The sequence below is a fragment of the Sedimentimonas flavescens genome (assembly GCF_019264375.1).
GTDB classification, from domain to species: Bacteria; Pseudomonadota; Alphaproteobacteria; order Rhodobacterales; family Rhodobacteraceae; genus Rhodobacter; species Rhodobacter flavescens.
In genome coordinates, this window is sequence record NZ_JAHVAI010000005.1 from 109,537 (window position 1) to 165,131 (window position 55,595).

A 55,595-nucleotide genomic window follows, 5' to 3' on the forward strand; every position below is an offset into this window, starting at 1 on the left:
CGAGGTGAACACTCCGCAAGGCCTGTGGCGCCCCAAGAACGCGTCGAACAAATTCTACGGGCCGACGCCCATGCGCACCGGGCTTGAGCAGTCGCGAAACCTGATGACCGTGCGTATCGCGCAGGAAATCGGGATGGAGACGGTCGCGCAATATGCCGAGCAGTTCGGCGTCTACAATCCGATGAGCCCGTTCCTGGCAAACGCGCTCGGCGCTCAGGAAACCACGATGTACCAGATCGTCAGCGCCTATGCGATGTTCGCCAACGGCGGGCAGCGTGTGGAGCCGACGCTGGTGGACCGGGTGCAGGACCGCTGGGGCCGTACGGTCTATCGCCATGATCAGCGCGTCTGCGAGGATTGCGGCAAGGAGATCCTGGCCGAGGGGCTTGGTCCGCGCATCCGAGCCGAGCGTGAGCAGGTGATAAACCCGGTCACCGCCTATCAGATGGTCTCGATGATGGAGGGCGTCGTGCAGCGCGGCTCCGGCTCGGGCGTCAACCTGCCGGTGCCGGTGGCGGGCAAGACCGGGACGACGAACGACGCAAAAGACGTGTGGTTCACCGGCTTTACCTCGAACATCGTGGCAAGCTGCTACATGGGCTATGACCAGCCCCGCACTCTGGGGCGCGGAGCCTATGGGGGCACGCTCTGCGTGCCGGTTTTCAACGCTTTCATGACCGAGGCGATCAAGGAATATGGCGGCGGCCGGTTCAAGGCCCCTCCGGGCGGCTACTGGGCCAAGTTCAACCGCTACACCGGCGAGCGTCTCTCGGACGATGCCACGGGCGATTTCGTTCAGGCCGAATACCTGCGCGAGGGGCAGGACGGCATGTTCGGTCTTGGCCTGATCGTGGATGGCGGCTTTGCCATGGGGGCGAACCTACCGCTGTTTGCGCAGGGCGAGACGGACGGCGAGGGCACCGAGATCATCACCTCGACCGGCGAGCGCGCGGTTATTCCGAAGAAAGCCGATTTTGGCACGCTCAGCTCGGGCGGGCTTTACTGACACCGGGCAGCGGCCACAGGGCGCGGGCAAGCCTTGCCCGCGCGTGACCTTGGCTGTATCACCGCCCGCAAGACGATAAAGAGGACGAACGCGATATGCGCGCCGAGACGCTGAATACCGTGGAAGCGATCAAGAAGTCGCTGAAACTCTTGGGCCAGCGGATGGATTGGGAAACCGCTCCGCACCGCTTGGAAGAATTCAACGCGATGATCGAGGATGGCGACCTGTGGTCGGACCCGGCGCGCGCACAAAAGCTGATGCGCGAGCGTCAGATGCTGTTGGACAAGGTCGAGACCTACAAGCGCATTGACCGCGATCTGACCGACAACGTCGAGCTGATCGAACTGGGCGAGATGGAGGATGACCCCGAGATCGTCTCGGAGGCGGAAAAGTCGCTCAAGGAACTGCGCGAGTTCTCTGCCGCCAAGGAGCTTGAGGCGCTTCTGGACGGTGAGGCCGACGGCAACGACACCTTCCTTGAAATCAACGCGGGTGCGGGTGGCACGGAAAGCTGCGACTGGGCCTCGATCCTGGCGCGGATGTATACGCGTTGGGCCGAGAAGAAGGGCTACAAGGTAGAGCTTCAGGCCGAAAGCGCGGGCGAAGAGGCAGGGATCAAGTCGGCCTCCTATAAAATCTCGGGGCCGAATGCCTATGGCTGGCTCAAGTCGGAATCGGGTGTGCATCGTCTGGTGCGCATCTCGCCCTACGACTCCGCTGCGCGGCGGCATACCTCGTTTTGTTCGGTCTGGGTCTATCCGGTCGTGGACGAAAATATCGAGATCGACATTCCGGCGAACGATATCCGCATCGACACCTACCGGTCCTCGGGCGCGGGCGGCCAGCACGTGAACACCACCGACTCGGCGGTGCGGATCACCCACTTGCCGACCAACATTGTCGTCACCTCGTCAATGAAGTCGCAGCACCAGAACCGCGAGATCGCGATGAACGCGCTGCGCTCGCGGCTCTATCAGCTTGAACTCGACAAGCGCAACGCCGCGATCAACGCCGCGCATGAGGCCAAGGGCGAGGCGGGCTGGGGCAACCAGATCCGTTCCTACGTGCTTCAGCCCTACCAGATGGTGAAAGACCTGCGCACGGGCTACGAGACCTCGGATACGCAGGGCGTTCTGGACGGCGATCTCGACGGGTTCATGGCGGCGACACTGGCCATGGATGTGGCGGGCAAATCGCGCGCCGACGCGCAGGGCGAGGATTGATCGATGGCGGCGCGGGTCTATATCACCGGCGCCGCAGGATCGGGGACCTCGTCTTTGGGGCGCGCGCTGGCCGAAAGCCTGGGCGTGCCGCATCTTGATACCGATGATTTCTACTGGGCGCCCTCTGATCCGCCCTTCACGCTCAAGCGCCCGGTGCCTGAGCGTCTCTCGCTGATGGCGCAGGCGGCGGGGCCGGATGGCGGTTGGGTCTTGTCGGGCTCGGCTGACAGTTGGGGCGATGGGTTCATTGCCGGGGCCGATCTGATCGTGTTTCTGGTGACGCCGACACCGGTCCGCCTGATGCGTATTCGCAAGCGCGAGATCGCAAAGTTCGGTGACCGGGTGCGCGAGGGCGGCGACATGCATCGCAACCATGGCGCGTTCCTGACCTGGGCCGCCTCGTATGACGATCCCTATTTTGGCGGGCGCAGTCTGCAACGCCACCGCAATTGGCTTGAAGGGCAGACCACGCCGGTGCTGGAGTTGTCGGGCGCGCGTCCGACGGCGGAGCTTGCGCAGGAATGCCTATCGCGTCTTGGCTGACGGCTAGAGCTACGACAGCAGCGGTTTTCGGGTGCCCGGGCCAAAGCACATCACGTTCCGGCCGGAGGCATCGGCGTTAGCGGCATTCAACTCTCCGTCGTCTGCGTCGACGGTCAGGTCGCCATTCAGATTATAGTACAGGTAGTGGTTGCAGCGCGCGGTCGCCGCCCGCACCAGGGTCGCTGACGAGATCGTCCCTGGTGGGGGTCAAGGCTGCTGCAGCGCGGGACGCTATTCCAACCCGGGCATTAAAGGGGGCGCTCTTGGTGTCCGCGTCCGGATCGTAGCGCCGCATTCGACAAGTCCGGATCGCAACGTGAATATGCCGTAGGCCAGCAGACGTGAGACAAACATTCGCGTCTTCAATGCGGTCTCGCCGCTTTGCCCCAATCTTTTTGTTTGCGAGAGCGCTACCACTGCCCTTAGCGTAAGCAAAAAGCAGGGAGGACACTATGACGCATATCGAGGATGGCGGACCATCAGCATTGCCCGAAATCAGGGACATGCCGGTTGCCCTTATCCCGAGTGTCCTGAGGGCGGGCCTGCGCGACTTTCTGCGCGCACCTGCCTTCGGGTTATTCTTTTCCGCCGTGTACGTCTTGGGAGGGATCGTACTGTGGCTGGTATTCTCGATGAACGGCCGGGAATGGTGGCTGGTGCCGTTCTTCCTGGGCTTTCCGCTTCTGGCGCCGTTCGCAGCCATTGGCCTTTACGAGGTCAGTCGGCGGATCGAGGCGGGCGAGCCGCTGCTGTGGCCCTCCGTATTGGGCGTGATCTTCGCACAGAAGGACCGGCAACTGCCCTCGATGGCGGTCGTGATCCTGCTTCTGTTCATGTTCTGGATGTTCATCGCACATATGACCTTTGCGATGTTCCTGGGGCTTCAGGCGATGACCAATGTCTCGACCGACCCGCTTGGGGTGCTTCTCAGCGGAAATGGCCCTGCGATGCTTCTGTTCGGCACGGCGGTCGGTGGAGCCTTTGCGCTGGTGCTGTTTGCCTTCACGGTGGTCGGGCTTCCGCTGCTGCTGGAACGTGAGGTCGATTTCATCTCGGCGATTATCGTGTCGGTTCAGGCGGTGATGGCGAACCCGGTCTCGATGATGGTCTGGGCGGGAACGATTGCGGGGCTTTTGTTCCTTGGGATGTTGCCGCTGTTTCTGGGGCTGTTCATCGTGCTGCCGGTCCTCGGACACGCCAGTTGGCATATGTACCGCCAGTTGACGGTCTGAAATGAAAAAGGGCAGCCGCAGGGCTGCCCTTTCCAATTCGTTGCCGGGGCCGATCAGGCCTCGGGGGTGCTCGGCGGGGCCAGCTTGGGGGCGCCGGTGCCCTGAAGCGGGTCGTCCTGACGCTGCACCGAACCTTCGAAATGCGCACCGGATTCGATGGCGATGGTCTTGTGGATGATGTCGCCTTCGACGCGCGCGGTCGAGGTCAGGCGCACCTTGAGGCCGCGCACGCGGCCCACGACGCGGCCATTCACCACGACGTCATCGGCGACAATCTCGCCCTTGATGGTGGCGCTTTCGCCCACGGTCAGCAGATGCGCACGGATGTCGCCCTCGACAACACCCTCAACCTGGATATCGCCGGTCGTCTTTACGTTGCCGACGATCGTCAGGTCGGACGACAGCACCGAGGCGGCGGGTTTGTTGCGGCTCGTGGGGGCAAAGTCCCCAAGCGGGCGGGCCGGCGGCGTTGCGTCGGCAGCCTTGGGCTTTTCGGTTTCCGAAGCGGCCTTGGGGCCGGGCTCGTGGATTTTGCTCTTAGAAAACATCTTTGGCAGCCTTGATGAATGTCATCGGGTTGGTGGGTGAACCGTCCACCCGGATTTCATAGTGCAGATGCGGCCCCGTGGACCGACCGGTATTGCCCATATCACCGATAAGCTCCCCGCGCGAGACTTTTTGCCCGGCCTTCACGCGGATTTTGGACAGATGGGCATAGACGGTCGTGATTCCGAACTCGTGCCGGATCTTGATGACGTTGCCATAGCCGTTCTCCCACCCGGCATCGGTGACGGTGCCGTCGGCCGGGGCGTGAATATCGGTGCCGACACGGCCGGCCAGATCGATGCCAGCGTGCAGACGGCCCCAGCGGTAGCCATAGGGCGAGGTGAAACGGAACGAACCCTGTTTGACCGGAAGCGCAAAGGGCAGGCGGTCAACCGCGATGCGATACATGTTCATCTCGTCGAGACGGGTCAGGATCTCGTTCGCGCGGTCGGTGTCGGCGCTCAGATCAAGGGCACCTTTCGACGAATAGGCGATCGGCAGCAGCGGGCCGCCGGTGCCGGAGTAGCCGCGCCGAACCTGCGACAGGATCGAGTCGGGGTTCATGCCTGCGGCCTTGAACATCTTGTTCAGCGGCTCCATCGAGATCTGCACGGCGCCTTCGAGCGTGGTGAAGATCTCGTCGTTGCGCTCTTCCATCAGGCGCTTCTCAAGGGCGATATCCTCGGCCTCAAGGCGCGCGGCTTCAGCGTCGCGGGCGGCGGCATCACGCTGCGCGGCGGTGCGGCCCAGAACAGCGGTCAGCATGTCCATCGTCCGGTCCAGATCGTGCACGCGCGCCTCGGGCGACAGGCCTTTCTGCACGTCCGCGCCATGGGCATCGGCGAGTTCAAGTCGTGCGGTGTCGCGCTCGTTCATGGTGCGGCGCAGGGTGGACTGGATCACGTTGATCCCGGTTTCCAGCTCGCGCCGCCGCTCTTCCGAGGAAAGCAGCGCGGTCTGCATCTGCGAGACCTGCTCGAGCGCGGTCTGGAAGCGTAGCTGCGCGGCGGAGGCTTCGCGGGCGCGGGCGTCGCGTTCGCGCGCAAGACTGTCGAGGCGCATCTCAAAGGCTGCTTGCGAGATCGCCGCCTGCTCGCGCGCCGATCCTGAGGAGATACGGTCGATGAACAGCAGCGAGGTGGCGAGCACCGACCAGACGAACAGCATGCCGACGGCCCCCAGAGCGGCGGTCTGAGTCAGCGGCCGCAACCGGACGAACCGGGTGGAGCTGTCCGATTTCATGAACAGGCGTTGCTCGGGCAGCCAGCGTTCTAGGCTCGAGTTCGCGCGGTCGAGGAGGCGTCTGGGCAAACCTGTGATCCTGTCTCGTTCGAGGGCAGCGGGCGCAAGGCACCCTTATCGGTGGGCCGGGAAACCGGACCGCCGGAACTGGACAGGGCTTAACAAGTGGCAAACCCGTGGCGCAACCGATTTTGCCCGGTCTGCGACCAAGGGTGGCAATTTTTTGGGCGCCATGGGCAGATTCCTGCCGATAGCGGCCCGGATCTCAGGCGAGGGCGCGGGCCGCCTCAAGCACTTCCTCGGCGTGCCCCTTGACCTTCACCTTCGGCCAGACCCGCGCGATTGTGCCTGCGCCGTCGATCAGGAAGGTCGCCCGCTCGATCCCCATATAGGTGCGGCCATACATGCTTTTCTCGACCCAGGTGCCGTAGCGCTCGCAGGTATCCGAGGCTTCGTCCGAAACAAGGATCACGCCGAGTCCGTGCTTGGCGCAGAACTTCTCGTGCTTGGCAGGAGTGTCCTTGGAGATGCCGATCACCACCGCGCCCGCCGCCGCGAACTCCCCGGCGAGGCGGGTGAAATCCAGTGCCTCGGTTGTGCAGCCCGGCGTGTCGTCCTTGGGGTAGAAGTACAGAACGACCGGTTGCGGGCGCAACGCCGAGAGCGTCAGCGCGCTTTCGCCCGACCCATTGTCGGTGCGCGGCAGGGTAAAGTCTGGCGCGGTTTCGCCGATGGCTCGCATTTGCCTCTCCTTCTGTTGCGGGCGTGGTGCTAAGGTCTAGGTCGGCGAAACGAATTGTAAACCGTAAAGCCGGACGAAAAGGGGCATATGAAGCCCCATGAGGTGGGATGAGAGACGAGCACGCAGGACAGGATCGGGCAGATGCCCCGGTTCCGCCGAATGCGCCGACGGCAGGCCCTGGGGGCCCCGCCGGGAGGCGGCCTGCACGCTTCGGGATCTGGTTGCTGCTCAGCCTGCCGGTGATTGCGCTGGCCGCGATCTTTGCCTTCATGGCGGTGACACATGTGCCGATCCGCCTGCCGGTCTGGGCCGTTGAACGCGTCGAGGCGCGCGCCAACAGCGCCCTTGAAGGACGGATGCGCGTCTCGCTGGCCGGTGGGGCCGATCTGATCGTCGACGAAGGGGGGGTGCCGCGCGTGCGCTTCCAGATGGTCGAGATCACGCGCCCCTCAGGTATGCCTCTGGCGGTTTTCGCAGAGATGCGGGCGACGCTGTGGTCGCAACCGCTGCTGCGCGGCAAGGTTGAGTTGCGCGGCTTCCGGGTGCGCGGCGCCACGCTTGCGCTACGGCGCATGGCGGATGGGCGGATCGACCTTGATCTGGGCGGCGCGGGGGCGCTGAGCGGGTTGCAGATCGGCACGCTTTCTGAGGCCACCGATCTGTTCGAGGCGGCGTTCGAGACCTCGGCGCTGAGCAAGGTCGAGCAGATCCTGGCCGAGGATGTCCGCATTCGCCTGAACGACGAACGTCTCGGGCGGGTCTGGCAGGTGTCGGAAGGGCGTTTCCGGTTGACGCAAAACCGCGAGCAGATTGCCGTGACGCTCAGCCTCGACGCCGGGCAGCGCGATGAGCTGCCCGCACAGCTTGCGCTGAGCGCGACGACGCAGAAGAGAAGCAAGGAGGCCAGCTTTGGCGCCGTCGTCACCTCGGTTCCGGCGCGCGATCTGGCGGTGCAGTCGCCCGCGCTGGCGGTGCTTGGGGTTCTGGATGCGCCGATCTCGGGGTCGCTGCGCTCGGGGCTGGATGCTCAGGGTCAGTTGAAACTGATGGAGGGCTCGCTCGAGGTTGGCGCGGGGGCGATCAGCCCGGCCGAAGGGGCCATCCCGCTTCCCTTCGCGGGCGGCAAGCTTTTCCTGAGCTATGACGGAAAAACGCAGCGGGTGCGCGTCTCTGATATGAGTTTCCAAAGTCGTGCGCTGCGCCTGAAGGGTAGCGGTCAGGCGCTTTTGCGCGATTTTCGCAACGGGCTGCCCTCGGCACTTCTGGCGCAGGTGGCGATCTCGGATCTGCGGCTTGACCCCGAGGGGATATTCGACAAACCCGCGCGCTTCTCGCAGGGCGCCGCGGATCTGCGTATCAGCTTGTCGCCCTTCAAGGTCGAACTGGGGCAGTTGCAGCTGATCGAGGGCGAGCGGCGGATCAGTGCGCGCGGCGAGGCCTCGGCCGATGCTGCGGGCTGGCGTGTCGCGCTCGATGCCGGGGTCGATCGCATCGCGCAAGAGGATCTGCTTGCGCTGTGGCCGCGGGCGCTGGTGCCGCCGACGCGTAAATGGCTGGCGGATAATGTGGCGACGGGTGAGCTGCAAAACGTCCGCGCCGCGGTGCGCCTGGCACCCGAGGCCGCGCCGCGTCTGGCGCTGAGTTACGAATTCCGGGGCGCGCAGGTGCGTATCCTGCGCTCGTTGCCGCCGGTGCAGGAAGGGCGTGGCTTTGCCACGATCCATGAGTTCAGCCATGCGCTAATGGTCGAGGAGGGGCATGTGATCGCCCCTGAGGGTGGCCAGATTGAGGTCGCGGACTCGGTGATGGTCGTGCCCGATGTGCGCATCAAGCCTGCGCCTGCCGAGGTGAAGCTGATCACCCGTTCGCCCATTCCCGCCGCGCTGTCGCTGCTGGATCAGCCGCCCTTCGAGTTCATGACGAAGGCCGGGCGCACCCCGGACATCGCCGAAGGTTGGGCCGAGGCGCAGACTGAGCTGCGCTTTGTGATGAAACGCAAGATCGCGCCGACCGAGGTGGACTTCGATGTCACGGCGCGGCTGACCGACGTGCAGTCCGACAAGGTCGTGCCGGGGCATGTCCTGTCCTCGCCTCTCTTGCGGCTAAGCGCGGATCGGTCGGGCATCGCCATTTCGGGGCGTGGCGATCTGTCGGGCACGCGGTTCGACGCGCGCTGGTCGCAACAGTTCGGCCCCGAGAACAAAGGCATCTCGGCTGTCCGGGGCTATGTCGAGATCACCCCCGAGGGGTTGGAGACCTTCCGCGTGGGGCTGCCCGAGGGCACGGTGTCAGGGGTTGGGTGGGGCTCGCTTGCGCTGGACCTGACGGCGGGTGCGCCCGCGCGCTACCGGATCGAGAGCGACCTCAAGGGTCTCGGGCTGCGCATCCCGCAGATCGGTTGGTCCAAGCCCGCCGAGGCCAAGGGTAACCTCAAGGTCGCGGGGCTACTGGGCATGCCGCCGGTGGTCGAGACGCTGGCGCTGCGTGCGCCGGGGCTGAGCGCCGATGGCAAGGTCTCTGTCAAGGCCGAGGGCGGGCTGGAGCGGGCCGAGTTCGACAAGCTGGTGATCGCGGATTGGTTCGATGGCGGGGCTGCGCTGATCGGGCGCGGCGAAGGGCGGGCTCCGGATGTTCAGATCCTGTCGGGCGCGCTTGATATGCGGCGCGCGGCCCTGGGTGGCGGCTCGGGCGGGGCGGGGGGCACAGGCATCAGTGTGGCGCTTGATCGGCTGACGATCTCCGAGGGGATCGCGCTGACCGGGCTGCGCGGCACCTTCTCGACCCAGGGCGGGCTCAAGGGCACGTTTGCCGGAAACGTCAACGGCGGCGCGCCGGTAGAGGGCGTCGTGGGCCCGGCGGACAACGGCCGTACCGCGGCGCGTATTACCGCGGCGGATGCGGGGGCGGCCATCGCCTCGGCGGGGATTTTCAGCAAGGCGCGGGGTGGGGCGCTCGACATGACGCTCTCGCCGGTCGGCGCGCATAGCTACGAGGGGCGCGCCCATGTTGCCAACCTGCGCGTGAAGGATGCGCCGGTGCTGGCCTCGATGCTCTCGGCGGCCTCGATCATCGGACTTCTCGAGCAATTGAACGGCGAGGGCATCCTGTTCACCGAGGTTGATGCGGCCTTCCGCTTGACGCCCGAGGGGTTGAGCCTCACAAGGGGCGAGGCCGTCGGCGCCTCGATGGGCGTCACCATGACCGGCAACTATTACCCCGGCAGCGGACAGATCGACATGCAAGGCGTGATATCGCCCTTCTACATGGTCAATGCGATCGGCGGGATCTTCTCGGGGCGGCGCGAGGGGCTATTTGGCTTCACCTACAGCCTCAGCGGTCAGGTGGCCGCGCCGCGCGTAGCGATCAACCCGCTGTCGATCTTTACCCCCGGCATGTTCCGCGAGATCTTCCGCCGAGAGCCGCCGAAACTGGAAGCACGATGAAACTCGACGATTTTGACTTTGATTTGCCCGATGGGCTGATCGCAACGCGCCCGGCCCGTCCGCGCACGGCGGCCAAGCTGCTGGTGGCGCAGGGCGATACGATCAGCGATCTGCATGTGGCCGATCTTGTGGATCAGTTCCGCGCGGGCGACCGGCTGGTGCTGAACAATACCAAGGTGATCCCCGCACGGCTGAATGGAACCCGCAGCCGCATGACCCCGCAGGGCGAGGCGGTTGCCAAGATCGAGGTGACCCTGCTTGAACCCGCGCCGGGGGGCGAATGGGTCGCGCTGGCCAAGCCGCTGCGCAAGCTCAAGGAAGGCGAGGAGGTGCGCTTTTCCGACGCCCTCTCGGCCACGGTCACGGCGATCGATGCGGGGCAGATGCGGATCGCCTTCAATCTGACCGGAGCCGATTTCGATGCCGCGCTGGCCGAGGCGGGGGCCATGCCGTTGCCGCCCTATATCGCGGCGCTGCGCGCGCCCGATGAGGCAGACAAGACCGATTACCAGACCGTCTTCGCACGCCACTCGGGGGCGGTCGCCGCACCGACGGCCTCACTCCACTTCACGCGCGAGCTGCTTGAGGCGCTGGCCGCCAAAGGCGTCGCCTTTACCGAGGTGACGCTGCATGTCGGCGCGGGCACCTTCCTGCCGGTGAAGGTCGAGGATGTGACCACCCACCGGATGCACGCCGAATGGGGCGAGGTCACCGCGCAGGCCGCCGCCGAGATCAATGCGACCAAGGCCGCCGGAGGGCGCGTCATCCCCGTGGGCACCACCGCCCTGCGGCTGATCGAAAGCGCCGCCGTTGCCGAGAGGCGGGTCGAGCCCTTCTGCCGCACCACCGACATCTTCATTTACCCCGGCTATCAGTTCCGCATCACCGACGCGCTGATGACCAATTTTCACCTGCCGAAATCGACGCTGCTGATGCTGGTCTCGGCGCTGATGGGGCAGGACCGGGTGCGTCGAATCTATGAACATGCGGTCAAAAACGGGTACCGTTTCTTTTCCTACGGGGATGCGTCGCTTTTGATACCCTGAGGTCGTATTTCTGGCTGACGTTTACGATGTGCTGACCTATCTGCGGCGTTCTGCCTCAAAAAGGAGTTCTCCGATGCTCACCGTTCTGCGCCAATCCTGGCCTCTGCTGCTGGGGGTCATGCTGTTCATGGTCGGGAACGGGATGCAGGGCACGCTGCTGGGTATCCGCGGCGGGATCGAGGGTATCGGCACCTATCAGATGTCGGTCGTCATGGCCTCATACTTCGCAGGTTTTCTGTTCGGCTCGCAGATGACGCCGGTATTGATCAGCCGCGTGGGGCATGTTCGGGTATTCGCCGCGCTTGGCAGCCTGATCTCGGCGGTGCTGATCCTCTATGCGGCCTTCCCGCACTGGATCGCCTGGTCGGTAATGCGTGTGCTGATCGGCTTCAGTTTCTCGGGTGTCTACATCACCGCGGAAAGCTGGCTGAACGCGGGCTCGACCAACGAGACGCGGGGGCAGGCGCTTTCAGCCTATATGATCGTGCAGATGATCGGCATCATCTTGGGGCAGTTGCTGATGAACGCAGCAGACCCGGCAGGTTTCGTGCTGTTCATTATTCCCTCGGTGCTCGTGTCTCTGGCCTTCACGCCCATTCTGCTCTCGGTCGCGCCCGCACCGACCTTCGCCGAGGTGCGCCGGCTGAGCATCCGCAAGCTCTTCATTGCCTCGCCTCTGGGCGTCGTCGGCATGTTCCTGATGGGCGGGACCTTCTCGGCGATGTTCGGGATGGTGTCGGTCTGGGGGACGCGCGCAGGGCTGAGCGTCTCGCAGATCTCGCTCTTTGTTTCAGTGATCTATTTTGGGGGGCTTGTCGCGCAATACCCGATCGGCTGGGCTTCGGATCGCATGGACCGGCGCAAGCTGATCGTCGCCGTGGCGGCGGTAGGGGCTGTGGCCATGTTCATCGCATTCGCCTTCGATCCCGGATTCTGGGTGCTGGCGGGCTTGGGCGCGGTGATCGGCGGGGTGGCAAACCCGCTTTATTCGCTGCTGCTGGCTTATACCAACGACTACCTGGATAATTCGGACATGGCGGCTGCCTCGGGCGGGCTTTTGTTCGTGAACGGGGTAGGGGCTATGTCCGGGCCGCCGATCACCGGCTGGCTGATGGAAACCGTGGGCAACGGCGGCTTCTTCCTGTTCATTGCGCTCCTGATGTCTGGCATCGCGGGATATGCGCTGTGGCGTATGACGCGACGCGCGGGCCTGACCGTAGCCGAAACCGGGGCCTATGCGGTGCTGTCCCCGGCGGCGACGGCCCTTGCCGTAGAGGCAGCTTTGGAATCGGCCCAGGAGGATGCAACGCCAGGAGAATGACCGTAAGGCCCGGAAAAGCAAGGGGATTACAAGGAAATGCTGCGCCATTAAACCTTTTGTTGATGTTTGCGGAAAAATAGTTTAATACCAAACTAGTTTTTCAAGCGGAGGAGAAAACATGGCTGCCAAGAGCTTCGATATGATCGTGATCGGCGCGGGCCCGGGCGGCTACGTCGCCGCCATCCGGGGCGCGCAGCTGGGGTTGAATGTTGCCATCGTCGAGCGCGAGCATCTCGGCGGGATTTGTCTTAACTGGGGCTGTATCCCGACGAAGGCGCTGCTGCGCTCGGCCGAGGTGTTCCACCTGATGCACCGCGCAAAGGAATTCGGCCTCTCCGCTGACAAGATCGGCTATGACCTCGATGCGGTGGTTCAGCGCTCGCGTGGCGTCGCGAAGCAACTTTCGGGCGGCATCGGCCACCTGATGAAGAAGAACAAGATCACCGTCTTCATGGGCGCGGCGACGCTGCCCAAGGCGGGCACCGTTTCGGTCACCACCGACAAGGGCGTGGAAGAGCTGACCTCGAAGGCCATTGTTCTGGCGACCGGCGCGCGGGCGCGCGAACTGCCGGGCCTTGAGGCGGATGGCGATCTGGTCTGGACCTACAAGCACGCCCTGATGCCCAAGCGGATGCCGAAGAAGCTGCTGGTGATTGGCTCGGGCGCCATCGGGATCGAGTTTGCCTCGTTCTTCAACACGCTTGGCGCGGATACGACCGTCGTTGAGGTGATGGATCGCGTGCTTCCGGTCGAAGATGCCGAAATCTCGGCTCTGGCCAAGAAGCAGTTCGAAAAGCAGGGCATGAAGATCCGTGAAAAAACCACGGTTAAGAAGCTCGACCGTGCCGCTGGCAAGGTCACCGCGCATCTCGAAAAGGACGGCAAGACCACGACCGAGGAGTTCGATACCGTGATCTCGGCCGTCGGGATCGTCGGCAACGTCGAGAACCTTGGTCTTGAGGCGCTCGGCGTGAAGATCGACCGCACGCATGTCGTCACCGATGAGTTCTGCCGCACCGCGGTTGCAGGTCTCTATGCGATCGGCGACATCGCCGGTGCGCCCTGGCTCGCGCATAAGGCCAGCCACGAGGGCGTCATGGTTGCCGAACTGGTCGCGGGCGGCCATCCGCATCCGATCAAGCCGAACTCGATCCCGGGCTGCACCTATTGCCACCCGCAGGTGGCTTCGGTCGGTCTGACCGAAGAGAAGGCCAAGGCTGCCGGCTACACCGTCAAGGTTGGCCGCTTCCCCTTCATCGGCAATGGCAAGGCCATCGCGCTTGGCGAGCCGGAGGGTCTGGTCAAGACCGTCTTCGACGCCAAGACCGGCGAGTTGCTGGGCGCCCATATGGTCGGCGCCGAGGTGACCGAGATGATCCAGGGCTATGTGGTTGGCCGCACTCTGGAAACCACCGAAGCCGAGCTGATGGAAACCGTCTTCCCGCACCCGACGCTGAGCGAGATGATGCATGAGTCGGTGCTGTCGGCCTACGGCCGCGCGCTGCACTTCTGATTTTCAGCGCCAGAATTGGCAAGGGCCCGCAGTAGCGGGCCCTTTTCGTTTTGGAGGCACGAAAAAAGGGGGGCGTCGAGCCCCCCGTTTTCGTCGGGGGCGGCGCCCCCCGGTGACCTTTGCGATCAGGCGCGTTCGATGGCACCGCCGGCAGCGTGCCAGTCATAAAGCCCGCCGAGGTTGTAGACCGTCTGGTAGCCCATCTGCGCCAGCATCTGCGCCGCGCCGTGGCTGCGACCGCCCGAGGCGCAATACAGTGCGACCGGCTTTTCCAGCGACAGTTCCTTGAGGCATTCAGGGCTCGATGGGTCGCATTTCTTCTTGAGCGACATCATCGGCACATGCAGCGCACCGACGGCCTTACCGCTTGCGCGCAGTTCCATCCCGTCGCGCACATCGATCAGGGTCAGCGCGCCCGCCGCCACCTGCGCAACGGCATCTTTGGCGTTGATGCGCTGGACCTGGGCACCGCCAGAGGGGCGAAGGAAGTTGAACATGCCGAGCACCTTTCGAATTTCGTACCGGGGCCTTCCCCGTTTATCTGGCCTGATTTGGCAGATCGGCGGCGCAAATCAAGCCTCAATTCCGATGATCACGAAAAGTATATTCAGAATCCGGAATGAATGAAGGCGCCTGCGCGGCAAAGCGCCGACCCGCCCAATACGCAGTTGGTGCGCAAGCGCCGCTTTCTTGTGATCTGCGCGAAACTGCGTTAACAAGTTCACTATTCGTTCGCGTATTTCGATTGGAGACTCAGCGCGCCTCGCCTATCTAGGGAGGGTGGAAACGGGGGCAGTCATGGCCGAGCAGAAATTCATCGAGGTGCGCGGCGCGCGCGAGCATAACCTCAAGGGCGTCGATCTCGACATTCCGCGGGATGCGTTCACGGTGATTACCGGCCTTTCCGGCTCGGGCAAGTCCTCGCTGGCCTTCGACACGATCTATGCCGAGGGGCAGCGCCGCTATGTCGAGAGCCTCTCGGCCTATGCGCGCCAGTTCCTCGACATGGCGGGTAAGCCCGATGTCGATCACATCTCGGGCCTGTCGCCCGCGATTTCCATCGAACAGAAAACGACCTCGAAGAACCCGCGCTCGACTGTAGGGACGGTGACCGAGATCTACGATTATCTGCGCCTGCTCTTCGCGCGGGCCGGCACGCCCTATAGCCCGGCCACCGGCCTGCCGATCGAGGCGCAGCAGGTGCAGGACATGGTGGACCGCATCATGGCCCTGCCCGAGGGCACGCGGGGCTACCTGCTGGCGCCCATCGTGCGCGACCGCAAGGGCGAATACCGCAAGGAATTCATCGAATTGCGCAAGCAGGGCTTTCAGCGCGTGAAGGTCAATGGTGAGTTCTATGAACTGGAGGAGCCGCCCACGCTCGACAAGAAATTTCGCCACAATATCGACGTGGTGGTGGACCGGATCGTGGTGCGTGAGGGGCTGGAGACGCGCCTAGCGGACAGCTTCCGCACGGCGCTGGACCTTGCCGATGGGATCGCGCTGTTCGAAGAGGCGCTGAGCGCGGATCAGACCGAAGCGGGGCAGGAGCCGCAGCGGATTACCTTCTCCGAGAACTTCGCCTGTCCGGTCTCGGGCTTCACCATCCCTGAAATTGAGCCGCGGCTGTTTTCCTTCAACGCGCCGCACGGGGCCTGCCCGGTCTGTGACGGTCTGGGGGGCGAGTTGTTCTTTGATGAGCGTCTGGTGGTGCCCGATCAGTCGCTGACCATTGCCGGGGGCGCGTTGGCACCCTGGGCGAAGTCGAAAAGCCCCTATTTCACGCAGACCATCGACGCGCTGGCCAAGCATTACGGCTTTGACAAGCGCAAGCAGTGGAAGGATCTGCCGGAAGAGATCCGGAACCTGTTCCTCTATGGTTCCGGCGAGACCGAGATCAAGTTCCGCTTTGACGAAGGCGGCCGGGTCTATGAGGTCAGCCGGACCTTCGAAGGCGTCATCCCGAATATGGAGCGGCGCTTCCGCGAGACCGACAGCGCTTGGGTGCGCGAGGAGTTCGAGCGCTATCAGAACAGCCGCCCCTGCGGCTCCTGTGGTGGCTACCGCCTGCGCCCCGAGGCCCTCGCGGTCAAGATCGGCGGGATGCACGTCGGGCAACTGGTCGAAATGTCGATCAAGGAGGCCCACGCGCATGTCTCAGGGATGCCCGAGCAACTGACCAAGCAAAGGCAGGAGATCGCGCGACCCATTCTTAAGGAAATCCGCGAACGTCTTGGTTTCCTTGTGAATGTCGGGCTCGATTACCTGACGCTGAGCCGTTCGGCCGGGACGCTGTCGGGCGGAGAAAGCCAGCGGATTCGTTTGGCGAGCCAGATCGGGTCTGGTCTGACGGGCGTTCTTTATGTGCTCGATGAGCCCTCCATCGGCTTGCACCAGCGCGACAATGACCGGCTGCTGATGACGCTCAAGAACCTGCGCGATCAGGGCAATACGGTGCTGGTGGTCGAGCATGACGAGGATGCGATCCGCCACGCCGATTACGTCTTCGACATCGGCCCCGGCGCGGGCGTGCATGGCGGCCAGATCGTCGCGCGCGGCACCCCCGAAGAGATCGCCGCCGACCCGGCCAGCCTGACCGGCCAGTATCTGAGCGGCACGCGCCGGATCGAGGTGCCGGTGGAGCGCCGCGCGGGCAATGGCAAGAAGCTGAGCGTGATCAAGGCCACCGGCAACAACCTGAAGGAAGCCAGCGTCGCTTTTCCGCTTGGCAAGTTCATCTGCGTGACGGGCGTTTCGGGGGGCGGCAAGTCCACCCTGACCATCGAGACGCTCTACAAGAACGCAGCCATGCGCCTCAATGGCGCGCGCGAGACCCCGGCGCCCTGCGAGACGATCAAGGGCTTCGAACATCTCGACAAGGTCATCGACATCGACCAGCGGCCGATCGGGCGCACGCCGCGCTCGAACCCCGCCACTTATACCGGGGCCTTCACCCCGATCCGCGACTGGTTCTCGGGCCTCCCCGAGGCGAAGGCGCGAGGCTACAAGCCGGGGAGGTTCAGCTTCAACGTCAAGGGTGGGCGGTGCGAGGCTTGCCAGGGCGATGGTGTGATCAAGATCGAGATGCACTTCCTGCCCGACATCTATGTCACCTGCGAGACCTGCAAGGGCCACAGATACAACCGCGAGACGCTGGAAATAAAGTTCAAGAACAAAAGCATAGCGGACGTTCTTGAGATGACGGTTGAAGATGCGCAAGAGTTCTTCAAGGCCGTTCCCTCGATCCGCGAGAAGATGGATGCGCTGGTTGAGGTGGGGCTAGGTTATATCAAGGTCGGCCAGCAGGCGACGACCCTTTCGGGCGGCGAGGCGCAGCGGGTCAAACTGTCGAAGGAGCTCAGCCGTCGGGCGACGGGGCGCACGCTTTACATCCTCGATGAGCCAACCACGGGGCTGCATTTCGAGGATGTACGCAAGCTGCTTGAGGTGCTGCACAGCCTTGTTGACCAGGGCAACACGGTCATCGTGATCGAGCATAACCTCGACGTCATCAAAACCGCTGACTGGATCGTCGATATCGGTCCCGAGGGCGGTGATGGTGGTGGTGAGATCGTGGCGGAGGGCACGCCCGAGCAGGTTGCTCTGAACCCGCGCAGCCATACCGGGCGCTACCTCGCGCCGATGTTGGGGATCAAGGTTGCAGCAGAATAAAGCCGCCGGGCGGTATCCCGCCCGGCGGCTGCTTTGACCTATGCGGTATCGGCGCCTTAGCGCAGGATTGCCGAAACCGCCCCGATCAGGTCAAGAATCTCACCGGTGCGGCGGTCCACCCGGTAGACGTAGTCGTCCTTGCTCCAGTAGTCGTAGCGCGGATTGAGGCCGTAACGGTCGGGATTGCGCAAGATGTAGTAATCGTCGCGAATACGATCGCCGATGTTCCAACGATGCTTGACCTGACCGGGCGGCATGCAGCCGTTGTTTTTCTTGGCCAGGCCCGGCGGGCAGCCTTTGTTGCCCTTTTCGACCTCAACGAAGCCGCGCGGATAAACCTTGTCCTTGTTCTTGCCATCGGCGTGGGCCGCCAACGGGCTCAGGATCAGGGCGGTGGCAAACAGAATCTGCGTGAAGTGCTTCATAAAGCTCTCCTTTCTCTCAACCCGGAGAATGCACCAAAGCGATGCCGGGTTCCATGCCCTGAAATAGGGCTGCGCGGAGTCTTGCCAAGTGCCGCGCCCGCCGGGTGTATCCGGCGGGCGCCATGGTCGCTTATTTCTTCATCGGGCAGCTGTTGAACCCGAAGATCGAATAGAGCGGGCAGCTGCCCATCAGGCCGGTCAGCAGCGGCACGACGCCGATCAGATAGGCCCAACGATAGCTCGCCTCGGCATTGAGGAAAAAGCCCGCCAGCAGGGCGAGGCCGACGAGGATGCGCAGAACGCGGTCGATGCCGCCGACATTGGATTTCAACATGATATGCTCCCTTCCCAGGCGCGTTTCGGAAAAATGCGGGCGTTTCCACCCGGCTGATCCGTACTTACGCCGAGTCGCCTTGCGCTGTCTGTGACAAGGTCACCTTCACTCAGAGACCCTCGGCGAGGGCAAGTCTGCGCAGGGAGGCGGCGTCGATGATCTCGACCGCACCGCGTTCTGTGTGCACCCATCCCCGGCGCGCGAAGGCGTCGAGGCGGCGCGAGACGACCTCGCGGGCGGTGCCGATCTGGGCGGCGATCTCGGATTGCGTGGCCTGCACCCGTCCGCCCTCGGCGCGGTTGCACAGGAAAGCGGCCAGGCGGCACTCGACCGACTGGAATGAGACACGCTCCATCAGCTGGATCATGCCGCCCATCCGCTCGGCAAACGCGGTGAAGACGAGTTGGCGAAAAGCCGGGTCGCTGTCCATCAGCGACAGGAAGACCGGGCGGGGGATCACGATCGCGCGCGATTCGGTCGCGCAAAGCGCCTCGGCGGAATAGCTGGCGTCGCCGCCCAGCAGGCCCAGGGTGGTCTGCACGCAGGTCTGCCCCGGCTCGACCGCATAGAGCAAAAGCTCGCGCCCGCCGGCGCCGGTCAGGAAGACCTCAATGCGGCCCGAAAGGATGACGGGGAAGCCCGTGACGTCATCGCCGGGGCGGTAGATGACGGCCCCGCGCGGCAGCGCCATCGGTTGCAATGCACCAAGGCGCGCCTTGCTGGCGGGGGAGAGGGCGCTGAGGCTAGGTGTGTCGGTGATCCAATCGGTCATGGATAGGTTCTAGCCCACCCGGGCGCAGGTGCAAGAGCGGCGCGCGATGACGCGCGCCGCTTGGGGTCAGGAACGGTGGCGCTTTTCGAAGCGCGGCAGCATGGCCGAGAAATCCATGCCGCGGCCGTCTTCCGTTTCGACGAACTGGGTATAGAGAGCTGCGGCAAGCTGGCCCATCGGCGTGTCGGCATCGGCAGCCTCGGCCGCCTGCTGGCTAAGCCGCAGATCCTTGAGCATGAGTTCGGCCGCGAAGCCCGGCTTGTAGTCGTTATCGGCGGGGCTTGCCGGGCCGACGCCGGGGGCGGGGCAGTAAGCGTTCATCGTCCAGCTATAGCCCGACGAGGTCGATACCACGTCAAACATCTTCTGCCGATCAAGGCCGAGCTTGTCGGCCAGTGCAAAAGCCTCGCAGGTGGCGATCATGGTCACGCCGAGGATCATGTTGTTGCAGATCTTCGCGGCCTGACCGGCGCCAGCGTCGCCGCAATGGACGGCCTTCTGGCCCATGATGTCAAAAAGCGGTTTGACCTTGTCGAAGGCCTCGGCCGAGCCGCCCACCATGAAGGTCAGCGTGCCGTTGGTCGCACCACCCACGCCACCCGAGACCGGGGCGTCGAGCGCACCAAGACCGGCCGCCGCTGCCTGTTCGGCCACGGCACGGGCACTTTCGACATCGACGGTCGAGCAGTCACACAGCACCGCGCCCGGAGCCATCGCCGGGATCACCTCGGCCGCGACGGCGCGCAGGATCGCGCCGTTGGGCAGCATGGTGATGACCACATCCGCGCCCTGGGCAGTTTCAGCGGCGCTGGCGGCTTTTCTGACACCCTCGGGCATCGGCGCGGCAAGGTCGAAGCCCGTCACCTCATGGCCCTCGCGCGCAAGGTTCGCGGCCATCGGTCCGCCCATGTTGCCCAATCCGATAAATCCGACTTTCATATTTCCTCCCATGGCGTCAGGCGCCAAAATCAATCCTCGAAGGGGATCTTCCATTCCCCTGGCACCGGCTCCAGCATGGCCGCAACGACCGCCTCCGACAGGGTCTCATGCGTGTATTTCCAACGCGGGTTGCGGTCCTTGTCGATGATCTGGGCGCGGATCCCCTCAAGGAAATCGCCGTCCTTCGCCGCGCGCAGGGTAAAGCGGAATTCGTTTTCAAGCGCGGTGCGAATGTCGGGCGACTGGCGCGTCATGCGGATCAGACGCAGGGTCGCCTCTTCCGACAGGGCCGAGTTGCGGCGCAAAATCGCCAGCGTATCGGCGGCGAAATCGCCCTCCATTCCCGCAAGGGCCTGCATGATCTCCGGCACAGTGGCGCCGGCAAAGGCCGCGTCGATCACCGGGCGCTGGTCGTGCAGATAGCCGGCTTTAGGGGGCACAATGCCCTTGGGCAGAACCCCCGGATCGCCGGTCTCACAAAGCGCGAGTTTGAGCGCCTCCCACTCGGCCTCTGGAACATAGAGATCTGCAAAGCCCGTGTAGATCGCATCCGCCGCTCCGATCCGGGTGCCGGTGACGCCCAGATATTCGCCGACACGGCCGGGCGCTTTGGCCAGAATCATCGTGCCGCCCACGTCGGGGATCAGGCCGATGCCGGTTTCGGGCATGGCAATCTGCGTCGTATCTCCGACAATCCGGTGCGCGGCATGGCTACCCACACCCACGCCGCCGCCCATCACGAAGCCCTGCATAAAGGCGACAATGGGCTTGCGATATTCGGCCACCGTCGCATTCATGCGGTATTCTTCGCGCCAGAAAGTCGGGCCGGTGGTGAAATCGCCCTGCAACCCCATGTGATAGATCTTGGCGATGTCGCCGCCCGCGCAAAAGGCGCGCTCGCCCGCGCCGTCAATGATCACCACCGCGACCTCGGGATCGTCGCGCCAGGCCAGCAGGGCATTCTCGATCCCCATCGACATCTCGTAGTCGAGTGCATTGAGCGCCTTGGGACGATTCAGCGTGATCCAGCCGGCGCGGCCCTCTTTGCGGGCGATGATGGTCGGAAGATCAGTCATCAGCCGCGCTCCGCCAGCAAGGCGCGGCCAACGATCAGCCGCATGATCTCGTTCGTGCCTTCAAGGATCTGGTGCACCCGCAGGTCGCGGACGATCTTTTCGATCCCGTAATCGGCCAGATAGCCATAGCCACCGTGCAACTGGAGGCACTGGTTGGCAACCTCGAAGGCCGAGTCGGTGACGTAAAGCTTGGCCATCGCGCAGAACTTGGTCGCGTCGGGCGCTTTGTTATCAAGCTTCCACGCCGCCTGACGCAGGAAGGTGCGGGCCGATTGCAGCTTGACCTCCATCTCAGCCAGCCGGAATTGCAGCGCCTGGAACTGGTCGATGGATTTGCCGAAGGCCTTGCGCTCGCCCATGTAGGTCAGGGTGGCGTTCAGGGCCGCCTGCGCGCCGCCAAGGGCCGAGGCCGCGATGTTCAGCCGCCCGCCGTCAAGCCCGGCCATCGCATAGGCGAAGCCTTTGCCTTCCTCGCCCAGAAGGTTGTCCGCGGGGATCACGCAGTCGTCGAACTGGACCTGCGCGGTCGGTTGCGCGCGCCAGCCCATCTTGTCTTCCAGCCCGCCAAAGCTCAGCCCCGGCGCGCCATCCTCGACGATGACGGTCGAGATGCCCTTGGGGCTGTTGTCGCCGGTGCGCACCATGGTGACATAGACGTCGGAATAACCGCCACCCGAGATGAAGGCCTTGTTGCCGTTCAGCTTCCAGCCGTCATTCGTGCGCTCGGCGCGGGTGCGCAGCGCGGCCGCGTCCGAGCCGGAACCCGGTTCCGTCAGGCAGTAGGAGAAGATCTTTTCCATCGAGCACAGCGCCGGAAGCCAGCGTGCCTTGGTCTCCTCGCTGCCGAACTTGTCGATCATGCCGCCGCACATGTTGTGGATCGACAGGAACGAGCCGACCGCCGGGCAGGACATCGCCAGCGCCTCGAAGACCAGCGTCGCATCAAGCCGCGAAAGGCCCGAGCCGCCGTATTCCTCGGCGACGTAGATGCCGCCAAGGCCCAGCTCGGCCACCTTGGGCCACAGCTCTTTCGGGATCGTGCCAGCGGCTTCCCATTCGCGGGCAAAGGGGGCGATGTTCTCTTGGCCGAATGCCAGGGCCATGTCGAAGATGGCCTGCTGCTCTTCGCTCAGAGCAAAATCCATGGTTTCCTCCCCGAAACGCGTGAATTGAACGTCTGTTTAGTTGTGAAACCTTGCAAGAATTTTGCAAGGGGCCGATCCGGGGCAACTGAATCCGGATGGCATGCAGGCCGTGGCGACCCGCCGGGAGGGCTGGGGGCGCCGCAGCGCCCCCGAACCGATCAGTCCATTGCCTTGAAGTTGAAGGCCGAGCCTTCCTTGATGCCCGACGGCCAGCGCGAGGTGATCGTCTTGGTGCGGGTGTAGAAGCGGAACCCGTCCGGGCCGTGCTGGTTCAGATCCCCAAAGCCCGACTTTTTCCAGCCGCCAAAGGTGTGGTAGGCCAGCGGAACCGGGATCGGAACGTTGATGCCGACCATGCCGATGTTGATGCGGTTGGCAAAGTCGCGCGCGGTGTCGCCGTCACGGGTGAAGATCGCGGTGCCGTTGCCATATTCATGGTCCATGGCGTAGCTCAGCGCTTCTTCGTAGGTCTTGGCGCGGACGGTCGAAAGCACGGGTCCGAAGATCTCCTGCTTGTAGATCTCCATGTCGCGGGTGACGTTGTCGAAGAGGGTCGGGCCGACGAAGAAGCCGTTCTCGTAGCCCTGCAGGCTGAAGTCACGACCGTCGCAGACCAGCGTCGCACCTTGCTCGACGCCCGAGCCGATGAGGCCCTTGATGCGCTCGGCGGCGGCGGCGGTCACGACCGGGCCGTAATCGACGTCATCGCCAGCGGTGTAGGGGCCGACCTTCAGCTTTTCGATGCGCGGTACCAGCTTTTCGATCAGGCGGTCGGCGGTTTCGTCGCCTACCGGAACGGCGACCGAGATCGCCATGCAGCGCTCGCCCGCTGCGCCGAAGCCTGCGCCAACCAGCGCGTCGGCGGCCTGATCCATGTCGGCGTCCGGCATGATGATCATGTGGTTCTTCGCACCGCCGAAGCACTGCGCACGCTTGCCGGTCGCGGCGGCACGCTCATAGATATACTGCGCGATCGGGGTCGAACCGACGAAGCCCACCGCTTGGATGATTTCGCTGTCGAGGATCGCGTCCACCGACTCCTTGTCGCCGTTGACGACCTGCAGAACGCCGTCGGGAAGGCCCGCTTCCTGGCAGAGTTCGGCCAGCATCAGCGGGACCGAAGGGTCACGCTCGGACGGCTTGAGGATCATCGCGTTGCCCGAGCTGAGCGCGGGGCCCATTTTCCACAGCGGGATCATGGCGGGGAAGTTGAACGGCGTGATGCCGGCGACGACGCCAAGCGGCTGGCGCATCGAGTACATGTCGATGCCGGGGCCGGCGCTGTCGGTGAACTCACCCTTGAGCATCTGCGGCGCGCCGATGCAGAACTCGATCACTTCGAGGCCGCGCTGCACGTCGCCCTTCGCGTCGGGGAAGGTCTTGCCGTGCTCGGACGAGAGCGCCTCGGCCAGCTTGTCCATGTCGCGGTTGATCAGGCGCACCAGTTCCATCATGACGCGGGCGCGCTTTTGCGGGTTGGTGGCACCCCAGGCCTTCTGGGCCTCGGCGGCGGCGGCGATGGCCGCGTCCAGTTCCGCCTTGGTGGCAAGCGCGACCTTGGCCTGCACTTCGCCGGTGGCGGGGTTGTAAACGTCGGCAAAGCGGCCCGAAGTGCCCGCAACATGTTTGCCGTTGATCCAGTGACCGATCTCTTTCATCGCATCCTCCCGTGGATTGATTGGCGACACATTAGCCTTGCGAAAATGCCAGAAAAAGAGGAAGTCTGGCAAAGGTGTTTTGCATTATTGCAAAGGTTGGTCGAAGATGGACTGGGACGATCTGCGTGTTTTCCTTGCTGTCGCGCGGGCGGAAAGCCTGTCTGGGGCGGGCAGGGCGCTCAAATGCGATGCGGCCACGGTCGGGCGACGGATCGCGCGGCTCGAGGAAGCCTTCGGCGCCAAGCTTTTCGTGAAATCGCCGCAGGGCTATGCGCTGACCGAGGCCGGCTCGCGGCTGCTGCCTCATGCCGAGCAGGCCGAGCAGGCGATGGCGGGCGCGGCCGAGGAATTGGGCGGTTCGGCCGGAAGGCTGACAGGGCAATTGCGGATCGGCGCACCGGATGGTTGCGCGAACTACCTGCTTCCGCAGGTCTGCGCGGCGATCTGCGACGCGAACCCCGGGCTTGAGATCCACATCGTTGCCCTGCCGCGCGTGTTTAACCTGTCCAAGCGCGAGGCTGACATGGCCATTGCCGTGTCGCGCCCCACGGCCGGGCGGCTGACGGTGCAGAAGCTGACCGACTACCAGCTGCATCTCGCGGCGCATGAAGACTACCTTGGCCAGGTCGGCCCGATCACCACTCGTTCGGACCTCAAGGCGCATCGGATGATCGGCTATATCCCCGACATGATCTTCGACAAGGAGTTGGACTATTTCGCAGAGACCGGGGGCGAGGCGGTTGGCCTCGCATCGAACTCGGTCTCGGTGCAGATGCAGATGGTGCGGGCGGGGGCAGGGGTCGGCATCGTCCATGACTTCGCGATTCCGTTTTGCCCCGGCGTACGGCGCATTCTGTTGGATCAGGTCTCGCTCAGCCGCACCTTCTGGCTGATCCGCCATGCGGACGATCGCCGCTCGGAGCGACTGACGCGCCTTGCCGATGCGCTTGGGCAGGGGTTACGCGCCGAGGTGACCCGGCTTGAGGCCCTCGCAGCAAGCTATTGAGTTCGCAACCGCAAAGCAGTCTTGACAGGCGTCCATCGCGCGGTGACGCTGCGAGTCAGACAAGCGATTGGGAGGTTGCGATGCAGGTTCTGCAAATTCTGAAAACGAAGGGCGATGAAACCGTGGCGACGATTGCGCCCGGCTCGACCGTTGCGGCGGTGGCCGAGGTCTTGTCGCAGCGCCGCATCGGTGCCCTGATCGTTTCGCGGGACGGCAAGCATGTCGAGGGTATCGTGTCCGAGCGCGACGTGGTGCGCGAGCTTGGGCGCCGCGGCCCCTCGGTGCTGAACCTCCCCGTCGATGAGATCATGACCAGGAACGCTGTCGGCTGCGCGCGCACCGATACCACCGATCAGGTGATGGAGCGCATGAGCGACGGCCGCTTCCGCCACATGCCCGTCATGGAAGGCGACGAGATGATCGGCCTCGTGTCGATCGGCGACGTCGTGAAGGCCCGCCTGTCCGAGCTGCAACTTGAGAAAGAAGCGCTCACCGGCATGATTATGGGCAATTAATTCTGCGCCGCGGCAAGAGATGCTTGCAAATGGGCACGCAATATTGTTGCGTGCCCTAAACATTTCGTGAGCGGCAAGTGAGGAGTTCGCCCATGCGCATCGGCCTGTACCCCGGCACGTTCGACCCTGTGACACTCGGGCATATCGACATCATTCAGCGAGCGCTGGCGCTCGTGGATCGATTGGTGATCGGCGTGGCGATCAACCGCGACAAGGGCCCGATGTTCACGCTCGAAGAGCGCGTCGAGATGATCGAGACCGAATGCGCCCAGATCACCGCGCGGTGCGGAGGCGAGATCCAGGTGCACCCGTTCGAGAACCTGCTGATCAACTGCGCGCGCGACGTCGGCGCGAACGTGATCATCCGCGGCCTGCGCGCCGTGGCAGATTTCGAGTACGAATTCCAGATGGTCGGGATGAACCGCGCCCTCGATTCGAGCGTCGAGACGGTCTTCCTGATGGCCGACGCACGGCGCCAGGCGATAGCTTCGAAGCTGGTGAAGGAAATCGCCCGTCTCGACGGCGATGTGACACGCTTCGTCACCCCCGCGGTCAAGGATCGGTTGATGGAGCGTCTCGGCAAGGTCTGACGACCGGCTGGCGCGGCGGGGGGGCCGCGCCAAATGCCGTCAGATGAGCTTGCCCATGGCAACAGCGGTATCCGCCATGCGGTTGGAAAAGCCCCACTCGTTGTCATACCAGCTCAGGATACGCACCATGGTGCCCTCCATGACCTTGGTCTGATCCATGTGGAAGACCGAGGAATGGCTGTCATGGTTAAAGTCCATGCTGACATTCTTGAATTTTGTGTAGCCCAGAACGCCCTTGAGCGGGCCTTCGGCGGCGGCGCGGATCGCCTCGTTCACCTCTTCGACGGTGGTCGGGCGGGCGGCCTCGAAGACCAGATCGACGACCGAGACGTTCGGGGTCGGAACCCGGATCGCGACGCCGTCGAGCTTGCCCTTCAGTTCCGGCAGAACCAGTCCGACCGCCTTGGCGGCGCCTGTCGAGGTCGGGATCATGCTCAGCGCGGCGGCACGGGCGCGGTAGAGATCCTTGTGGAAGGTGTCGAGCGTCGGCTGGTCGCCGGTGTAGCTGTGGATCGTGGTCATGAAGCCCTTCACGATCCCGATTGCGTCGTTCAGCGTCTTTGCGACGGGCGACAGGCAGTTCGTCGTGCAACTCGCGTTCGACACGACGATGTCGTCCTTAGTCAGCGTGCCATGGTTGACGCCGAAAACGATGGTCTTGTCGGCACCTTCGCCGGGCGCCGAGATCAGCACGCGCTTCGAGCCATTCTCGAGATGCGGCTGGCACTTCTCCTTCGAGGTGAAGATGCCTGTGCATTCGAGCACGACGTCCACATCCGACCAGGGCAGATCGGCGGGGTTGCGCATCGCGGTGCAGCGGATCGGTCCGCGCCCGACATCGATCCAGTCCTCGCCGGTGGTCACCTCGGCAGGAAAGCGGCCATGCACCGAATCGAAGCGCAGCAGATGCGCGCTGGTTTCGACCGGGCCCAGATCGTTGATCGCGACGACTTCGATATCGGTGCGGCCCGATTCGATGATGGCGCGCAGGATGTTGCGCCCGATACGTCCGAACCCGTTGATTGCTACCTTGACCGCCATTTCAGCCTCCTGTGACTCTGCACCGCAGCGCAAGTTTAGCGCTAACATCGCGATTTCGAGCCAAAGGTCAACAGAAAGGTGGGCCCGTTCAGCGCCAGAATTCGACCCAATCGATCAATTCGACGGTCTTGCGGGCCAGAAAAAGGAAAACGCCCCAGTCGTTGGCGAAGCCATCGACCAGGGCGGCAAGGATAATCAGTGTGGAAAGCCCGACGGCGACAGAGGTATTCATACCACTCCCTTGCGCGTCGGGGCCGTCCCGGAGCGCCTTACAGCAGGCGACCCATCGCGCCGGCCACGTCGGCCATGCGGCACGAGAAGCCCCATTCGTTGTCGTACCACGCCAGAACGCGCACCAGCTTGCCGCCGGTGACCTTGGTCTGGTCGGGGGCGAAGATGGACGAGTAGGGCGTGTGGTTGAAGTCGATCGAGACCTTCGGCTCGGGGTCATAGGCCAGAACCATGCCCATGTAGCCCTGCGCGGCTTCGCGCACGATCTCGTTCACCTCGTCCTTGGTCACCGATTTGTTGGCGATGAACGTCAGGTCAACGGCCGAGACGTTCGGGGTGGGGACGCGCATCGCGGTGCCGTCGAGTTTGCCAGCCAGTTCCGGCATCACTTCGCCGATGGCTTTCGCGGCGCCGGTCGAGGTCGGGATCATCGCCATGGCGGCGGCGCGGGCGCGATACAGATCCTTGTGGCGGCGGTCCAGCGTCGGCTGATCACCGGTGTAGGAGTGGATCGTGGTCATGATGCCCGACTCGATGCCGATCGCGTCGTGCAGAACCTTGGCCAGCGGCGCGAGGCAGTTCGTGGTGCACGAGCCGTTCGACACGACATGGTGGTCGGTCTTCAACTCGCGGTGGTTCACGCCATAGACGATGGTCTTGTCGGCGTTCTTGGCCGGGGCCGAGACCAGCACGCGCTTGGCGCCGCGGCCCAGGTGGACGGCGGCCTTGGCGCGGTCATTGAACTTGCCGGTGCATTCCAGCACGACGTCAACACCATCCCAGTCCAGCTCGTCGGGGTTGTAGGTGGACATCACTTCGATCGGGCCGTGGCCGAGGTCAAGCGTCTTGCCTTCGACCTTCACCGGGCCACCGAAACGGCCGTGAACCGAGTCGTATTTCAGCAGGTGGGCGTTGGTCTCGATCGGGCCGGTCGCGTTGATCTTGACCACCTGCACGTCATTGCGCGCGGCTTCCGCGATATGGGCGAGGGTGCAGCGGCCGATACGACCAAAGCCGTTGATCCCGATGGTGACGGTCATAGCGCTCTCCTGAACTGGCGAAATGAGGCGGCCTTCGTGCGATGAGTGCCGATCGCATGGCGATACCACGCTCTGTGCCCTCGGAAAACCCGGCGTTTCGGGATGATAGCGGAAACATGCGCTGATGGCGGTAACGTTAGCGATGGTAATTGGCCCGGATTGCAGACCAGTTGTGCATTTGGCGCGGCAATGGCGGGGCCGAGCCAAGCGCTGAGTCGGGCGCTCACGCGGCGCAACGCCCCCTGAACGGCGTCTGCGGCGCGGGTCGTCCGGGCGCGCCCGCAGGCGGGTGTCATTCCTCCTCCGGGGTGATCAGAGTGATCTCGCCTGCCATTTGCAACGTGCGGATTGCGGCGACCACCGCGGCCATGGCCTCCTCGGCATCGCGCGGTTTGACCGATCCGCGCGCCTCGATCTCTTCGCGCAGTGTTGCGGCCATGCGCTGCGAGATATTCGCCAGAATGAAGGAGGCTGACGGATCCTCGGCCCCGGCGGCGGTCAGGGCCGTCACGAGGCGCGGCTGCTCGACCGCGCGCAGGATCTTGGGGATGTCGCGCGGCTCGATCCGGGCGGGGATATTGGCGAAGGTGAAGATCGCCTTGCGCACCTGCTCGGCGAAGGCGGCATCCTGTTCGTCCAGACCGCTCAGCACATCGTCGCGTGTCCCCGCTGCGGCATGGTTGAGGATGGCGCCGACCCGCTCGACCGGGCCGCTGACGAAGGCCTTCGGAGGCACGGCATCAAGCTGTTGGATCAGCGCAAGCCCGATCCGTCGCACGGTTTCGGGCGCCACGTTTCCGGTCAGCGAAACGAGATAGGCCACCCGCCGCGCCTTGTCGCCGGGCAGCTTGCCAAGCACCTCGGCGGCCTTCGCTACCGAAAGCTTGGACAGGACAACGGCGCAGACCTCGGCGCTTTCGGCTTGCAAGAGCGGCTCGATTGCCTCGGAGGGCAGCGCCGCGATCCGCTCCCACGGGTCGGCCGAGGGGCTGGCGGCGGCGATCCGGCGCAGGCGGCTGGCGGCAGAAACCGAGATTTGCCCGTCGAGGAGCGACAGCGCGCCCTCCAACCCGCCCGGAAAGGCAAGGCCGACCGCGCCGATCTCGGCGCAGAATTCTTCGACCACCTCGCGCAGCGTGTCCTTGCCGATCAGGCTGAGCGCGGCGATCTGTTCGGTCAGAATAGTTTGCTGATCTTCGCTTAGCTGCGCGAGGGGCAGGCGCGCCCCCTCGGACGACAGAAGGCGCACGATGATCGCTGCCTTCTGCTGCTTGCTCAGCTTGACTGCCCCGGCGCGCGCCTTTTCGGGCGCAGCCGTCGGCTCGATCTGTGCGATCGCGTTCACCCCAACCTCCGATTCCTGCTTGTGGCAGGCTGGCATGGGGCGGGTTAAGGGCCGGTTACGCCGGCCCTGTTTCGCTTAGCTCGACTGGATCACACAGGCCTTGGCCTGTGCATCCCATGCCTGCCCCTGCGGGCAGCTCATGGCGGTCTTGTCTTTCCAGGGGCACTCGGCCAGTGCCGCGACCGGCAGAAGGGCCAAGGCGATGGAAGCGAGGATCGTCTTCATGGTCGGCTCCTTTCCTTAAAGGAACAGCAGACCACGAATCAGGCCGATCCCCGCTTCACGGATGCGTGATTACTCGCCGAAGACGCGGCGGAAGATCGTGTCCACGTGCTTGGTGTGGTAGCCGAGGTCGAACTTTTCCTCGATCTCCGCCGGGGAAAGCGCGGCGGTCACTTCGGCGTCTTTCAGGAGCTCTTCCTTGAAATCCGCACCCTGTTCCCAGACCTTCATCGCGTTGCGCTGCACCAGACGATACGAGTCCTCACGCGACACACCGGCTTGGGTCAGCGCCAGCAGAACCCGCTGCGACATGACCAAACCTTTGAACTTGTTCATGTTGCGCAGCATGTTGTCGGGGTAGATCACCAGGTTCTCGATCACGCCCGCCAGACGGTTCAGTGCGAAGTCGAGGGTGATCGTCGCATCCGGACCGATACCGCGCTCAACCGAGCTGTGCGAGATGTCGCGCTCATGCCAAAGCGCTACGTTCTCCATCGCGGGCGCGACGCACATGCGCACGAGACGCGCGAGGCCGGTGAGGTTCTCGGTCAGCACCGGGTTGCGCTTGTGCGGCATCGCCGACGAGCCCTTCTGGCCCTTCGAGAAGAACTCTTCGGCCTCAAGAACCTCGGTGCGCTGCATGTGGCGGATCTCGATGGCGACATTCTCGATCGACGAGGCGATGACGCCGAGCGTGGCGAAGAACATCGCGTGACGGTCGCGCGGGATCACCTGCGTGCTGATCGGTTCGGGGCGCAGGCCCAGTTTCTCGCAGACATGCTCTTCGACCGCCGGGTCGATGTTGGCGAAGGTGCCGACCGCGCCCGAGATCGCGCCGGTGGCGATTTCCCAACGGGCTTTTTCGAGGCGGTTCTTGTTGCGATCCATTTCGGCGTAGAAGCGCGCGAAGGTCAGGCCCATGGTGGTCGGCTCGGCGTGGATGCCGTGCGAGCGGCCGATGCGGACGGTGTCCTTGTGCTCGTAGGCGCGCTTCTTCAGCGCGGCCAGAACGCGGTCCATGTCCTTCAGCAGGATGTCGGCGGCGCGCACCAGTTGCACGTTCAGCGTGGTGTCGAGCACGTCCGACGAGGTCATGCCCTGGTGGACAAAGCGCGCCTCGGTCGAGCCGATATGCTCGGCCAGGTGGGTCAGGAAGGCGATGACGTCATGCTTGGTGACGGCCTCGATCTCGTCGATGCGGGCAACGTCGAATTCCACGTCCTTGGCGGTCCAGACCGCCTCGGCGCTGGCCTTCGGGATCACGCCCAGTTCGGCCTGCGCGTCGCAGGCATGGGCCTCGATCTCGTACCAGATCTTGAACTTGGTGGCGGGTTCCCAGATGTCGACCATCTCTTTGCGGGCATAACGCGGGATCATCGGAGGCCTCTTGCTTGTGACGGGTTTGGCGGGCTTCTAGACTGCGGGGGCCTGTGGGGCAAGGCGGAGGGAAGCGCGATGGCGCCAAAACTGGCGGATTTTGAGGGAGAATGGCGCATCGAGCGCGTCATTCGCGCAGTCGGCCGGCCCGAGGCGCGGTTTTCCGGCCATGCGGTCTTTCGCCCCGAAGGCGCGGGGCTGCTTTACCGCGAGGAGGGGGAGCTGACCATGCCCGGAGCGCCCCCGATGCGGGCCGAGCGCACCTATCGCTGGTCCGAAGGCGGGGCAGGGATCGTCGTGACCTTCGCGGACGGACGGGCGTTTCATGATTTCGATCCCGCTGCGCCCAGGGCCACGCATTGGTGCGACCCCGATGACTATCGCGTGGCCTATGATTTTTCGGGCTGGCCGGTGTGGCGGGCCGAGTGGCGGGTGCGCGGTCCGCGCAAGGATTACGTGATGGTCTCCGACTACCGCCGTGCCTGAGGTGCAATGTGCCGCAGTGCGGGGGCTTGCTTTGGCGTATGAACAGCGGCAGCGTGGCACCATGAGCGATATCCGTCAGAAAAGCCTGCCCTTCGCCCCCTGGGTCGATCCGCGCACCCGCCGACTGCCGGGGATCATGCCGATTTCCATGGAGGACTGGCTGCAGATCGACGACGCCTATGCCGCGCAGATGGCGCTGCGCGAGCGGTTGATCTCGGAAAGCCCCGAACGGGTTCTGGCCCTGTCCGAGGCCGCGCGTCCTGCGGCGGAAGAGCTTTATGATCTGGTGCTGCCTCTTCTGCCAGCCTTGGGCTTCACGATTACGGCGACAGAGGCCACGCGGCCCGATGGGGTGAGTGTCGCACTGGACCGCGAAAACCCTCTCGCCACGCTTGGGCGGCTGGTGCAGGAAGACCTGTGCCTGATGGAGGATGGCCCCGACGGCCATCTCCTGACCGGCGCGGTGCTGTGCTTTCCCGCGGGCTGGACGCTGACCGAGAAATTCGGCCGCGCGATGTTCGGCATTCACAAGCCCGTCAAGGTCTACACCGAGGATATTGGCAGCCGGGTCCAGCGCTTGATGGATGGTGTGCAGCCCGGACGCCCGCTGATGCGCGGCACGGCACATCACTCGAACGCGCCGCTGTTCAATCCGCGCCGGGAAGAGCAGGGCCGCGCGCCCGAGGGCGAGTTGCCCTTCATCCGGGTTGAGCGGCAGGGCCTCGTGCGCCTGCCGCAGACACGCGCCGTGGCCTTCTCGATCCACACATATGTGGTGGAGCCCTCGGCGCTCAGCCCCGAACAGGCGGAGCTGCTGGCCGAGTTCCCGATCCGCGATGCCGCCTGATCAGGGCAGTTCGCGCGCCAATTGCCAGCGCAGGTCGTCGTTGTCGCGCTCGATCATGCCGGGGATCAGGAAGGCGTCGATCAGCCACCACAGGCCCACAACCGCCAGCGGCAGGTAGCCCACAAGGATGACGCTTAGCGCCGAGCCGATCCCGAACAGGATCAGCATCAAAAGCGCCGACCCCCACCGCCCCAGATAAAAGCGGTGTGCGCCAAGCATGCCGAGGAAGAACCACAGCAGATAGGCAACGAAGGGGGAGCTTGCTTCGTTCGCGACGCGTTGCTCGATGTAAAGGGCGCGGGTGTCTGTCATGTTAACCTCCGTAACATGACGCGATATGGGGGTTGCTGCGCGCCGTTCAAGGGGCTCAGAACAGCTTCTTGTCGAGCCGCAGCCAGATCAGCACCTGCGTAATCGCCAGCGCGCCGATGACGGCGATCAGGAAGACCTCGGCGCGGGGTAGGGTGAAGTGCTTGCTGAGCGTGATGACAAAGCCGACATGGATGAAGTAGATGCCGGTCGAGTAGGTGCCAAGCGGCAGTCGTGCAACCCAGCCGGGCAGGGCGGGGGCCTTGACTGCGGCGATGATCAGCATCGGGCAGGCAAGCAACGCGGCGATCAGCGTCTCGGGCGCCAGCGGGAATTGCGGGTGCGCGAACTGGCGCAGCGTCCAGGATTCGAGCATCACAAGGCCAAGCCCGGCAAGGCCAAGCGTCAGTGCCGTGCCAAAGCCCACCCGCGCGGTCAGGCCCGCGCGGCGCACGACGTAGCCCAGTAGGAAGAAGGGCAGCCCCAGAAGGATGCCGTTGCGCACCTCGGCGGGCCAGCAGCCGCGCGGGATGATGCGCAGCATGATCGCCTCCTGAATGCCGTAGCCGATCAGGAAGGTGGCCGCGCTAAGCGCGATGATTGACCCCAGCCGCCAGCGCCACACCAGCGAGGCGGCCAGCACCGTCACCGCCAGACCGGTCAGGAACCACAGGTGCCACCAGCCGAAGATCCACCAGTTCAGGTATTGCTTCAGCCCGCCCGCCGCGACCGAGGGCCACCAGAAATAGATATAAAGCGTCAGCCAGATCAGGTGCAGCTTGAGATAGCGCCAGACGAGCCGCGCTGAGCGACCCGGAACCTCGGGGCGGAAGTTGAACCCGGCGATCACGAAAAAGCCGGGCACCGCGACCCGCGCAACGCCGTTCCCGAGCAGCCAGGTGCCGATCTCGGACACATCCCTGAGCGGGTTTGCGTGGATCGTCACGACCAGCAGAGCAAGGCAGAACTTGAGCAGATCCAACGCGACCAGGCGCTTGCCGGGATCGTTCGGGGGGAGAGGGGACGACATGGCCGCCACGATGCACCTGAGAGTACGGCCCGCGGGCCATTGCGAGAAACGTGAGGGGGATCCCCTACGAAAAAAGGCCCCGCGAGAACGGGGCCTTTTCCTTATATGTCAGTCGATTATGATTTGGCGAGATTGCGCAGCACGTAGTGCAGAACGCCCCCGTTCTTGAGGTACTCGATCTCAACCTCGGTATCGATGCGCGACTTGATCTGGATGGTCTTCCTCGAGCCGTCCTTGTACTCGATGGTGCAGGGCACGAGGCTGAGCGGCTTGATGTCGCCTTCCAGACCTTCGATGGTCACCACCTCGTCACCGGTCAGGCCGAGCGTCTTGCGGTTGTCGCCGCCGGTGAACTCGAACGGAACGACGCCCATGCCGATCAGGTTCGAGCGGTGGATGCGCTCGAAGCTCTCGGCGATCACGCCCTTGACGCCCAGAAGGTTGGTGCCCTTGGCGGCCCAGTCACGCGACGAACCCGCGCCGTATTCGATGCCACCGAAGATGACGAGCGGAGTGCCCGCCGCCTGATATTCCATCGAAGCGTCGTAGATCGAGGTCTGCTCGCCGTTCGGGCCCTTGGTGTAGCCGCCTTCGACGCCATCCAGCATCTCGTTCTTGATGCGGATGTTGGCGAAGGTGCCGCGCATCATGACTTCGTGGTTGCCGCGGCGCGAGCCGTAGCTGTTGAAGTCCTTCGGCGCGACCTGGCGCTCGGTCAGGTATTTGCCGGCCGGGGTGGTCGGTTTGAACGAACCCGCGGGCGAGATGTGGTCGGTGGTGATCATGTCACCCAGCACGGCCAGAACGCGGGCCGAGTTGATGTTTGAGATCACGCCCGGCTCGGCCGACATGCCGCGGAAGTAGGGCGGGTTCTGGATATAGGTCGACGAGGCCGGCCAGTCATAGGTTTCCCCTTCCGAGGTCTCCACGCCCTGCCATTTTTCGTCGCCTTTGAACACGTCCGCATATTTGCGGATGAAGGCTTCGCGGGTCACGGTCTTCTCGACAAGCTCGGCGATCTCGGAGTTGGTCGGCCAGATGTCCGTGAGATACACCGGCTTGCCGTCTTTCGAGGTGCCGATCGCATCCTTGGTGATGTCGATGTTCATATCGCCAGCCAGCGCATAGGCCACCACGAGCGGCGGCGAGGCGAGGTAGTTGGCACGAACGTCGGGCGAGATACGGCCTTCGAAGTTGCGGTTGCCCGACAGGACTGCGGCTGCGATCAGATCGTTCTCGTTGATCGCCTTCGAGATCTCCGGCTGGAGCGGACCCGAGTTGCCGATACAGGTGGTGCAACCGTAACCGACCAGGTTGAAGCCGATCGCATCCAGGTCTTCCTGAAGGCCTGCGGCCTCAAGGTATTCCGAGACGACCTGCGAGCCGGGCGCCAACGAGGTCTTGACCCAGGGCTTGCGGTTCAGGCCAAGCGCTCGCGCCTTGCGGGCCACGAGACCCGCGCCGATCATCACGTAGGGGTTCGAGGTGTTGGTGCAGGACGTGATCGAGGCGATCACGACCGAACCGTCGCGGATCTCGTAGCTTTCACCCTCAACCTTGGCCGACTTGCGGATCTCGACCGGCTTCGTGGTGGTGTTGCCTTCCTCGGCCATGTCCGATGCGGCGGCCGAGATGTCTATGCCACGATAGCCCGCAACGACCTTGGCGAAGGACGGGGCGGCGTCGGTCAGCGGCAGATAGTCCTGCGGGCGCTTCGGACCCGAAATCGCCGGAACGATCGAACCCATGTCGAGCTCGAGCTGCGACGAGTAGATCGGGGCGTAATCCGCACCGCGCCACAAGCCGTTTTCCTTGGCGTAGGCTTCAACGAGGGCGATGCGATCCTCGTCGCGGCCGGTCTGACGCAGGTAGCGCAGGGTCTCGCCATCGATCGGGAAGAAGCCGCAGGTCGCGCCGTATTCGGGGGCCATGTTGGCGATGGTCGAGCGCTGCGCGATCGGCAGATTGTCGAGGCCGTCGCCATAGAATTCGACGAACTTGCCCACAACGCCGTGCTTGCGCAGCATCTGGACGACCTTGAGCACGAGGTCGGTGCCCGTCGTGCCTTCGACGAGCTCGCCGGTCAGCTTGAAGCCGACGACTTCCGGGATCAGCATCGAGATCGGCTGGCCGAGCATCGCGGCCTCGGCCTCGATGCCGCCCACACCCCAGCCCAGAACCGCAAGCCCGTTGACCATGGTGGTGTGGCTGTCGGTGCCAACAAGGGTATCCGGGTAGGCCACGGTTTCTCCGGTCTGGTCGGTGTCGGTCCAGACGGTCTGCGCCAGATACTCGATGTTCACCTGGTGGCAGATGCCGGTGCCCGGGGGAACCACGCGGAAGTTGTCGAACGCGCCCTGACCCCACTTGAGGAACTGGTAACGCTCCATGTTGCGCTCATATTCGAGGTCAACGTTCTTCTGGAAGGCGCGCGGCTTGCCGAACTCGTCGATCATGACCGAGTGATCGATCACGAGGTCAACCGGAACCAGCGGGTTGATCTTCTTGGCGTCGCCGCCAAGCGCCTTGATGCCATCGCGCATCGCGGCAAGGTCAACTACGGCCGGAACGCCGGTGAAATCTTGCATCAGCACGCGGGCCGGTCGGTAGGCGATCTCACGTGGGTTCTTGCCGTCGTTGGCGCCCCATTCGGCGAAGGCCTTAATGTCATCGACCGAGACGGTGAAGCCGCCATCCTCGAAACGCAGCATGTTCTCCAGAACGACTTTCAGCGACGCGGGCAATCTTGAGAAATCGCCCAAGCCCGCCTGTTGCGCAGCGGGGATCGAATAGTAGGAAACAGTCTTGCCGCCAGCTGTCAGTTGACGACGGGTGTTGGCGGTGTCCTTGCCGGTAACGATGGGCATCAGATGGCCTCCCTTTGGCTGTGTCGGGTGTCGTTGGCCAGTTCTTGCCCCATCGAAAAGAGTCGATCAAGGTCGGGAAGGCACCTACTGTATACTGTGGTATACAATTTTCCGTGTCTTCCCACGCGTCCGACTTCCTTGGAGCCCGAGTTCGGGCGCAAACATGGTCAAGATCGCAAAACCTTGATTGGCAAAGGCAGGGATCGCGTCATAGGAAAGAAAGGAACCTGGACGGGGCGGCATGACACCGACGATCATCAGCATATCACGCGCGGCGACCTTGAGCATGGTGTTTAGCCTTGCACTGTCGTCTTTTTCCTTCGCGCAGGTGGTGCCCGGCGAGGCAGCCGACCCGGGGCTTGCAGGGGCTGCTGGTGCTCGTATCCAGTCTTTTGCCGCGACCGCTCAGAATGGGGCCACCGATATCGCCGAGGCAGCGCGCGTCGGCGCCGAGGCTCTGGCGGGGGCGCTGGCGGCTGAAACGGCGTTGGTTCTCAAGGCAAATCCGGCGGCGGCTGCCGCGCCAGCGCAACCCAGCCCGGTCGTGATCGAGCTTTTCACCTCGCAGGGCTGTTCATCATGCCCTCCGGCGGATGAGCTGCTGGCGCAAATCGCGCCGCGCCAGGATATCATCGCGCTCGCTCTGCATGTGGATTACTGGGACTACCTGGGTTGGGAAGACCCGTTCGCGCAGCCCGCCTTCACCGCCCGCCAAAAGGCCTATGCCCGCGCTGCGGGGGAGCGGATGATCTACACCCCTCAAATGATCATCGGTGGAAGCGAGACGCTTGTGGGTCCGTCCGCCGAGGCGCTTGAAGCAGCTATCGCCAGCCAGGCATCGGTCAAGCAGCCGGTCGCCATGACCATCAGCGGGGGCGGTGGGCAGTATGAGATAGAACTGCACGCCGATCCGCCGCTGGAGCAGGGCACCATCGTGCAGATCGTGCGTTATGCCCCGCAGGCCCGTGTCGAGATCCTGCGCGGCGAGAATGCCGGGCTTGAGATGGACTACGCCAATGTGGTCACGGCCTGGCATGCGGTCGCCGAGTGGGACGGTCGCAAGCCGACTCGTCTGACCGCGAAGATCCAGGGCGAGGAGCCCGCCGTGGTGATCGTGCAATCCGCTCGCCCCTCCAAATCCGCTCCTCTGCCCGGTACGATCCTTGCTGCGGGACGTCTGAACTGATCAGCCGCGCGGCGCGCGCTTCTTCCAGCGGCGGTGGATCCAGAACCACTGATCCATATGTGCGCGCACCTTGCGCTCAAGCGCATCGTTGAAGAGCTGAGACATGGTTTCGGCGCCCGACGGGGGGATCGCTTCCTCAACCTCGATGGAGAACGACAGGCCGTCCTCTTGCCGCACGGCGAAGATCGGGATCATCGGCACATCGTATTTCAGCGCAAGCTCGGCTGCGGAGAGCGGTGTCTTGGCCTCCAGCCCGAAAAAGGTGCAAGGGGCGCCTGCCTTGAAATACTGATCGATGGCAAGGCCGACCATCCCGCCATCGCGCAGGTAGCGCAGCATTCGCGCCATGCCACGCTTGTCGCGGGAGAAAAGCGGCTCGGCGATCCCCTCGATCGCCTCCACATATTGCGCATTAAAGGCGCGGTTATTCATTGGCCGATAAAGCGCGCCGATGCGGTAGCCCCGTGCATGGAGCGCGCCGCGCCAGGCGTCGTAGTTTCCGAAATGCCCGGTCACCAGAACGGCCGACTTGCCCTCGGCGCGCAGGGCCTCGAGATGCGCGGCGCCGGGCCCGGTCAGGGGCAGGTCCCGCACACGTTCAAGAAACTCATCGCCCGAGTAAATCTCGGCCAGCGAGCGGCCGATGTTGTCGGGGACCCGACGGACCAGGCGTTCGACCTCGGAAGCGGGAAGATCGGGGCAGGCCATGCCAAGGTTGACGCGAACGCGCCTCCTCCAGCCGGCAAGCGGCGCGATCACGCCCGACATCGCCCGACCTGCCAGAGCAACGCGCCGCTCATAGGGCAGGGCGCGCAATACGCGCATCAACCCGGAGAAGACCGAGGCGCTGATACGGTCGGAGAGGGTCGGGCTTTCTTCGGTGTCGTTCATTGGATCGGTTCGGATTTCGCCGCCGCGCGGTGTTCTCTGGCCCAGACATAAAGCCCGGCCGCCACGATCACAAGCGCGCCGCTGATCGTCCAGCGATCGGGAAGCTGGTCAAAGAACAGCCAGCCCCAGATGCTTGAGAAGATCAGACCGAGATAACCGAAGGGCGCAAGGGTGCCGGCCTCGGCCATGCTGAAGGCGCGGATCAGCAGCGCCTGACCAACGGTGCCTAGCGCGCCGCATGCGACGAAGGCCCATAGATCCTGCACCTCGATCGGGGTCCAGACGAAGGGCAGGGCGAGTGAGGTGACGATGCTGCCTACCAGCGCAGACCAGATCAGCGAGGTCGCCGTGCTGTCGAACCGCACGGCGCGGGTCAGCAACGCACCGCCGGCATAGGTGAAGGCTGCAGCCAGCGCCAGAAGGGCAGCAGGCTCGAACACGCCCGCCCCGGGGCGGATGATGATCATCGCGCCGACGAACGAGACGGCGATGCCGATCAGGCGGCGCGGCCCGAGCTTTTCGCCCAAGAAAAGCGCCGCGCCGAGGGTGATCAGAACGGGGTTGAGGTCGGTTAGTGCAGCAGCCTCGGCCAGACCGATGTGGCGGATGGCCCAGAAGAACAGGATCACAGTGGCCAGCTGCATCAGGGCGCGGGCCAGTTGCAGCCCCGGCTGGCGCGCGCGGATCAGGCGCGGCAGGCGCGCGCGGAAGATCAGCGCCAGCAAGGCCGCGTTGACGACGAAGCGCGCCCAGACGACCTGCGCCGGGTGATAGCCCGTGCCCAGATGCTTGGCCGCCGCATCCATCAGCGTGAAGAACCCGAGCGCACCGATCAGCAGCGCGATCCCGAGGCCCGGCCGGTTGACCGGAATGACAGAGGGGGCCGCGACCGGCCCCCCCTCGATAATCTGGCTGGTCTCCCGCCTCACAGCAGGCTCTTGACCTTCTCGGCGACCGCCTCGGGGGTGATGCCGAACTCGGCATAAAGCCGCTCGGCCGGGGCCGAGGCGCCGAAGCTGTCCATGCCGACGAAGCCCGCTTTCTTCTCGGTGCCGCGCTCGCCCAGAAGCCAGCGATCCCAGGGCTGACGCACGGCGGCCTCGACGGCCACGCGCACCGCGCCGGGCGGCAGGATCTTGCGGCGGTAGGCCTCGTCCTGCGCTGCGAACAGCTCCATGCAGGGCATGGAAACCACGCGCGTGCCGATGGCCTGAGCTTGCAGGATGTCGCGGGCCTTGAGCGCGATCTCGACCTCGGAACCGGTGGCCATGATGATCGCCTGACGCTTGCCCGCGGCCTCTTCGATCACATATGCGCCCTTGGCGACCATGTTCGAGTTGGTGTGGGTCTTGCGCAGCGTCGGCAGGTTCTGACGGCTGAGCGCCAGCACCGACGGGGTCTTCTCGGCCGAGATGGCCAGCTCCCACGCCTCGGCGGTTTCGATCACGTCGGCGGGGCGGAAGGTCCAGGTGTTGGGTGTCGCGCGGCAGATCGCCAGATGCTCGACCGGCTGGTGCGTCGGGCCGTCTTCGCCCAGACCGATCGAGTCATGGGTCATGACATAGACCGCCGGAACGCCCATCAGCGCAGACAGGCGCATCGCGCCGCGGGCGTAATCGGTGAAGCAGAAGAAGGTGCCGCCATAGGGGCGGGCGCCACCGTGCAGCCACAGCCCGTTCATCGCCGCGGCCATGCCGTGCTCACGGATGCCGTAGCGCACGTAACGGCCCTTGCGGTTGTCGGGCATGAAGTCCGACATATCGGCGGTCTTGGTCAGGTTCGAACCGGTCAGGTCCGCCGAGCCGCCGATGGTTTCCGGCACGACCGGGTTGATCGCGGCCAGCACCATTTCCGAGGCCTTGCGGGTCGCAACCTTCGGCGCGGCTTCCGAGTTGGCCTTCTTGAAGGCGCGGATCGCCGAGGCGAGCTTTTTCGGCACGCCGCCCGCCATCTGGCGCTCGAACTCGGCCTTCTTGGCAGCCGAAAGGCCGTTCAGCCGGGCTTCCCACTCGGCGCGATCGGAAGCGCCCTTGGAACCAATGGCTTCCCACTCGGCCTTGATTTCCACCGGGATCTCGAACGGGCCATAGCCCCAGCCATAAACCTCGCGGGTCAGCGCGATCTCGGCATCGCCAAGCGGCGAGCCGTGGACCGAGTAGCTGTCGGCCTTGTTGGGCGAGCCGAAGCCAATGATGGTCTTGCAGTCTACCAGAACCGGGCCCTTGGCCTTCTTGGCCTCGGTCAGCGCGCGGTCGATATCGGCGGGGTCGTGACCGTCGCAAGCAAGCGTGGTCCAGCCCGAGGCCTCGAAACGCTTGTGCTGGTCGGTGATGTCCGAAACCGTCACGCGGCCGTCGATGGTGATGTTGTTGTTGTCCCAAAGGACGATCAGGTTATCGAGTTCCTGCTTGCCCGCCAGGCCGATCGCCTCTTGGCTGATACCTTCCATCAGGCAGCCGTCACCGGCGATGACCCAGATCTTGTGATCGACGACCTTCTTGCCAAAGCGCGCGGCCATCGACTTTTCCGCAATCGCCATGCCGACGGCGGTCGAGATACCCTGGCCGAGCGGGCCGGTGGTGGTCTCGACGCCTTCGAGGTGGCCGTATTCCGGGTGACCCGCCATGCGCGAGCCCCACTGGCGGAAGTTCTTCACTTCGTCCAGCGTCGCCTGTTTGTAGCCGGTCAGGTGCAGCAGCGCGTAAAGCAGCATCGAGCCATGGCCCGCCGAGAGGATGAAACGGTCACGGTCGGCCCAGTTCGGCGCCGAGGCGTCGAATTTCAGGTGGTTGCGATAAAGGACGGTTGCCACGTCGGCCATGCCCATCGGCATCCCGGGGTGGCCCGAATTTGCCGCCTGCACGGCGTCCATCGCCAGCGCGCGGATCGCGGTGGCAAGCTTCCAGTGGTCGGGGTGATTGGCGCGCAGCGTAGCGATGTCCAAGGCTCTGTCCTCTTCGCTATTGATAACGGTAACTTGCGCCCCTGATAGCAGGGATCGGGGCAAGATCAAGCGCAGCACCCAAGTCATTGATGCAAAAGGGTGGGCTATCCCCCCGTATGTTGGGTAAACTTGCGCAATAAGGGCAGGCGCGCGATTCGGTCGCGCAGACGATTTCATCAGGGACTTACGGACGGGGCGGGCAGATGACAGATATTGCCGAGTATGAACGCCGGATCAGTTTCGCGCTGGAGCGGATCGCGCGCGGGGTCGAGACTTTGACGGCGGGCGGCGGTGTTTCGATCAGCGAAAGCCTTGTGGTCGAAGTTCCCGAAGACGATGCCAGCGCCGCCCAGATCGCGGAACTGCGCGACGCGCTGGAGGCAGAGCGCACCGCCAATGCGCAACTTTCCGAGCGCGTGCGCGCGATCCGCGAAAAGCAGGAAACCACGCTTTCGACGATGGAAAAGCGTCTGGCACAGGCCACGCGCAGTTATGAAGGCGCGCAGGTTGAACTGGCGCGGCTCAAGCGGGCCAATGCCGATCTGGCCGAAGCCAATCGTGCGTTGATCGAGGCGGGCAATGATCTTGCCCCGCATCTGATCAACCGCGCGCTTCAGGCCGAGCTGGAATCGCTACGCGCCGCGCGCGCGGCCGAAGTGGCGGAGCTTGGCGACATTCTCGACAGTATCGAGCCGCTAATCGAGGCGCAGGAACAGATGGGGGCCGGGGACCATGCCTGAGATGAAAGTTACCATCGGGGGGCGCGAGTTCGACGTGGCCTGCCAGCCCGGAGAGGAACATTTCCTGAGCGCCGCGGCGTCGCTGCTCGACGCAGAGGCCAGCGTTCTGATCAACCAGATCGGCCGGATGCCTGAGGCGCGGATGCTGCTGATGTCGGGCCTCATGCTGGCCGACAAGACGGCGGGGGTCGAGGATCAGTTGCGCGCAGCGCTCGCACGCGTGGCCGAACTGGAGGTCGAGATTGCTGAGGCGCGCGAAAACCCGGCCATGGTCGAAGTGCCGGTGATTCCGACCGCCGTGTCGGATACGCTGGCCGAGATCGCCGCGCGTGCCGAGGCGCTGGCCGACAAGGTCGAAGAGACGCTGTGAAACGGGTCGCGGCCCTGATGGCGTCGGGCGCGCTTGCCTCGGGGGCCTGGGCGCAGGAGCCTGCGACGGTTCCCCTTGATTACCAATGCGAGAACGGGGCGCGCTTTGCCCTTGCGCTGGATCGACAGGACGACCTGATTTACGGCGCGATCCTCGGGCGCCCGGTGTTGCTGGAGCATGTCATCTCGGGCTCGGGCGCGCGCTACGCCGAACGCGACGCCGCTGATCGCGGAGGACGATACGAGTTGTGGATGAAGGGCGATGAGGCGATGCTGAACTGGACGACCGGGGAAGACAGCCTCACCTTGCTCAGCGGCTGCCGGATCGTCGAATAAGGCTCATCAACGCAAAACGCGCGGACTGTGCCGCGCGTTCTCGTTTTTCGCCAGTGCCTTACTCGGCGGCTTTCATCTCGAAGCCCTGCGCAATCTTGTCCGAAGGGGCAATCGGATATTCGCCCGAGAAGCAGGCGTCGCAATACTGCGGGCAGTTCTTGTCGCGCCCCTGCGCCTCACCGGCCGCGCGGTACAGACCGTCGAGCGAGATGAACTTGAGGCTATCCACCCCGATCCAGTCGCGCATCTCTTCTTCACTCATGCGCGCGGCCAGCAGTTTCTCGCGGTCGGGCGTATCGACACCGTAGAAGCACGGCCAGGCGGTCGGCGGGGAGGCGATGCGGAAGTGCACCTCGGCGGCGCCCGCATCGAGGATCATCTCCTTGATCTTGCGCGAGGTGGTGCCGCGTACGACCGAGTCATCGACCAGGATCACGCGCTTGCCCTTGATCAGGCCCTTGTTGACGTTGAGCTTGAGGCGCACGCCCATGTTGCGGATCTGCTCGGTCGGCTCGATGAAGGTGCGACCCATGTATTGGTTGCGCGTGATGCCAAGCGCGAAGGGGATGCCCGAGGCATGGCTGTAACCGATGGCCGCGGGCGTGCCTGAATCCGGCACCGGGCAGACGAGATCGGCCTCGACCGGTGCTTCGGCAGCCAGTTCCACGCCGATCTGATAGCGCGTCTCATAGACCGAGCGGCCGCCGATGATGCTGTCGGGGCGCGAGAAATAGACGTGCTCGAAAATGCAGAAGCGGCCTTTCGACGGGCCGAAGGGGCGCGAGCTTTCGATCTTGCCAGCCTGAATGACGACCATTTCGCCCGGCTCGATCTCACGCACGAAATCGGCGCCGATGATGTCGAGGCCACAGGTCTCGGACGACAGCACGTAACCATTGTCGCCCAGTCGGCCGAGCACCAGCGGGCGCACGCCAAGCGGGTCGCGGACACCGATCAGCTTGGTGCGCGTCATCGCCACCACAGAGAAGGCGCCCTCGACGCGGCGCAGCGCATCGGCGATCCGGTCGGCGTGATGCTTCTGGATCGAGCGGGCCATGAGGTGGATGATGCATTCCGAATCCGAGCTGGACTGGAAGATCGCGCCGCGTTCGATCAGTTCCATCCGCAGCGCGTCGGCATTGGTCAGGTTGCCGTTATGCGCAATCGCGGCGCCACCCATCGAGAACTCGCCGAAGAAGGGCTGCACGTCGCGGATCACGGCGGCCTTCGAACCAGCGGTCGAGTAGCGCACATGGCCGATCGCCAGCGGACCCGGCAGGGTCTCCATCAGCGAGGCTTTGGTGAAATTGTCGCGCACATAGCCGAAACGATGGGCGGAGTTGAAACCCTTCTCGGGGTGGTGGGCCACGATACCGCCCGCCTCTTGCCCGCGATGTTGTAGCGCGTGCAGGCCAAGGGCCACGAAGTTCGCGGCATCCGCCACGCCGATCACGCCGAAAACGCCGCATTCTTCCTTGAGCTTGTCGTCGTCGAACGGATGCGAAAGGAAGGGCTTGGCCGGTTGGGTCATGGGAGGTGTCCTTGGTCCGGTGGGGCTTGCGTGGCCCATTTACTGCGAAACGGGAGGGGTGTTAAGCCCTCCCGTCCCGAAAACCGTCATCTGGATGTCACTATTTCGAATAGTGATCAGTTCGACGCTGCCGCAGGGGCAGGCGCGGCGGCCGGTGCCTCGCCCGTGGCCGAGCATTTCGCCACCAGTTCCTCGTAGCGGGCGACAATCCAGCCGGGCGCATCGGCGGGCATGGTTTCGTCCATCTGGCCGCTCAGGCGCTGGAAGACCGAGGCCGAGCGCGAGCTGTCGATCATCGGTATCGAGTCGTCCACCATCACGCGGTCATAGACCACGAATGCGACGGCCACGATCACGATGCCGCGCAGCACCCCGAACAGGAAGCCCAGGCCCTGGTCGATCCCGCCAAGCGCCGAGCGTTGCACGACCGACGAAAACAGCGGCGTGATTATCGAGAACACAATCAGCGCCAGCGCGAAGACCGCTGCGAATCCGGCGATCGTTGCCAGTTCGCAGCTATCGGCCAGAAACTTGTTGAGCACCGGCAGCTGCGCGATCAGCGGGCGCGCGGCATCGGCGAAGATATAGGCGACGACCGCCGAGGCGATCCAACCCGCGATTGCAAGCCCCTCGCGGACAAAGCCGCGGCTATAGGCGAGAATTGCCGACAGAATAATGACGGCCGCCACAATGGCATCTACGATGGTAAAACCTTCCATGCGTTCCTGCGTCCCTTTGTGGCGCTAGCCTGCGCCGAACATGTCCCCAACGAATGTCACAAGATCAGGCAGCTTGCGCAACCGCATCCCGGCGCCGCCTTCGACCTTGGTCCCTTGCGGCGCGATCGCCTGTGAGAAACCAAGTTTCTCGGCCTCTTTCAACCTGTTTTCCGCCTGACCTACGGGCCGCAGCGCCGCAGACAGGCTGATTTCGCCGAAAATCACCAGATCGGGCGGAAGTGCCACATCTTCGCGTGCCGAAAGCAGGGCGGCGGCCAGCGCCAGATCGGCTGCGGGTTCCAGAACCTTCATGCCGCCCGCGACGTTAAGGAAGACATCGAGCCCGGTGAAGGGAATCCCACAGCGGCTTTCAAGCACGGCAAGGATCGTGGACACGCGCCCCGAGTCGAGGCCTACCACCGTGCGCCGCGGGCTTGCTAGCGACGAGGGCGCGACCAGCGCCTGGATCTCGGTCAGAACGGGCCGGGTACCCTCGATCCCGGCGAAAACGGCCGAGCCGGGCGCGGCCTGTCCGCGCTCGGACAGGAACAGCGCCGATGGGTTCGCGACCTCGGCCAGACCCGCGCCGGTCATCTCGAAGACGCCGATCTCGGAGGCCGGGCCGAAGCGGTTTTTGACCGCGCGCAGGATGCGGAATTGGTGGCCGCGCTCGCCCTCGAAATAGAGAACGGTATCGACCATGTGCTCGACCACGCGAGGGCCGGCGATCTGGCCTTCCTTGGTGACGTGCCCCACGAGGATGACCGAGACGCCACGGGTCTTGGCGAAGGTCACCAACTCATGCGCGGCGGCCCGCACCTGACTGACCGAGCCGGGCGCGGCCTCGACCATATCCGCCCACATCGTCTGGATCGAATCGATCACGACCAGATCGGGCCGCTCGGCTTCCAGCGTGGTCAGGATATTGCGCAGGTTCGTTTCGGCGCCCAGTTGCACGGGGGCCTCAGACAGGCCAAGTCGCCCGGCGCGCATCCGTACCTGCGCCGAGGCTTCCTCGCCAGAGATATACAGGCATTTCAATCCGCTACGGGCGAAATTTGCCACGGCTTGCAGCAGCAGCGTGGATTTGCCGATGCCCGGATCGCCGCCGACAAGAATGGCCGAAGCCGGAACCAGCCCGCCGCCCAGAACCCGGTCGAACTCGATCATCCCCGAGCGCGTGCGCGGCGGCGGAGCCTCATCCGCGGCCAGCGTGCTCAGCTCGATCCGGCGGCCCTTGGCCGCGCCGAGCGTTTTCGACGCCGGGCCGGTGGACAGCGGCGCTTCCTCGACGACCGAATTCCACGCCCCGCAGGTATCGCATTTGCCCGCCCATTTCTTGTGGGCGGCGCCGCATTCGGTGCAGGTGAATTGGGGGGATGCTTTGGCCATGGCTCTTTGTGTCAGAGCTTGCCGCGCGCGACAAGGGCGCCCGCTCAGCGCCCGCGTTCGGCCCTGTGGGAAAGGGCCAGCGAGGCGAGAATGCAGAAGGTGAAGAGGTAAAGCCCCCAGCCGGTCTCAACCCGCCCGAGGCCGACGCCCTTGGCCAGCACGATGTAAAGTGCGATCAGGAAGATATCGGCCATTGCAAGGCGGCCCATGGCCTTAAGTACGGGCAGATAGCGCGCCGAGGTCACGCCAAACTGGATCAGCGCCAGCCCGGCGATCTTCGCGAGCGGCGCGACAAGGGCGAAGAAGGTCACAAGGGCGGCAAGGAAGATGTCCTTCTCCCACAGCGCCACAAGGCCGGACATGACCGAGATCGCATCGAGATCGAAGAACGGCAGCAGCCCCGCGCGCAGAAGCGGCGCGAACCAAGAGACAGGCAGCAGGACCAACAGTGCGAGGTTGGCGTACTTCAGAATCTCTGCCCGCTGGTTCATCCCGCCACTCCCGGCTCAGCGCAGCGCCGCAATCGGGCCCTCAGCGCGGCCGTGGATGAACTGCTGCACGTAAGGGTCTGATGTCGTGTCCATTTCAGCGATGCTGCCTGCCCATTGAACGCGCCCGTCATGCAGCATGGCGACCTGATCGGCAATTGCCCGGACCGAGGTCATGTCGTGCGTGATCGTGATGGCGGTCGCGCCCATCTCGGTCACGATCTCGCGGATAAGTTGGTTGATCACCCCGGCCATGATCGGGTCGAGACCGGTTGTCGGCTCATCGAAAAAGATCACCTCGGGGTCGGCGGCGATGGCACGGGCAAGGCTGACGCGCTTTTGCATCCCGCCCGAAAGCTCGGCGGGGTAGAGATCTAGAACCTCTTCGCCCAGGCCGACCCGGCGCAACTTTTCAAGCGCGATCTCGCGCGCCTCGGCGCGCGGGCGCTTGAGCGAGCCGCGCAGCAGGCGGAAGGCGACGTTTTGCCAGACCGGCAGGCTGTCGAACAACGCACCGCCCTGAAACAGCATCCCGAAGCGCGCCAGAAAGGCATCGCGCGGGGCCTCACGCACGTCCTGTCCGTCAAGGCGGATCACCCCATCGTCGGGTTGAATAAGGCCGAGTATGCATTTGAGAAGAACGGATTTTCCGGTGCCGGATCCGCCGATCACGACAAGGCTCTGGCCGCGCCCGACCGACAGGTTCACGCCGCGCAGAACCTGCTTCCTGCCGAATGCCTTGGTGATGCCCTCTAGCTCGATCATGCGCTGAAGAATGCCTCCGTCAGCAGGTAGTTCGCGGCAAGGATAGCGATTGAGGCGGCGACCACGGCGGATTTGGTCGCACGGCCCACACCCTGCGCGCCGCGCTCGGAGTTCATGCCGTAATAGCAGCCCATCAGCGCAATGATGAAGCCGAAGGCCGCTCCCTTCACGAGGCCCGAGCCGACGTCCCAGAACTCAAGATACTCCCAGGTGTTCTTCAGATACGTGGTCGAGTTAAACCCGAGGCGCCCAGTGCCGACCATCCAGCCGCCCATGATCCCGATGATATCGCCCACGCCGACCAGTATCGGCACGCTGAGCGTCGCGGCCAGCAGGCGCGGCGCGGTCAGGTATTTCATCGGATGGGTGGAAAGGGTCACCAATGCGTCGATCTGCTCGGTCACCTTCATCGTGCCGACCTCGGCCGCGATCGACGAGGCCACGCGTGCAGCCACCATCAGCCCGCCCAGAACCGGACCCAACTCGCGCACCATGCCGATGGCGGTGATCGAGGGCACCACGGATTCCGCCGAGAAGCGGCTCGACCCGGCATAGATCTGCAACGCAAGCGCCGCGCCGGTGAAAACGGCGGTCAGGCCGACGACGGGCAGCGAGAGCCAGCCGATTTGCAGTAGGGCCTGAAGGAACTCACGCGGGTAATAGGGCGGGCGCAGCAGATGCGCCACGCCCGAGCCAGCATAAAGCGCGATGCGCCCGATGCCCGCCAGCGCCGCCAGCGCGCCGCGCCCGAGGGCTGCAAGCGCGTGCGCGATCATCAGGCCGTCCCCTCGACATACTGGCGCTGATAGCGCTGGCCGAGCGAGGTGAGGATTTCGTAACCGATGGTGCCTGCCACATCGGCGAGGTCATCGACGCCCTGATGCGGGCCAAGAATGTCCAGCGCGACGGGCGGCTCAGGCAGGTGCGTCACGTCAACGGTGATCAGGTCCATCGAGACGCGGCCAATGACCGGGCAGGGAGTATCGCCAGCCCAAAGCGTCGCCTTGGAGCTGAGCGTGCGCATCAGCCCGTCGGCATATCCGGCGGCGATGGTCGCAATACGCGTCTCGGTCTCGGCCTGCCAAGTGTTGGAATAGCCGACGGTTTCGCCCGGCGCGACATCGCGCACCTGAACCACCGGCAGCGAGAGGCGCACGACGGGGCGGGCGTCTTCGAACGGCAACCCGCCATAGAGGCCGATCCCCGGCCGCGTGACGTCGAAATGATATTCGGGGCCAAGCAGGATGCCGCCGGTCGCCGAGAACGAGCGCGCCACGCCGCAACCATCGGTCATGCGCCGGAACTCGGCCAGTTGCCGGGCGTTCATCGGATGCGCAGGCTCGTCAGCGGAGGCAAGGTGGCTCATGATCAGGCGCGGGTTGGCGCCCAGAACGATCGGCGCCACGGCCTCCCACTCGCCGGTTTCCATACCCAGACGGTTCATGCCCGTATCAAGCTGCACGCCAAAGGGCGCGCCGGGCAGGGCCTCGAAATGCCGTGTGACCTGCTCAAGCGAGTTAAGCATCGGCGTCAGGCCGCGTTCGGCGATCATCTGCGTATCGCCAGCCATATGGCCGGAGAAGACGAAGATCTGCGGCCCCTCGCCAAGCGCCTGACGCACGGCGGCACCTTCCTCGGCGGCCGCAACGAAGAATTTGCGCACGCCTGCCCGGGCAAGCGCCTGCGCGACGCGCTCAGCCCCAAGCCCGTAGCTGTTTGCCTTGACCACGGCGCCGGTTTCCGTGGAGGGGCCAGAGAATGCGTCCAGCGCCCGCCAGTTGGCGAGCACAGCGTTAATGTCGATACGAAGAGATGCAGTAGCCATGGCCGAGTTCTTGAACCCCGCGCTGCCAAGGTCAAGCGCAATCTGGCCACGTGCCGAGCGCCTAAGCGAAAAGTGGCGCTGCGGGCAAGGAAAAGGGGGCCGAAGCCCCCCTTAGAACCCTTCCTCCCCTTCGCCCTGCCAAGGCCGGGCGAGGTCGGAGAAGCGGGTGAAGCGGCTCTCGAACGCCACTTCGACCGTGCCGATCGGACCATGGCGCTGTTTGCCGAGGATAACCTCGGCCTTGCCATGGACACGTTCGGCCTTCTGGAGCCACTCGGCGAACTTCGGGTCGTCCTCCGGTGGTTTTAGGCGTTCGTGGTAGTATTCGTCGCGATAGACGAACATCACCACGTCGGCGTCCTGCTCGATAGAGCCCGATTCCCGCAGGTCCGAAAGCTGGGGCCGCTTGTCTTCTCGGCTTTCCACCGTCCGGCTGAGCTGCGAGAGCGCAATAACAGGGATATTCAGTTCCTTTGCGATGGCCTTGAGACCCATCGAGATCTCGCCGATCTCCTGCACGCGGTTGTCGGTGCGGCCGGTGCCACGCAAGAGCTGAAGGTAGTCGACGATCACCACATCAAGCCCATGCGTGCGCTTGAGGCGGCGGCAGCGCGCGGCCACCTGGCTGATCGGCAGGGCCGGGGTGTCGTCGATGTAAAGCGGGCAGGTTTCGAGCGACTTCGCCGCCTCGACGAAGCGGCGGAACTCGGTCTCGGTCATGTCGCCGCGGCGGATCTGTTCCGAGGGCACCTCGGAGGCTTCCGACAGGATACGCGCGGCCAGCTGTTCGGCCGACATTTCCAGCGAGAAGAAGCCGACGACGCCGCCCTCGACCGCGCCTTCCACGCCGTCATGGCGCATCCCGCGCTTGTAGGCCTTGGCGACGTTGAAGGCGATGTTCGTCGCAAGCGAGGTTTTCCCCATCGACGGACGCCCGGCGAGGATCAGAAGGTCGGACGGGTGCAAGCCGCCCAGTTTCTTGTCGAGATCGCGCAGCCCGGTCGAAACGCCGGCCAGCCCGCCATCACGCTGATAGGCCGCGTTGGCCGATTGAACTGCCTCAGTTACGGCCTTGAGAAAGCTCACAAAACCCTTCTCGGCGGTGCCAGTCTCGGCCAGCTTGTAAAGCGCGCCCTCGGTGCGCACGATCAGCTCTTCGGGTTCGGTGCCGACATCAAGCTTGGTGGCCGAGGCCGACAGATCCTTGCCCAGACGGATCAACTCGCGCCGCAGGGCGAGGTCATGGATCATCTGCGCATAGTCCCGTGCCGCATAGGCCGAGATCGCAGCCCCCGCGAGGCGCGCGAGATAGGCCGGGCCACCCAGTTCCTTCAGCCCCGGATCGTCCTCAAGATAGCCCTTGAGCGTGACGGGCGAGGCCAGCGCGTTCTTCTGAATCCGCGCAATCGCGGTTTCATAGATGCGCCGGTGAACGGGTTCGTAGAAATGCTCGGCCCGCACGATCGAGGCGATGCGGTCGTAGATATCGTTATTGGTCAGGATTGCGCCAAGCAGTTGTTGCTCGGCCTCGATATTGTGCGGGTCGTTGTCTTCCACCCCTGCCGCTGGTTCGGCAGTGTCGTTCTGGATCGCTGCGACGCTGTTCATCTCTGCCTCTTCCCCCACAAAGCGCGCTCATAACCGATCTGAGCGGCGCAAAGCTATCGGGATAATTATGTGGATAACCGCAGCCTTCCAGCTACGGTTAGCGCCTTCTTGGTGTCGGGCTTTGGTTAAGCCTACCACATGTTGCGATGCCAAGGGAGGGGGCGCGATTCGACGCGCCAATTGCCCCCAAGCCGCCCACAGGCTTATCCACAGAAATCTGAAAAGGGCTCAGCCCTTCTTGCGCGCTTCCTGCCAGGGGCGCGGATTGGTCAGGAAGGCCTCGACCTCGTCCAGCGTCTCTTTCGAGAAGTGCCCCTGTTCGCGCGCCTCGGCCAGAACGTCCCACCAGGTGCACAGGTAATGCAGCTTGACGCCATGCGCGTCGAGGTTCGGGACGGTTTCCGGGAAGATGCCGTAATAGAAGATCACGGCGGTATGGCCGCAGCTGGCGCCGGTGTCGCGGATCGCATCGACGAAGCTCAGCTTCGAGCCGCCGTCGGTCGTCAGATCCTCGACCAGCAGCACGCGCTGGCCCTCGGTCATGGCACCCTCGATGCGCGCGTTGCGGCCGTAGCCCTTGGGCTTCTTGCGCACATAGGTCATCGGCAGGGCGAGACGCTCGGCCACCATGGCGGCGAAGGGGATGCCCGCGGTCTCACCGCCCGCGATATTATCAAAGGCCTCGAAACCCGCCTCGCGCATCACCGTCACCGACAGGAAATCCATCAGGGTCGAGCGGATGCGCGGGAAGCTGATCAGCTTGCGGCAATCGATATAGGTCGGCGAGGGCAGGCCGGAGGCCAGCGTGAAGGGCTCGTCGGCATTGAAATGCACAGCCTTGATTTCCAGAAGCATCCGCGCGGTGAGGCGGGCGATTTCTTCTTTCGAGGGGAAGCTGGAAGGGATCATGTCTCGCGTCCTTTCTTGCTCTCACCCACCCGCTGGCCCGGCGTTCGATCGCGCGCGGCCGCGGGTCGGCGACAAGCTTAGTTTTTCACATGCCAGTGGACCGGGAAGCCCGGATTGAAAACGGTGACGGGGCCGGCGCCGGTGATGATCTTCTCGGGCCAAAGCGCGGGCTCGTCGGTCTTGACCAGCGTCATCTGCTCGGCGTTGACCGGCAGGCGATAGAAACGCGGGCCGTTTTGCGACGCGAAGGCCGCCAGATTGTCCAGCTTGCCCTCTTCCTCGAAGACATGCGCCAGAAGTTGCATGGTGTTCGTGGCGGTGAAGCACCCCGCACAACCGCAGGCGTTTTCCTTGAGGTGATCGGCATGGGGCGCCGAGTCGGTGCCCAGGAAGAACCGCGCCTCGCCGCTGGTGGCGGCTTCGCGCAGGGCCAGGCGGTGCTCTTCGCGCTTGGCGACGGGCAGGCAGTAGTAATGCGGCTTGATCCCGCCCACGAGGATGTGGTTGCGGTTGATGATCAGGTGGTGCGTGGTGATCGTCGCGCCTAGGTCATCGCCTTGCGAGCGCGCGTATTCCACGCCATCGCGGGTCGTGATGTGCTCCATCACCACGCGCAGGCCGGGGGTGGCGCGGCGGATCGGGTCGAGCACGGTCTCGATGAACACGGCCTCGCGGTCGAAGATATCGACCGAGGCGGTCGTGACCTCGCCATGCACGCACAGCGGCAGGCCGATCTCGGCCATCTTTTCCAGCACGCCGCGCACCTTGTCGAAATCGCGCACGCCCGAGTTCGAGTTGGTCGTGGCCCCCGCCGGATAAAGCTTGACCGCCTTCACCAGACCCGAGGCATGGGCGGCCGCGACATCTGCCGGATCGGTGTCCTCGGTCAGATATAGCGTCATCAGCGGATCGAACTGCGCGCCCTCGGGCAGGGCCGCCAGAATACGCTCGCGGTAAGCTGCGGCCTGAGCGCCCGTCACGACCGGCGGCACCAGGTTCGGCATGATGATCGCGCGCGCGAAATGGCGCGTGGTTTCGGGCAGGACACCTTGCAGCATCGCGCCATCGCGCAGATGCAGGTGCCAATCGTCGGGGCGGGGCAGCGTGATCTGGGTCATGTGCTTGCCCTACACCGGCTTCGGGGCCAAATCCAGTGGCATGATCGCGCCGATGTGACGCCTTGCCCGTTGCGGGCGGCGCGCGGGCGCGGCAGCATTGCAAGAACCCCCTGAGGAGAGCAGTCGATGAAGTCCCTTATGCCACTCGCCGCGGTGCTGGTGCTGGCGGCCTGTAACGATCCGGGCTTTCGCGGCGTGCCCGAGGTACGCGCCGCTCGTGCCAACGAGGTCGCCGCGTGCCAGTTGGTGTCGAACATCTCGATGGAGCCCGGTGTTTATGGCCCCGTGCTGGCCGAGCAGGGGCTACGCTATGCGCGCAACAAGGTTATGGAAACCGCCCGTCAGGATGGCGCGAATACCGTTGTCTTCGAGCAGGTCGAGCCGGGTAGCGATGTTTATTTGGTGCGCGCTCAGGCCTATCGCTGCTGAGGCCCCGCGTTGATCTTTCCGCAAGGGCGGTATGCGGCAGGCGGGCTAGCTAAGTCAGCATGGCTGACGTAAGTAGGGGGCATGGGAGGAAACAGACCTGAACCGAAATCAGGAGGTTTCCATGGCTTACTCGATCAATGCAAATGCACGCCCGGCAGGGTTTCTGCGCCCGGCTTTCGCTGCCCTTGGCGCGGCGCTGGTGACCTATATGGAGCGCAACACCCGTCTGGACGAAATCCGCCGCCTTGAGGCGCTGAGCGACAGCGAACTGGCGGCCCGTGGGATCGCGCGCGACCGGATCGCACATCACGTCTTCCGCGACAAGTTCTACGTCTGAGCGACCCGAAGCGCGGCGATCGCTATGACCGATTGCCGCGCTTGCGCTTGGTGCTTGCGGTAACGGGGCAGGGGCTAGATACTCGGGGTGCAATCCGTCACTTCGCAGACCCGAGGAACTCTCATGCCCCACAGAACCCACGACACGACCCTGATCGAAGTGCGCGGTGACCTGGTGCTTGCTGCGCTCTGCGTGGGTCAGTTTCGCGCGCCCTGCCAGATCGAGGCCGACCGGCTGATCGTGCGCGCGGGCGAACCGCTGACGCAGGCCCTGAACGCCTTGGGTCTTGTGCTAAGTGCGGCCGAGGCCGATCCCTTCACGCCCGCACCGCTCTTCGCCCCCGAAAGCGGTCATGCGGGGCGGCATGTGCATACCCATATCTCGCGCTATCACGATGACGAGGCCGCCGACGAGGATGACTCGCGCGGCTCGAATGCCTGAGGCGCTGATCAGGCGTGAATACGTCTAAGGCCCGGCAGGTCCACGCCTTTCGCGCGCAGCCCGTCTTCAAGGCTTGTCAGGCGCGCACGGATCCGCAGCCCCTCGAACCGATCAAGCGCATGGCGGCAGACCAGGGCCTCAAGGTAGGGGCGCTCCTCGGCCTCTAGCCGCGCGATCAATGCGCGCAGATAGCGCGGCATGTCGCGGCGCGCGCGGTAGAGCCGCCAGAAGGCCTGCGCGTCGAACTCCCCTCGGCAGGCGAGCGTCAAAATCTGGTGCAGGATATCCATCTCGCGCAGCATCCAGCCGACGTGGCTGCCAAGATTGCGGCAGGGCAGCAGCGTGACATGCGGGCGCGCGAACATCGCGGCATGCATGGCGTCGAGCGTCTCATGCGGGTCGAACAGGATATAGGCCGCGCCGGCGCCGTCGATCATGTCCGGGGCAAAGCCGTAACGGTCGGTGAAACTTGTGCGCCGCATCCGCGGGAAGCGCGTGTCCCATCCGGTCAGGCGCGGCGAGAGCGTCGCCTGCGGCTGGATCGCGATCACGGTCGCGCCGGGGGCGGCAACCGCGAAGGCGGCGGCGGCATATCCGCCCGAGCCCTCGCCGTAAAACACGACCCGGTCGAAATCCTCGAAGAACGCCTCATCCACGAGCCGGTCCACATAGGCATAGACCGAGGGGTCGCGAAACCAGCTTTCCTCGTCCGAAATCAGCGTCAGGCTCGACCAGCCTTGCGCGCGCGCGACGCGGTAGCCGAGTGGTAGTTCGTCAGGCGCT

Annotated in this window: 55 protein-coding genes (2 of these 55 only partly in view); 21 read left to right on the forward strand and 34 right to left on the reverse strand. The window is 64.4% G+C overall.

What is annotated here, in order from left to right; genetic code table 11:
* The 4 genes from KTQ37_RS06585 to KTQ37_RS06600 all read left to right on the forward strand — a co-directional run.
* A protein-coding gene (locus KTQ37_RS06585; protein ID WP_218629701.1) for a penicillin-binding protein 1A crosses the window boundary here: on the forward strand, positions 1–1,006 show its 3' portion. 1,556 nt of this gene lie to the left of the window's left edge; 1,006 of the gene's 2,562 nt are visible here — the last part of the coding sequence; its start codon lies off the left edge, out of view; the stop codon is at positions 1,004–1,006.
* Positions 1,007–1,101: 95 nt separating this feature from the next.
* Positions 1,102–2,229 (forward strand): peptide chain release factor 2, encoded by a 1,128-nt coding sequence (prfB, locus tag KTQ37_RS06590; RefSeq protein ID WP_218629702.1) that lies wholly within the window; start codon positions 1,102–1,104, stop codon positions 2,227–2,229.
* A 3-nt stretch (positions 2,230–2,232) separates the two neighbouring features.
* The gene (locus KTQ37_RS06595; protein ID WP_218629703.1) at positions 2,233–2,772 is read left to right on the forward strand and encodes an ATP-binding protein; all 540 of its coding nucleotides are present in this window, start codon (positions 2,233–2,235) and stop codon (positions 2,770–2,772) included.
* A 503-nt stretch (positions 2,773–3,275) separates the two neighbouring features.
* A complete protein-coding gene (locus KTQ37_RS06600) occupies positions 3,276–4,004 on the forward strand; it encodes a DUF2189 domain-containing protein (RefSeq protein ID WP_236021105.1) in 729 nt (242 codons plus the stop codon).
* 53 nt (positions 4,005–4,057) lie between these two features.
* On the opposite strand, the gene KTQ37_RS06605 is transcribed toward KTQ37_RS06600, so the two are convergent.
* The 3 genes from KTQ37_RS06605 to KTQ37_RS06615 form a co-directional block, all read right to left on the reverse strand.
* Entirely contained in the window at positions 4,058–4,552 is a 495-nt protein-coding gene (locus KTQ37_RS06605) for a bactofilin family protein (protein ID WP_218629705.1), read from the reverse strand.
* Positions 4,542–5,861: a M23 family metallopeptidase gene (locus KTQ37_RS06610; protein WP_218629706.1), complete on the reverse strand. Its 1,320-nt coding sequence runs from the start codon at positions 5,859–5,861 to the stop codon at positions 4,542–4,544. The genes KTQ37_RS06605 and KTQ37_RS06610 overlap by 11 nt, the downstream gene beginning before the upstream one ends.
* Positions 5,862–6,057: 196 nt before the next feature.
* Positions 6,058–6,534, reverse strand: coding sequence for a peroxiredoxin (locus KTQ37_RS06615; protein ID WP_218629707.1), 477 nt, complete (start codon positions 6,532–6,534; stop codon positions 6,058–6,060).
* Positions 6,535–6,641: 107 nt separating this feature from the next.
* Between KTQ37_RS06615 and KTQ37_RS06620 the strand changes: the two genes are divergently transcribed.
* The 4 genes from KTQ37_RS06620 to lpdA all read left to right on the forward strand — a co-directional run bounded on the left by KTQ37_RS06620 (position 6,642) and on the right by lpdA (position 13,857).
* The gene (locus KTQ37_RS06620) at positions 6,642–9,977 is read left to right on the forward strand and encodes an AsmA family protein (RefSeq protein WP_218629708.1); all 3,336 of its coding nucleotides are present in this window, start codon (positions 6,642–6,644) and stop codon (positions 9,975–9,977) included.
* The gene (gene queA, locus KTQ37_RS06625; protein WP_218629709.1) at positions 9,974–11,023 is read left to right on the forward strand and encodes a tRNA preQ1(34) S-adenosylmethionine ribosyltransferase-isomerase QueA; all 1,050 of its coding nucleotides are present in this window, start codon (positions 9,974–9,976) and stop codon (positions 11,021–11,023) included. The genes KTQ37_RS06620 and queA overlap by 4 nt, the downstream gene beginning before the upstream one ends.
* A gap of 73 nt (positions 11,024–11,096) precedes the next feature.
* Complete coding sequence (locus KTQ37_RS06630) at positions 11,097–12,344, forward strand: MFS transporter (protein WP_218629710.1); 1,248 nt, start codon at positions 11,097–11,099, stop codon at positions 12,342–12,344.
* A 118-nt stretch (positions 12,345–12,462) separates the two neighbouring features.
* Positions 12,463–13,857: a dihydrolipoyl dehydrogenase gene (gene lpdA, locus KTQ37_RS06635; protein WP_218629711.1), complete on the forward strand. Its 1,395-nt coding sequence runs from the start codon at positions 12,463–12,465 to the stop codon at positions 13,855–13,857.
* 125 nt (positions 13,858–13,982) lie between these two features.
* On the opposite strand, the gene KTQ37_RS06640 is transcribed toward lpdA, so the two are convergent.
* On the reverse strand, positions 13,983–14,354 hold the full coding sequence (locus tag KTQ37_RS06640) for a rhodanese-like domain-containing protein (protein WP_218629712.1): 372 nt from the start codon (positions 14,352–14,354) through the stop codon (positions 13,983–13,985).
* 301 nt (positions 14,355–14,655) lie between these two features.
* Here KTQ37_RS06640 and uvrA point away from each other — a divergent pair, with 301 nt between their 5' ends.
* Positions 14,656–17,529, forward strand: coding sequence for an excinuclease ABC subunit UvrA (uvrA, locus tag KTQ37_RS06645; RefSeq protein WP_218629713.1), 2,874 nt, complete (start codon positions 14,656–14,658; stop codon positions 17,527–17,529).
* A gap of 56 nt (positions 17,530–17,585) precedes the next feature.
* Here the strand turns inward: uvrA and KTQ37_RS06650 are convergent, their stop codons facing one another.
* The 7 genes from KTQ37_RS06650 to KTQ37_RS06680 all read right to left on the reverse strand — a co-directional run bounded on the left by KTQ37_RS06650 (position 17,586) and on the right by KTQ37_RS06680 (position 23,878).
* Positions 17,586–17,954: an excinuclease ABC subunit A gene (locus KTQ37_RS06650; protein ID WP_218629714.1), complete on the reverse strand. Its 369-nt coding sequence runs from the start codon at positions 17,952–17,954 to the stop codon at positions 17,586–17,588.
* A gap of 130 nt (positions 17,955–18,084) precedes the next feature.
* The gene (locus KTQ37_RS06655) at positions 18,085–18,288 is read right to left on the reverse strand and encodes a YgaP family membrane protein (protein ID WP_218629715.1); all 204 of its coding nucleotides are present in this window, start codon (positions 18,286–18,288) and stop codon (positions 18,085–18,087) included.
* Between the two features lie 109 nt (positions 18,289–18,397).
* The gene (locus KTQ37_RS06660) at positions 18,398–19,060 is read right to left on the reverse strand and encodes a Crp/Fnr family transcriptional regulator (protein WP_218629716.1); all 663 of its coding nucleotides are present in this window, start codon (positions 19,058–19,060) and stop codon (positions 18,398–18,400) included.
* 66 nt (positions 19,061–19,126) lie between these two features.
* Positions 19,127–19,999, reverse strand: coding sequence for a 3-hydroxyisobutyrate dehydrogenase (gene mmsB / locus KTQ37_RS06665; protein WP_218629717.1), 873 nt, complete (start codon positions 19,997–19,999; stop codon positions 19,127–19,129).
* Between the two features lie 29 nt (positions 20,000–20,028).
* Positions 20,029–21,075 carry an enoyl-CoA hydratase/isomerase family protein gene (locus KTQ37_RS06670; RefSeq protein ID WP_218629718.1) on the reverse strand — a complete coding sequence of 349 codons (1,047 nt, stop codon included), beginning with the start codon at positions 21,073–21,075 and terminating at the stop codon, positions 20,029–20,031.
* Positions 21,075–22,220 (reverse strand): acyl-CoA dehydrogenase family protein, encoded by a 1,146-nt coding sequence (locus KTQ37_RS06675; protein ID WP_218629719.1) that lies wholly within the window; start codon positions 22,218–22,220, stop codon positions 21,075–21,077. The genes KTQ37_RS06670 and KTQ37_RS06675 overlap by 1 nt, the downstream gene beginning before the upstream one ends.
* 158 nt (positions 22,221–22,378) lie before the next feature.
* Positions 22,379–23,878 (reverse strand): CoA-acylating methylmalonate-semialdehyde dehydrogenase, encoded by a 1,500-nt coding sequence (locus KTQ37_RS06680; protein ID WP_218629720.1) that lies wholly within the window; start codon positions 23,876–23,878, stop codon positions 22,379–22,381.
* A 106-nt stretch (positions 23,879–23,984) separates the two neighbouring features.
* Here KTQ37_RS06680 and KTQ37_RS06685 point away from each other — a divergent pair, with 106 nt between their 5' ends.
* From KTQ37_RS06685 to coaD, 3 genes are all read left to right on the forward strand, one after another.
* Positions 23,985–24,884 (forward strand): LysR family transcriptional regulator, encoded by a 900-nt coding sequence (locus tag KTQ37_RS06685; protein ID WP_218629721.1) that lies wholly within the window; start codon positions 23,985–23,987, stop codon positions 24,882–24,884.
* 80 nt (positions 24,885–24,964) lie between these two features.
* Complete coding sequence (locus tag KTQ37_RS06690) at positions 24,965–25,399, forward strand: CBS domain-containing protein (protein WP_218629722.1); 435 nt, start codon at positions 24,965–24,967, stop codon at positions 25,397–25,399.
* Between the two features lie 92 nt (positions 25,400–25,491).
* A complete protein-coding gene (gene coaD / locus KTQ37_RS06695; RefSeq protein WP_218629723.1) occupies positions 25,492–25,989 on the forward strand; it encodes a pantetheine-phosphate adenylyltransferase in 498 nt (165 codons plus the stop codon).
* A 39-nt stretch (positions 25,990–26,028) separates the two neighbouring features.
* Here the strand turns inward: coaD and gap (KTQ37_RS06700) are convergent, their stop codons facing one another.
* From gap (KTQ37_RS06700) to purB, 6 genes are all read right to left on the reverse strand, one after another.
* A complete protein-coding gene (gene gap / locus KTQ37_RS06700) occupies positions 26,029–27,030 on the reverse strand; it encodes a type I glyceraldehyde-3-phosphate dehydrogenase (RefSeq protein ID WP_218629724.1) in 1,002 nt (333 codons plus the stop codon).
* Between the two features lie 88 nt (positions 27,031–27,118).
* Positions 27,119–27,262 (reverse strand): hypothetical protein, encoded by a 144-nt coding sequence (locus tag KTQ37_RS06705; RefSeq protein WP_218629725.1) that lies wholly within the window; start codon positions 27,260–27,262, stop codon positions 27,119–27,121.
* A gap of 37 nt (positions 27,263–27,299) precedes the next feature.
* Positions 27,300–28,301, reverse strand: a complete 1,002-nt coding sequence (gene gap, locus KTQ37_RS06710) for a type I glyceraldehyde-3-phosphate dehydrogenase (protein ID WP_218629726.1) — start codon at positions 28,299–28,301, stop codon at positions 27,300–27,302.
* Between the two features lie 292 nt (positions 28,302–28,593).
* Positions 28,594–29,646 (reverse strand): flagellar motor switch protein FliG, encoded by a 1,053-nt coding sequence (locus tag KTQ37_RS06715; protein ID WP_413243717.1) that lies wholly within the window; start codon positions 29,644–29,646, stop codon positions 28,594–28,596.
* Between the two features lie 75 nt (positions 29,647–29,721).
* The gene (locus KTQ37_RS06720; protein WP_218629728.1) at positions 29,722–29,871 is read right to left on the reverse strand and encodes a hypothetical protein; all 150 of its coding nucleotides are present in this window, start codon (positions 29,869–29,871) and stop codon (positions 29,722–29,724) included.
* A 69-nt stretch (positions 29,872–29,940) separates the two neighbouring features.
* The gene (gene purB, locus KTQ37_RS06725) at positions 29,941–31,245 is read right to left on the reverse strand and encodes an adenylosuccinate lyase (RefSeq protein ID WP_218629729.1); all 1,305 of its coding nucleotides are present in this window, start codon (positions 31,243–31,245) and stop codon (positions 29,941–29,943) included.
* A 78-nt stretch (positions 31,246–31,323) separates the two neighbouring features.
* Between purB and KTQ37_RS06730 the strand changes: the two genes are divergently transcribed.
* Positions 31,324–31,731: a DUF6314 family protein gene (locus KTQ37_RS06730; protein WP_218629730.1), complete on the forward strand. Its 408-nt coding sequence runs from the start codon at positions 31,324–31,326 to the stop codon at positions 31,729–31,731.
* A gap of 61 nt (positions 31,732–31,792) precedes the next feature.
* Positions 31,793–32,578: a heme-dependent oxidative N-demethylase family protein gene (locus KTQ37_RS06735; protein ID WP_218629731.1), complete on the forward strand. Its 786-nt coding sequence runs from the start codon at positions 31,793–31,795 to the stop codon at positions 32,576–32,578.
* On the opposite strand, the gene KTQ37_RS06740 is transcribed toward KTQ37_RS06735, so the two are convergent.
* The 3 genes from KTQ37_RS06740 to acnA all read right to left on the reverse strand — a co-directional run bounded on the left by KTQ37_RS06740 (position 32,579) and on the right by acnA (position 36,784).
* The gene (locus KTQ37_RS06740; RefSeq protein WP_218629732.1) at positions 32,579–32,890 is read right to left on the reverse strand and encodes a TM2 domain-containing protein; all 312 of its coding nucleotides are present in this window, start codon (positions 32,888–32,890) and stop codon (positions 32,579–32,581) included.
* A 55-nt stretch (positions 32,891–32,945) separates the two neighbouring features.
* Complete coding sequence (locus KTQ37_RS06745) at positions 32,946–33,917, reverse strand: acyltransferase family protein (protein WP_218629733.1); 972 nt, start codon at positions 33,915–33,917, stop codon at positions 32,946–32,948.
* Positions 33,918–34,033: 116 nt separating this feature from the next.
* On the reverse strand, positions 34,034–36,784 hold the full coding sequence (gene acnA, locus KTQ37_RS06750) for an aconitate hydratase AcnA (RefSeq protein WP_218629734.1): 2,751 nt from the start codon (positions 36,782–36,784) through the stop codon (positions 34,034–34,036).
* A 241-nt stretch (positions 36,785–37,025) separates the two neighbouring features.
* On the opposite strand from acnA, the gene KTQ37_RS06755 reads away from it, so the two are divergent.
* Entirely contained in the window at positions 37,026–37,970 is a 945-nt protein-coding gene (locus KTQ37_RS06755; protein WP_236021106.1) for a DUF1223 domain-containing protein, read from the forward strand.
* Here KTQ37_RS06755 and KTQ37_RS06760 read toward each other — a convergent pair whose 3' ends face one another.
* From KTQ37_RS06760 to tkt, 3 genes are read right to left on the reverse strand one after another with little or no spacing between them, the layout of a single operon-like run.
* Positions 37,971–38,861 (reverse strand): lysophospholipid acyltransferase family protein, encoded by an 891-nt coding sequence (locus KTQ37_RS06760; protein WP_218629735.1) that lies wholly within the window; start codon positions 38,859–38,861, stop codon positions 37,971–37,973.
* Positions 38,858–39,790, reverse strand: a complete 933-nt coding sequence (locus tag KTQ37_RS06765; RefSeq protein ID WP_218629736.1) for a DMT family transporter — start codon at positions 39,788–39,790, stop codon at positions 38,858–38,860. The genes KTQ37_RS06760 and KTQ37_RS06765 overlap by 4 nt, the downstream gene beginning before the upstream one ends.
* Entirely contained in the window at positions 39,787–41,805 is a 2,019-nt protein-coding gene (gene tkt, locus KTQ37_RS06770) for a transketolase (protein WP_218629737.1), read from the reverse strand. Before tkt ends, KTQ37_RS06765 begins: the two co-directional genes overlap by 4 nt.
* Positions 41,806–42,008: 203 nt before the next feature.
* Between tkt and KTQ37_RS06775 the strand changes: the two genes are divergently transcribed.
* Genes KTQ37_RS06775 through KTQ37_RS06785 form a run of 3 tightly spaced genes read left to right on the forward strand, consistent with a single transcriptional unit; the run spans position 42,009 to position 43,250 of the window.
* Positions 42,009–42,545, forward strand: a complete 537-nt coding sequence (locus KTQ37_RS06775; protein ID WP_218629738.1) for a hypothetical protein — start codon at positions 42,009–42,011, stop codon at positions 42,543–42,545.
* Entirely contained in the window at positions 42,538–42,915 is a 378-nt protein-coding gene (locus tag KTQ37_RS06780) for a cell division protein ZapA (protein WP_218629739.1), read from the forward strand. The genes KTQ37_RS06775 and KTQ37_RS06780 overlap by 8 nt, the downstream gene beginning before the upstream one ends.
* Positions 42,912–43,250 carry an MliC family protein gene (locus KTQ37_RS06785; protein ID WP_218629740.1) on the forward strand — a complete coding sequence of 113 codons (339 nt, stop codon included), beginning with the start codon at positions 42,912–42,914 and terminating at the stop codon, positions 43,248–43,250. The genes KTQ37_RS06780 and KTQ37_RS06785 overlap by 4 nt, the downstream gene beginning before the upstream one ends.
* A 58-nt stretch (positions 43,251–43,308) precedes the next feature.
* Here KTQ37_RS06785 and purF read toward each other — a convergent pair whose 3' ends face one another.
* The 10 genes from purF to pyrC form a co-directional block, all read right to left on the reverse strand.
* Positions 43,309–44,781 (reverse strand): amidophosphoribosyltransferase, encoded by a 1,473-nt coding sequence (gene purF / locus KTQ37_RS06790; protein WP_218629741.1) that lies wholly within the window; start codon positions 44,779–44,781, stop codon positions 43,309–43,311.
* A gap of 116 nt (positions 44,782–44,897) precedes the next feature.
* The gene (locus KTQ37_RS06795; protein WP_218629742.1) at positions 44,898–45,500 is read right to left on the reverse strand and encodes a CvpA family protein; all 603 of its coding nucleotides are present in this window, start codon (positions 45,498–45,500) and stop codon (positions 44,898–44,900) included.
* Positions 45,501–45,524: 24 nt separating this feature from the next.
* On the reverse strand, positions 45,525–46,892 hold the full coding sequence (radA, locus tag KTQ37_RS06800; protein ID WP_218629743.1) for a DNA repair protein RadA: 1,368 nt from the start codon (positions 46,890–46,892) through the stop codon (positions 45,525–45,527).
* Positions 46,893–46,936: 44 nt separating this feature from the next.
* Entirely contained in the window at positions 46,937–47,383 is a 447-nt protein-coding gene (locus tag KTQ37_RS06805) for a paraquat-inducible protein A (RefSeq protein WP_218629744.1), read from the reverse strand.
* Between the two features lie 15 nt (positions 47,384–47,398).
* Positions 47,399–48,145, reverse strand: coding sequence for an ABC transporter ATP-binding protein (locus KTQ37_RS06810; RefSeq protein WP_218629745.1), 747 nt, complete (start codon positions 48,143–48,145; stop codon positions 47,399–47,401).
* Positions 48,142–48,921: an MlaE family ABC transporter permease gene (locus tag KTQ37_RS06815; RefSeq protein WP_218629746.1), complete on the reverse strand. Its 780-nt coding sequence runs from the start codon at positions 48,919–48,921 to the stop codon at positions 48,142–48,144. The genes KTQ37_RS06810 and KTQ37_RS06815 overlap by 4 nt, the downstream gene beginning before the upstream one ends.
* Positions 48,921–49,970, reverse strand: a complete 1,050-nt coding sequence (gene alr / locus KTQ37_RS06820; RefSeq protein ID WP_218629747.1) for an alanine racemase — start codon at positions 49,968–49,970, stop codon at positions 48,921–48,923. The genes KTQ37_RS06815 and alr overlap by 1 nt, the downstream gene beginning before the upstream one ends.
* A 111-nt stretch (positions 49,971–50,081) precedes the next feature.
* The gene (locus tag KTQ37_RS06825; RefSeq protein WP_218629748.1) at positions 50,082–51,578 is read right to left on the reverse strand and encodes a replicative DNA helicase; all 1,497 of its coding nucleotides are present in this window, start codon (positions 51,576–51,578) and stop codon (positions 50,082–50,084) included.
* 228 nt (positions 51,579–51,806) lie between these two features.
* Entirely contained in the window at positions 51,807–52,487 is a 681-nt protein-coding gene (locus KTQ37_RS06830) for an orotate phosphoribosyltransferase (RefSeq protein ID WP_218629749.1), read from the reverse strand.
* A 77-nt stretch (positions 52,488–52,564) separates the two neighbouring features.
* Entirely contained in the window at positions 52,565–53,605 is a 1,041-nt protein-coding gene (pyrC, locus tag KTQ37_RS06835) for a dihydroorotase (RefSeq protein WP_218629750.1), read from the reverse strand.
* A gap of 126 nt (positions 53,606–53,731) precedes the next feature.
* Between pyrC and KTQ37_RS06840 the strand changes: the two genes are divergently transcribed.
* The 3 genes from KTQ37_RS06840 to KTQ37_RS06850 all read left to right on the forward strand — a co-directional run bounded on the left by KTQ37_RS06840 (position 53,732) and on the right by KTQ37_RS06850 (position 54,812).
* The gene (locus KTQ37_RS06840) at positions 53,732–54,034 is read left to right on the forward strand and encodes a hypothetical protein (RefSeq protein WP_218629751.1); all 303 of its coding nucleotides are present in this window, start codon (positions 53,732–53,734) and stop codon (positions 54,032–54,034) included.
* A 121-nt stretch (positions 54,035–54,155) separates the two neighbouring features.
* The gene (locus tag KTQ37_RS06845) at positions 54,156–54,371 is read left to right on the forward strand and encodes a hypothetical protein (protein WP_218629752.1); all 216 of its coding nucleotides are present in this window, start codon (positions 54,156–54,158) and stop codon (positions 54,369–54,371) included.
* A gap of 123 nt (positions 54,372–54,494) precedes the next feature.
* A complete protein-coding gene (locus KTQ37_RS06850) occupies positions 54,495–54,812 on the forward strand; it encodes a hypothetical protein (RefSeq protein ID WP_218629753.1) in 318 nt (105 codons plus the stop codon).
* Positions 54,813–54,820: 8 nt separating this feature from the next.
* On the opposite strand, the gene KTQ37_RS06855 is transcribed toward KTQ37_RS06850, so the two are convergent.
* Positions 54,821–55,595, reverse strand: the 3' portion of a protein-coding gene (locus tag KTQ37_RS06855) for a phosphoadenosine phosphosulfate reductase (RefSeq protein WP_236021107.1). Its footprint extends 161 nt past the window's final position; only the last 775 of its 936 coding nucleotides appear in the window; its start codon lies beyond the right edge, outside the window; the stop codon is at positions 54,821–54,823.

Excerpts from the sequence above, each read along its gene's own strand:
- prfB (WP_218629702.1), top strand. The coding sequence starts at position 1,102 with ATGCGCGCCGAGACGCTGAATACCGTGGAAGCGATCAAGAAGTCGCTG.
- KTQ37_RS06595 (WP_218629703.1), top strand. The coding sequence starts at position 2,233 with ATGGCGGCGCGGGTCTATATCACCGGCGCCGCAGGATCGGGGACCTCG.
- KTQ37_RS06600 (WP_236021105.1), top strand. The coding sequence starts at position 3,276 with ATGCCGGTTGCCCTTATCCCGAGTGTCCTGAGGGCGGGCCTGCGCGAC.
- KTQ37_RS06605 (WP_218629705.1), bottom strand. The coding sequence starts at position 4,552 with ATGTTTTCTAAGAGCAAAATCCACGAGCCCGGCCCCAAGGCCGCTTCG.
- KTQ37_RS06615 (WP_218629707.1), bottom strand. The coding sequence starts at position 6,534 with ATGCGAGCCATCGGCGAAACCGCGCCAGACTTTACCCTGCCGCGCACC.
- KTQ37_RS06620 (WP_218629708.1), top strand. The coding sequence starts at position 6,642 with ATGAGAGACGAGCACGCAGGACAGGATCGGGCAGATGCCCCGGTTCCG.
- queA (WP_218629709.1), top strand. The coding sequence starts at position 9,974 with ATGAAACTCGACGATTTTGACTTTGATTTGCCCGATGGGCTGATCGCA.
- KTQ37_RS06630 (WP_218629710.1), top strand. The coding sequence starts at position 11,097 with ATGCTCACCGTTCTGCGCCAATCCTGGCCTCTGCTGCTGGGGGTCATG.
- lpdA (WP_218629711.1), top strand. The coding sequence starts at position 12,463 with ATGGCTGCCAAGAGCTTCGATATGATCGTGATCGGCGCGGGCCCGGGC.
- KTQ37_RS06640 (WP_218629712.1), bottom strand. The coding sequence starts at position 14,354 with ATGTTCAACTTCCTTCGCCCCTCTGGCGGTGCCCAGGTCCAGCGCATC.
- uvrA (WP_218629713.1), top strand. The coding sequence starts at position 14,656 with ATGGCCGAGCAGAAATTCATCGAGGTGCGCGGCGCGCGCGAGCATAAC.
- KTQ37_RS06650 (WP_218629714.1), bottom strand. The coding sequence starts at position 17,954 with ATGAAGCACTTCACGCAGATTCTGTTTGCCACCGCCCTGATCCTGAGC.
- KTQ37_RS06655 (WP_218629715.1), bottom strand. The coding sequence starts at position 18,288 with ATGTTGAAATCCAATGTCGGCGGCATCGACCGCGTTCTGCGCATCCTC.
- KTQ37_RS06660 (WP_218629716.1), bottom strand. The coding sequence starts at position 19,060 with ATGACCGATTGGATCACCGACACACCTAGCCTCAGCGCCCTCTCCCCC.
- mmsB (WP_218629717.1), bottom strand. The coding sequence starts at position 19,999 with ATGAAAGTCGGATTTATCGGATTGGGCAACATGGGCGGACCGATGGCC.
- KTQ37_RS06670 (WP_218629718.1), bottom strand. The coding sequence starts at position 21,075 with ATGACTGATCTTCCGACCATCATCGCCCGCAAAGAGGGCCGCGCCGGC.
- KTQ37_RS06675 (WP_218629719.1), bottom strand. The coding sequence starts at position 22,220 with ATGGATTTTGCTCTGAGCGAAGAGCAGCAGGCCATCTTCGACATGGCC.
- KTQ37_RS06680 (WP_218629720.1), bottom strand. The coding sequence starts at position 23,878 with ATGAAAGAGATCGGTCACTGGATCAACGGCAAACATGTTGCGGGCACT.
- KTQ37_RS06685 (WP_218629721.1), top strand. The coding sequence starts at position 23,985 with ATGGACTGGGACGATCTGCGTGTTTTCCTTGCTGTCGCGCGGGCGGAA.
- KTQ37_RS06690 (WP_218629722.1), top strand. The coding sequence starts at position 24,965 with ATGCAGGTTCTGCAAATTCTGAAAACGAAGGGCGATGAAACCGTGGCG.
- coaD (WP_218629723.1), top strand. The coding sequence starts at position 25,492 with ATGCGCATCGGCCTGTACCCCGGCACGTTCGACCCTGTGACACTCGGG.
- gap (WP_218629724.1), bottom strand. The coding sequence starts at position 27,030 with ATGGCGGTCAAGGTAGCAATCAACGGGTTCGGACGTATCGGGCGCAAC.
- KTQ37_RS06705 (WP_218629725.1), bottom strand. The coding sequence starts at position 27,262 with ATGAATACCTCTGTCGCCGTCGGGCTTTCCACACTGATTATCCTTGCC.
- gap (WP_218629726.1), bottom strand. The coding sequence starts at position 28,301 with ATGACCGTCACCATCGGGATCAACGGCTTTGGTCGTATCGGCCGCTGC.
- KTQ37_RS06720 (WP_218629728.1), bottom strand. The coding sequence starts at position 29,871 with ATGAAGACGATCCTCGCTTCCATCGCCTTGGCCCTTCTGCCGGTCGCG.
- purB (WP_218629729.1), bottom strand. The coding sequence starts at position 31,245 with ATGATCCCGCGTTATGCCCGCAAAGAGATGGTCGACATCTGGGAACCC.
- KTQ37_RS06730 (WP_218629730.1), top strand. The coding sequence starts at position 31,324 with ATGGCGCCAAAACTGGCGGATTTTGAGGGAGAATGGCGCATCGAGCGC.
- KTQ37_RS06735 (WP_218629731.1), top strand. The coding sequence starts at position 31,793 with ATGAGCGATATCCGTCAGAAAAGCCTGCCCTTCGCCCCCTGGGTCGAT.
- KTQ37_RS06740 (WP_218629732.1), bottom strand. The coding sequence starts at position 32,890 with ATGACAGACACCCGCGCCCTTTACATCGAGCAACGCGTCGCGAACGAA.
- KTQ37_RS06745 (WP_218629733.1), bottom strand. The coding sequence starts at position 33,917 with ATGTCGTCCCCTCTCCCCCCGAACGATCCCGGCAAGCGCCTGGTCGCG.
- acnA (WP_218629734.1), bottom strand. The coding sequence starts at position 36,784 with ATGCCCATCGTTACCGGCAAGGACACCGCCAACACCCGTCGTCAACTG.
- KTQ37_RS06755 (WP_236021106.1), top strand. The coding sequence starts at position 37,026 with ATGACACCGACGATCATCAGCATATCACGCGCGGCGACCTTGAGCATG.
- KTQ37_RS06760 (WP_218629735.1), bottom strand. The coding sequence starts at position 38,861 with ATGAACGACACCGAAGAAAGCCCGACCCTCTCCGACCGTATCAGCGCC.
- KTQ37_RS06775 (WP_218629738.1), top strand. The coding sequence starts at position 42,009 with ATGACAGATATTGCCGAGTATGAACGCCGGATCAGTTTCGCGCTGGAG.
- KTQ37_RS06780 (WP_218629739.1), top strand. The coding sequence starts at position 42,538 with ATGCCTGAGATGAAAGTTACCATCGGGGGGCGCGAGTTCGACGTGGCC.
- purF (WP_218629741.1), bottom strand. The coding sequence starts at position 44,781 with ATGACCCAACCGGCCAAGCCCTTCCTTTCGCATCCGTTCGACGACGAC.
- KTQ37_RS06795 (WP_218629742.1), bottom strand. The coding sequence starts at position 45,500 with ATGGAAGGTTTTACCATCGTAGATGCCATTGTGGCGGCCGTCATTATT.
- radA (WP_218629743.1), bottom strand. The coding sequence starts at position 46,892 with ATGGCCAAAGCATCCCCCCAATTCACCTGCACCGAATGCGGCGCCGCC.
- KTQ37_RS06805 (WP_218629744.1), bottom strand. The coding sequence starts at position 47,383 with ATGAACCAGCGGGCAGAGATTCTGAAGTACGCCAACCTCGCACTGTTG.
- KTQ37_RS06810 (WP_218629745.1), bottom strand. The coding sequence starts at position 48,145 with ATGATCGAGCTAGAGGGCATCACCAAGGCATTCGGCAGGAAGCAGGTT.
- KTQ37_RS06815 (WP_218629746.1), bottom strand. The coding sequence starts at position 48,921 with ATGATCGCGCACGCGCTTGCAGCCCTCGGGCGCGGCGCGCTGGCGGCG.
- alr (WP_218629747.1), bottom strand. The coding sequence starts at position 49,970 with ATGGCTACTGCATCTCTTCGTATCGACATTAACGCTGTGCTCGCCAAC.
- KTQ37_RS06825 (WP_218629748.1), bottom strand. The coding sequence starts at position 51,578 with ATGAACAGCGTCGCAGCGATCCAGAACGACACTGCCGAACCAGCGGCA.
- KTQ37_RS06830 (WP_218629749.1), bottom strand. The coding sequence starts at position 52,487 with ATGATCCCTTCCAGCTTCCCCTCGAAAGAAGAAATCGCCCGCCTCACC.
- pyrC (WP_218629750.1), bottom strand. The coding sequence starts at position 53,605 with ATGACCCAGATCACGCTGCCCCGCCCCGACGATTGGCACCTGCATCTG.
- KTQ37_RS06840 (WP_218629751.1), top strand. The coding sequence starts at position 53,732 with ATGAAGTCCCTTATGCCACTCGCCGCGGTGCTGGTGCTGGCGGCCTGT.
- KTQ37_RS06845 (WP_218629752.1), top strand. The coding sequence starts at position 54,156 with ATGGCTTACTCGATCAATGCAAATGCACGCCCGGCAGGGTTTCTGCGC.
- KTQ37_RS06850 (WP_218629753.1), top strand. The coding sequence starts at position 54,495 with ATGCCCCACAGAACCCACGACACGACCCTGATCGAAGTGCGCGGTGAC.